Here is a 50190-nt window from a genome sequence, read left to right as displayed (position 1 = left end):
CTGGTTCAACGGGGATAGCCTGAAAAAATACTTAAATTAACCATTATTAAGTGAAAAAAATTCAGGAATCCCCATCCTCTATAGGATGGGGTGGTTCAATAGTTTATGTGTTTTTCAATTTTTTCATTGCCGTTTATTGTGGGGGTGTCTTTGCTATTTAAAGTTTTTCAGAGAGAATTTGGGTTATCCCCCTACTTTTTTTCTCAATTTGAGCCGAACTTATAGAATTCTTGCATTTTGATATAATTTATCCCTTTTTGAGTTTATTTTATTAACAATAAGCAATAAATATTATTATTGGGGGAGATAATTATTAAAAAATTGTTTATTTTAATATGTTTAATCTTTATTTCTATCGGCTGTGTATCTGCAAATGATAATAATACTGAAATAGGAAATTTTACAGAATTAACCACTCAATTAAATGATTCTAATGAATCATTAACTCTTGATAAAGATTATTCAGATTATAATAATACATTTAATATCTCTAAATCATTTACTATTGATGGTAATAACCATTCTATTAGTTTAAATAATAATTCGTTTTTTAAAATCAATGAAAATAATTTATCAATTACTTTTAAAAATATCATTTTTAAAGATAATTTTTTTATAACTTGTGATAATGAATCAAACATTACTTCTTTTAATTTAACGTTAATTAACTGTTATTTACAATCTGAGTGTACTAATGCTATTGAAGTTCACAGTTATGGTCATGATTGGGGTTATGGTTATAGTTGTCATGTAACTGGGAAAATCAAAAAATTGGCTTTTAAAATTATTGGCAAATCTAAAGGTTTGGCAGCTGCTAAAAAATTAACGTTATGGGTTCGTAAAAATATTAAAAAGGAAAGAAATGCAGGTTTTTATCAAAAGCCATCTGTAACTCTTAAACGTAAAGCAGGTAATTGTTGTTGTAAGGCGGAATTGTTATTGCAGATGATGGATGCTATTGGTCTTAGAAAAAATCATAAACTCTATTTTATTCATGTCGGAAATAAAATGTATCGTCATAGGCATTTCTTTGCCAAAATTGATAATATATGTGTTGATCCTAATTTAAAAAGGCCATGGGGACATGGTCATTTTTATAGTACTCATGCGGATATTATTCCCTATCCGATTTTACCCCTTCCGTATGGAGATTATCGTTAAAACTTGCAGGATATACTTATTTCAATTCTGATTATATTTTAAAACTGAATATTTTCAGAGGAATATACAAAAATAGTTAAAAATAAAAAATAGCTAATTAATCTTAAAAAATAAAAAAATTTGCAAGAAAAACTTGCAAATTACAATATCTTAACGTGTTCATTCTCATTTTTTTTCCATTTTCTTAAATGATTTAATGATGTCTTCAATGCCTTTTCCTTCAGATGCAGCATCAAATACGTCTTTGATTACGTCTAAAATATTGTGTTTTTCTTCAGGAGATTCAGCTTTTGGACTGTCAATAGCTAAAGCAATATCTTCTGCTTTTACTGTTTTTCTTTTTGCATATTTTGCATAGGTTACTGCTTTTTTAGAGACATCTTCTGCGTAATCTTCTAAGTATTCAGCTAATGCATCAACAGCATCAGCACTTACTCTTTCCGCGCCAGCTTCTTGAATAATCCTTTTTACAGGAGCTTTAGGGATTGCCATGTTTTTCACCTCCATTATAAGTGTATATATTATTATATCATTAATGCAATATTAAAACTTTGCCTTTTTATGTGTAAATTTACTTAATTTTGATACAATAAAAAAAGAATAGCTTAAAAGATATTTAAAAAAATTAGGCCATTTCAATATTTTTGTTTATTATCAAATTCCAATATAACAATCATAAGTAGTGAATATTTTCAGTTGAAATATTTAAAAAAAGTAAAAGTTTAAAGAAAGGGAGTTTAATTACCTCTAATTTAATTATATATTAGGAAAATTAGTATTTAATTAAGAATTAACTTAAAATATATTTATTTGAATATTGAATAATTAGTTATAAGATAATATATAATTACATTGATTATCTTCCAGATGCATGTCGGTTATGCAAGGTTCAAAAGGTAAGATTTGGATGGTAAAAAAATACTGTCCATAAACGAAAATATTACTGGAAGGTAAGAATATGCTTGATTTCTTATTGGGTGATGAAATTTAAGGAAAAATAATCACTGGGGGAAATATCATGAAAAAATACTCCTGCACCAGTTGCAGAATTATAAACTGCAAACACCAGGACGGACAATATCCTAAATTCTGTCCAACAAGAGAATTAACAAATGATGAGATAATTGAAATCGAAAAACTGTACAATGAAGACAACAACAAAGAGATATCACGGATATCTGCAGAGATAGAAGAAGAGTTCTACTGCAAATACACAAGAGTGGAAGAAATCATAGAGTTTGCAAAAAGACTAAAAATGAATAAAATAGGAATAGCCGCATGCGTGGGACTGATGGAGGAAAGCAGTACATTTGCAAAAATCCTTGAAAAACACAACTTTGAAGTATATTCCGTCGCATGCAAAGTTGGATCAATGAAAAAAACAGAAATAACTGGGTTGGATGAAGAAAAAACAACCATAACCGGGAATGTAATGTGCAACCCGATTCTTCAGGCAGAAATACTCAACAATGAAAAAACAGAGCTTAATGTAGTAATGGGATTATGTGTCGGTCATGACAGCCTGTTTTATAAGTATTCTGAAGCTCTGTGTACAACACTTGTTACAAAAGATAAGGTACTCGCACACAATCCGGTAGGTGCATTATATCAGACAAACACATATTACAAGAAGTTAATGAATGATTAATGTGTTAATAAGTCAGTTAAAATAGATAAAAAAGGAATGATTTGAAGTTTCATTCGATTGTGATGCACTCGTTGGGACATATGTCTACACAGGTTTCGCAGTAACTGCATTCATCTGGTTCATTGATGGTTAATTTGCCGTCTTTAAGAATCAGGACTTCCATGGGGCAGACGTCTGTGCAGTCTCCGCAATCATCACATTTGTTGGTGTCTATTGTAATTTCAGCCATTATAATCATCTCTTATTTTTAAATATTGCATAATCCTCTTCCCTGTAGTGGTGAACCGCATTCAGGGCAGGTTTTTGTTCTGCATGGAATGCCTCTAATCTTTGGCTCTGTGTAACCGCAATTAGGGCAACTGCATGTGTCATTTGACATTTGATTTCTTCTATTGTTTGTGTTTAATTTGCGAATGTTTGTTGATTTGCAATCAGGACACTCTTCGTATTCTTTTTCTGGATTTGACCATTGAAAACCACAGTCTTCGCATAAGTATTTGTTCGGATCAATCATTGTATCACCTTTTACAACAACTATTGGTCGACCTTCAATTAAAGAGGTAGCCAGTTTATGTCTTGCAGAATTCAGTATTCTGTGAAAAGTTGACTGTGAAATTCCCATGAATTCAGCGGCCTCAGTTTGCTTTATATCATGATAGTCTTTAAATCGGATAGCTTCAAACTCGTCTACTGATATTTCAATCGGTTTTCGATTCCTGTTCAACTCATGTTTGTGACATGTAACTACTCTTCTTCTTCTTTTAGGCCTTACCATAATATTCTCCCCAAATGTATCTTCAGGTATTATGAATATATATTCATAACTACTATATAAATGTTGTTGCCATAGGATTGCAGAATCAGAAGGTATGGTGATGCATCTATCTTTGATATAATTATTAGCTGTTGCTGTGATTTAAATCAAAAGTAAGTTCAAAGCTATGGCTTTAATGAAACATTCTAACATTAACGGCACTGATATTATAGAATGTTAGTCCAACAAAAAACTATATAAATTCACTAATTTAATATATATTTGGAGATTAAGTATTTAATTAAGAATTTACTTAAAATATATTTATTCAAATGTTTTATTATTCTCATAGTCCCGTAGGGTAGCGGCAATCCTTCTGGGCCCTGGACCCAGAGACAGCGGTTCGACTCCGCTCGGGACTACTTAATTATCCAGTTATTTTTATTTTTCATTTTGTTTTTCTACATGCACTAACTTTTTTTAGCACATGTTATATATGTTATATCTTAATAATACGTGCTACAATTAATATTATAATTTGAGACAGACAATAATCCTAATTCAGCTTGAAAAACCACTAATTGAAATTTAAAGTATTAATTAAATATTATAGGAGAAGAGCTGTATGAAAACTCATGTGATAGTTGTATAATTTTGTTCTTGCTATACTGCTTTTTTTTAGAACTCTGATAATTAAATATTTATATTTAATTTAAAAAAGTAAAATAATATATTGTTGTTGCTTTCCAATAGGAGTTAATCCTTTGATGAATTGATTTACTTTATATATAATTTCTTTCATAATAATTCATTAAGAGTTTAAAGTCAATTTTCAGGTACTTAAATTCTAAATTTTGAATAATTGGATTAATTCAATGTCTACCTACTCAAGCATGTTTCATGTTGTGGGCATTGTTTTTTTCTTTTACTAATTTTAAATTATTTAAATCTCTTTTAAAAATTTTTTTATAATTTATTGTTAATTAATTTGTATTCGAAGTGTGGATTTTTCCTGAGATAGTTGGGCCACATCCCCACTTGATATTTGTTAATTAAAAAGTAGCTATTAATTATATATAACTTAAAAATTAAATCATTAATTAATTAAAATTATTTTGAGGAGAGTTGTATGAAAGGCGATGTATATTATGGTAAAGGTATAAGAGAGTTAAAAGATAGTCATCAGGACTTATTTGAATTAGTATCTAACATTAACGACACAGTATGGGATGGTAAAGTCTTAGATTATAAAACTCAAAAATTAATTGCTATTGGTATCACCGCTTCCCGTGCAGATCCAAGGGCTACCAAAAAACAGATGAGAAGTGCTATTGAAGTGTTGGGCATTACTAAAGAAGAGATTGTTGATGTTTTGAGGGTTGTATTGTTAACCTCAGGTATGCCTGCATTTTCCAAATCACTTCAAATATTAAACAGTGTCACTGAAGCTATTGAAGAGGAAAGGGAAGATAAGGCTTAAGGTCTTCTGCTGTTTGCGGAAAGGTTTGAAAAACAATTGTTTTTCATCTTTTTTTTATTATTTTTTTAAGTTTTCACCATCAATTTTAACCATTTCAATAGGACTTTACTTTTCTATTTTTTTTACCGCAATAATGAATATAGAATTATTAAAACATAAAACAGAATAAATAGAATCATTCCAGGATTTAATAGGCTGGTTTTCAATGGATGTTTTATGACAATCTGTTTTTTGCTTCCGTTGAATTTGCCTTTTTTATAGCTTAGCAGTCCAAGCAGTCCAACAAATAATGCTGCAAGCATCATCAGGACATAAATGACTATAATCGCCAGATCCATTGTTGCGTAAGTATTTGAAGTAAATGCCTGAACGCTTTGAACCACAAACAGGCTGACTACTGATCCCATCAGATTTACAATGATGTGCAGTATTATTGTATAAATTATTTTTCCGGTTCTTATATAAACATATGCAAAAAATCCTCCGAGCAGGAATGCATAAAAGAATTGGCTGAGGTTTCCGTGGAAAAATCCGAAAATAACTGCGGAGAGAATGATTGAAACTCTGGCGCCATATTTTATTGTTCTGTCTATTAGGAATTTTCTGAAAAATATTTCCTCAAATATCGGTCCGAGTACGCTGATTAGTATCATGTTTAGCCAGATGTCTGTTGAGCCAATCAGAGTCTGAACTGGATTTGTGATTTCCGTGTGGAACAGGCTGCCGATTGCTGATGTTATTGCAAGTCCAACCATGTTTCCAATCCACATTAACGTAAATGTAATTGATAAATAAAGCAGGAATTTTTTCAGGCTTAAACTTTCCTTTTCCATTTCCTGTTTTTCAATTTTTCTCATTAGGTAGAATAATACAGGAAACGGTAGAATATAATTGCATATAGCTGAAACAATTGTTATAGCATTGAAATTGTTTAATATATTGTGATTTGTAAAGCCGAGGATATTTATCACTATTATCTGTATTATTAATGATGCAACTCCAAACATCAGATAGTTAAATCCTATTTTTGAGAAAAATTTTTTATGGATATTCAATGTTTCACCTTGTAATCAGTATTTCATTTTTCTTACTATTTATTTATATCCTTTAAAGTTTAGGTTATCCTAAAATTTAAATATTAGGTAAACCTAAATATTAATTGCTGAGCTATTTATTTTAATAACTATGGGAGAGTAGAAAAATGGGATATGAAGATTTTTTAGATAAATGTGCTGAGCACAAACATGCACTGATTTTTGCAGCAGGAATTGCAACTGCTATCGTTGGTAAAAAAGTACTGGAATCCAAAACAGTAAAAGATGCCGCTACTCAGGGAGTGGCAGGTGTAATGTCTGTCAGAAGAGACGCTGAAGAAACATTTCAGGACATAAGGGAAAATGCTGAAGAAATAGTTATTGATGCTCACGAAGAAGATAAAAAAGAAATCTACGTAGAAGCCAAAGATTAATTTTTATTTTAGGTTCAAAAAAATGAAATATCAAGTAATGTATGATAACGGAACTCGTTTGAGAGTACGTTCAGGCCAATGGGCTTTTACAAAAGAGGAAGGCTATGGTCTAGCTTCATTACTTTTAAATCAAAGTTTCATCCACGAGGTATATACTTCCCACAGAAACGGAAGTATAACAGTTTACTATGATGGGGATATTGAAAGCAAGCAAAAGATTTTTGATATCCTGAAAAGCATCACAATTGATGATTTGTTTGAAGCTGAAGCAACACAAATTCAAGTTTCAAAAGAAATAACAAATGATTTCTATTTGAAATTATCTAAAATGATTTTCAATAGAATCAGTTACAGACTATTTTTACCGATGCCACTTAGAAATGCACTGACAATTTATCATGCTGCAAAATATATTTGGCAGGGTCTGGATAGCTTAACTGCCTTCAGATGTGATGTTGCACTCCTTGATGGAGCGGCAGTTGCCGGTGCATTGCTGCATAAGCAATACAAACCGGCAAGTTCCATGATGTTCTTATTGTCAATCTCCGATGCATTGGAAGACTACACAATACAAAAGGCCAAAAGTACTCTAAAAGACAGTCTGGCTTTAAATATTGATACTGTATGGGTAGTAGGAGAGAACGGTGAGGAAAAACAGTGTCCTGCTGTCGATATCAATAAGGGAGACAAAATCAAAATCCATATGGGTGACGTGATACCTGTTGATGGAAAAGTAATTGAAGGAGATGGAATGGTTAATGAAGCTTCAATGACTGGAGAACCATTGGCCGTTCACAAGAAGCCTGGTAAAACAGTGCATGCCGGCACTGTTGTTGAAGAAGGAAACATTATCGTTGAAGTTTATTCAATGAATAAAGAGACAAGACTAAACAAGATCATTGATTTGATTGAAAATTCAGAAGAGCTGAAGGCAGATACTCAAAGTAAGGCTGAAAAGCTCGCAGATTCAATTGTTCCATACAGTTTTCTTGCAACTGCGCTGACATATCTGATTACAAGAAACCCTACAAAGGCATTGTCTGTTCTGATGGTTGATTTTTCATGTGCAATCAAACTGACAACCCCATTGTCGATTATTTCTGCAATGCGCGAAGCATCAGACAACAGAATGATGGTTAAGGGTGGAAAATTCCTTGAAAACTATGCAAATGCAGACACTATCGTATTTGATAAGACCGGAACTCTGACAAATGCTGCTCCAAAGGTTGTTGATGTCATTCCAATGTCCAGAAGATACAAACGTAACGACATTTTGAGAATGGCTGCCTGCATTGAAGAGCATTTTGCACACAGTATTGCAACGGCTATTGTAAAGCAGGCTAAAGAAGAAGGTCTCAAACATGAAGAGGACCACAGTGAAGTCAAATATATTGTGGCTCATGGAATTGTAACCGAATATGAAGGAAAACGTGCAGTGATAGGTTCCAAACACTTTTTATTCGATGATGAGAAGGTTAAAGTAACCAAAACTCAGGAGAAAAAAATAGAAAAGAATGCCAAAGAGCACTCTGTAGTTTACCTTGCAATTGATGGAAAGCTTGAAGGAATAATCTGCATCGATGATCCTGTACGTGAGGAAGCGAAATACGTTATCGAAGAGCTTAAGCAGTTGGGCATTGAAAATGTCATTATGCTTACTGGAGACAGTGAAAGCGGTGCTAAAGCAGGTGCTAAAGCTCTTGGAATTACCGAATACAGATCTCAAGTGCTTCCTGAAGACAAGTCAAGAATTGTTGAGGAACTTCAAGCGGAAGGAAAAACCGTAATAATGGTTGGTGATGGAATAAACGATTCACCTGCACTGGCCGCCGCAGACGTAGCCGTATCCATGAAAAACTCATCTGATATCGCACGTGAAGTGGCTGATATATCACTACTGTCTGATGATTTGCATGACCTTGTAACACTTAGAAAGCTAAGTGTTGGAATGTTGGACAAAATCAACAGTAACTACCGTAATATTGTAGCGGTCAATGGTTCACTTCTTGTTTTGGGTGTATTGGGCGTTATTCCACCATCAACTTCCTCAATGATACACAATTTCTCCACAATGCTGTTTGGAGTAATGAGTACCAAGTCTGTTTTAAAAGATGGGGAATATAACAGCACTATTGAAGTTGAAGCTAGTGAAGTAGCTTAAACTTCACTTTATTTTTTTTCAATTTATTTTTTAAAGTTTTTATACTAGTTTAACCTAACTATTAATGTATAAAATTTTTAGTTAAGTGATGAAATGTTTGATAATTACAAGAACAAATTTGTTCCATTAATCGTACCAATAATTTTAATATTTTTTTGGTATCTGATAACTAATGGTTTAGGATTATTTTCTTCATATATCCTGCCGGGACCGCTTGATGTGATAAATTCTGCTTGGGTGGTTATTGAAAACGGAAAACTTTTAACAAACACTATTGATACCTTATTTAAAGTGTTTGCGGGTTTAATCTGTGCATCTGTTGTAGCAATTCCATGTGGAATTTTGCTCGGATGGTATAAGACCCTTGAAGATTTGTGTACTTTTGTAATCAGTGTCTTAAGGCCGATTCCTCCTGTCGCATGGATTCCATTTTCAATTTTATGGTTTGGTATCGGTACTTTTCCTGCTGTGTTCATTATATTCATGGGATGTGTATTTCCTATTTTGGTTTATACCATCGATGGTGTTAAAAGAACCGATAAGGTTTTGGTCGAATCCGCTCAAACCTTGGGAGCAAACGACTGGAACGTATTGAAACGTGTTGTTGTTCCGTCTGCCGTCCCGTATATTGTTTCAGGTTTAAAAGTCGGTATCGGTATTGCTTTAATGTGTACAATTTCAGCGGAAATGATTGGTTCAAGCAGTGGTTTAGGTTATATGATTTTGACTGCAACAAACTTGTTCGATACAGGTACTACAGTTGTAGGTATGCTGGTAATCGGTTTGATTGGACTTGCTTTTGACTTTGTATTTACAAAAGCTCAAGATAGGATTTTCTGGTAGGTGTTAATGTGTCAATTGAAGTTAAAAATATTAATAAATCCTTTGAAGGAAAAAAATCAGATAAATTATCTGTATTGGAGAACATTAATGTCCATATTGATGATGGGGAGTTGGTGTGTCTTTTAGGACCTTCAGGATGTGGAAAAACTACACTTTTGAGATTAATAGCCGGTCTCGATAACCCTACTTCAGGCGAGATAGTTGCAAATGGTGAAGTCGTTAAAAACCCATCCGGTGACCGTGCGGTTATTTTCCAGCAGTACTCATTATTCCCTTGGCTGACTGTATTGCAGAATGTTACTTTCGGTTTGGAGATGACCAATAAGGGAAACAAGGCGGAAAATATTGCGGCCGCAGAAAGATACTTGACAAGTGTTGGATTAATTGACTTTAAGGATAGCTATCCTCATGAACTTTCAGGTGGTATGAAGCAAAGGGTTGCAATTATCAGATCTTTGCTTAATCATTCACCAATCTTGTTGATGGATGAACCGTTTTCTGCATTGGATATGCAAAATAGGCACAAGCTTCAGGAGCAGCTCATAGGGGTTTGGAAAAGATTTGAAAACACAATCGTTTTTGTAACCCACGATGTTGATGAAGCCGTATTTCTGGCCGATAAGATTGTAATCATGGATAGGAATCCCGGAAGAATTGCAGAAATCATTGAAGTTGATATTGAAAGGCCAAGAAAAAGAGAATCAAAGGAATTCATAAAACTTCAGGAATCCATCGTTGACAAATTGGATATGGAAGAATAATAGTTTTCGCTATTATCATCCTTTACTTTTTTTAAAATTAGATTTTAGAGCATTATAGTTAAATTTTAGCTATCAATGTTCCATAATTTCCATTTTTTATTCCCTCATAAACATAATCAAGGGATTTTACAATGCTTGTTTTTAAGTCGTTGCCTTTAGCCAAATGAGCAACAATCGCTGATGATAGGTTACAGCCAGTACCGTGCAGATTTTCAGTTTCAATCAGCTCCTGCTTTATTGTTGTAACATTGCCGTTAATGTTGATGGTGTTGATGCCGTCCAGATGGCCGCCGGTAATTATGCTGTTGCATCTGATTTTTTCACAGGCTTTGATTGCATCTTCTTTTGTGTTGATACTAATGCCTGATAGTTTTTCAGCTTCACTGACATTTGGTGTTGTCAGAATGGAATGTGGAAGCAAATATTTGTTGAATGCATCCGCTATGTCTTCTTTAGTCAAATTGCCGCCGGAAGTTGCAACCATTACGGGATCAACCACAGCTTTTAGGCGGTACTCCTTAACCTTTTTGGAAACAAGTTCTATAATTTCCGGTGAGTACAGCATTCCGGTTTTAATAAATTCAACTTCATATGAATCCATGACTGAATCAATCTGCTCTTCAATATATTCAGGCGAAACAGGCATTGTTGAAAAGAATTTATATGGGTTTTGAGCGGTAAGTGCAGTAACAATGCCGCATCCGTAAACGCCGATGGCCTGAAATGTCTTCAAATCAGCGAAAACTCCTGCACCTCCTGAAGGGTCAACGCCTGCTATGCTCATTACAATCATCTAATCAGCTCTGGTAACTTTAAGTCTTTCAGATCCACGGTATGACTCGACACTGACTTTAAGCTCTTTTAAGTATTGTTTTGTATGTGTATTATCACCATGAAGCAGGATTTCACCCAAATCTTCAGTTGTATTGACGTCCAATGCCATGAAAAATGAATCGTGAACTTGAGGATTTAGCTTTTTCTTTTCGGCAACCTGAACATGCTTTTTGTAGCTGAATCCTTCAAATTGGGTGCGGATTGCCATAGGTTTCATTATAATCATATTTGTTCCGCCTCCTTTTGATGGAACGATGATGAAATCCAGGTTTTTCCCTGCATCAATTAGCATCTTGATGTTTGTTTTTCCAATAAGGGGGATGTCTGAGGGAACGATAAGGATTTTCCTTGTCTTTCCCTTGCATAATTTCATTGCCTGTGTCAGGGCCTTGTTCAGATTGGAATTTTCGTTTTCCAGAATGGTGTTAACATTTAAGCTTTCAGCATAGTTTAATATGTCTTCATCACGGCTTATGATAAAGATTTTGTCCACATATTTCTTTAGAGTGTCGGTTACATCATGAAGCATTGCCTTTAAGAGTTTTTCCCTTTCTTCTTCTGATAAAAATGGAGAAAGTCTGGTTTTTGCATTTTTGAATGTGGTAACTGGAATTATCGCGTATATGTTATCCATTTTAATCACTAGTATGTTTTAGCTATCAAAGCAACGTATTTTGCATCTTCGCCACTTGCTATGCATTTGCCTTCGGATACCTCTTCCTGAATTCCTAAAATGTCATAGCCGGTTTTTTCTTCAATTTCTTTTCCTACTGCTTCATCTCCACCCCAGTAGAATTTAACAACATTTCCGGCTTCAACAAGTTCTGAAATTTCATTGATATCTTCTGTGAATTTGACATGTTCGCCCTGGAAATCCCATGCTATTTTAGAGAGGTTTTCATTAGATTTCTCTAATAAATCCATGACGTTGTCAGCCAATGAGTCATCCAAAGTGAGTTCTATTTTTTCTCCTTCATCCCTTCTCATTGCAACAGTAATGTTGTTTTCCAAATCTCTAGGTCCGAGTTCAAGCTTAAGAGGGGTTCCTTTGAGTTCCCAGTCATTGAATTTTTTACCAGGTCTGATGTCCCTGTCATCGATATTTACTCTAATGCCAGCTTCTTCCAGCTGTTCTTTGATTTCTGAGCATTTTGCCAAAACTTCCTCTTTTCCTTTCTTGAATAAAATCGGAATTATGGTTACCTGATTCGGTGATACTTTAGGTGGTAGTCTGAGCCCTTTTTCGTCTCCATGAACTCCAATGACGGAAGCTATTACCCTATCGGATACGCCTGCACAGGTTTGGTAAACCAGTTTGTGCTCTCCGTCCTTATCTTCAAAGGTAATGTCAAAGGTTTTTGCGAAAGTCTGGCCTAAATTGTGGATTGTACCAATCTGCAGGGTTTTACCGTTAGGCATAATCACATCAAATGCCATAGTATAGTCAGAACCTGGGAATTTGTCCCATTCTGGTCTTTTAGAAATTAAGTATGGAATTCCTAAATCATCAAAAAACTCTTTATACATTTCAATAAAGTCTTGAATCTGTTCATCAGATTCTTCTTTGGTTGCATGTGCAGTATGAGCCTCTTTAAATGTGGTAATTTCACGAACACGTATTAACGGTCTGGTATGTTTTGTTTCATATCTGAATGTATTGACGATTTGATACATTTTAATTGGAAGATCAATATGTGTTCTAATCCATAATGAATACATTGGATAAATTGCAGTTTCACTGGTTGGCCTTAATGCCAATTTTTCGTTCAATGGGGTTTGACCCCCTTGAGTTACCCAATATACTTCGTCTTCAAATCCTTTAACGTGTATGCCTTCTTTTGCTAGTTCTGTTTCAGGAACAAGCATTGGGAATAGAACTTCATCATGGTCTTTATCCAATAGCTTTTTGATAATGTTCATTGAGTGCTTTCTTATTTGAAAACCATATGGTCTCCAAACTGCCATCCCTTTAATAGGATATCTTGAATCGGTTATATCTGCATTTTCTAAAATATCATGAAACCATTCGTCAAAATTTTCCACCATATCACCTAAATAATTTTTTATAGTATTAAATATTCTGTTTTTAATAACTATTAAATATATTCAAAGAAAGTTATTTATAATTATTTTATACATATATATTAATGAATAATTCAATTTAGGAGATATTATGAGTAATAGGAAAATACAAATGCCTCGTGAAGTTTACATTGATCCGGGTATTATAAAGAATACCGGTGAGATATGTAAATCTCTGCATTTAGATAAAAAGATTTTGATTGTTACAGGTTCCCACACCTATGATGTGGGTGCGTTTCCGGTAATTGAAAGTCTTGAAAATGATGATATTGAGTATGATGTTATTAAGGTCAATGGAGCATCTGCCGATTCAATATCTGAAGTCGAAGAATTGATTACACCTGATACCACAGTTTTAGGTATTGGCGGTGGAAAAGTCATTGATGTTGCCAAACTGTCTTCATTCAATCAGGGCGTATACTTTGTATCCATGCCGACAACAGCTTCACACGACGGTATTGTATCTCCTATGGCATCAATCAAAAATCCTGATACTTCAATATCTGTTGCCGCTCACTCTCCAATAGCTGTTATTGCCGATTCTGAAGTTCTAGCACAGTCCCCATTCAGACTGTTGGCTGCAGGATGTGCTGATTTGATGGCAAATTTTACTGCAATCAAAGATTGGGAGTTGGCACACAGACTTAAAAATGAACCATTCTCCGAATCTGCAGCGGCATTGTCCATAATGTCTGCAAATTTAATCACTGACAATATAGCCAATATCAAGCCTAATCTTGAGCCTAGCGCAAGAATAGTTATGAAATCATTGTTCAGTGGAGGAATGGCAATCAGCATTGCAGGTTCATCAAGGCCTGCCAGCGGATCCGAGCATTTGTTCTCACATGCCCTGGATAAGATATTGGACAAGCCTGCGCTGCATGGTGAGCAGTGCGGTATAGGTACAATAATGATGATGTATCTCCATGGAGGAGACTGGAAATATATTAGGGATGCTTTAAAGGCTGTTCAAGCCCCGACCACTGCTGCTGAAATTGGCGTATGTGAAGATGACATTATCGAAGCATTGATGATGGCTAATGAAATCAGGCCTGAAAGATATACTATTTTAGGAGATAATGGAATTTGTCGGGATGCGGCTTATGAATTGGCCTACAAAACAGAGGTGATTTAAATGATTACATTGATTGGTAAAGAATTAGCAAAAAAAGGTCAAGAATTTGTTTTTTTAGGTCCTGCTGAAGATTGCAAGGATTGTAGATTTAAATCATCTTGCATAGGAAGCCTGGAAGAAAACAGAAAATATGTCATTGTTGATGTAAAGGACAATGAACAGAAATGTCCTGTGCATGCTGAAGGTGCAGTTGTGCCTGTGGAAGTTGACAGGGCTCAAATAGATTTGCTGACCACTTCCAAGAACATTTTTGAAGGTTCAACATTTACATTTAATGCTCCTGATTGTGATGAGGAAACCTGTCAGTTCCATGACTTGTGTTTCCCTGAAGGTTTAATGGAAAATGACAAATGCATTGTGTTAAATCATGAGGGAAAACATAAGGAGGAATGCAAAAAAGGTTATAATCTTAATAAACTTACTTTAGGGTTTGTGATATAATGAAAGATGCTAGCAGTAATAATTCCGGTAAAAAGAATGCAGGTTACAAGGCTGCCGAATATGTAAAGGATGGAATGGTTTTAGGACTTGGTACAGGTTCAACAACACATTTCTTCATAGAAAAAGTGGGTATGAGAATTCGCGATGAAGGAATTAGAGTAATGGGAATTCCAACTTCATTTCAATCATTATTAATTGCAAAACAGTGGAATATTCCGATAACTACCTTGGAAGAGCATGACATTGACCTGTCAGTTGACGGTGCCGATGAAGTGGACTCTGACTTCAATCTTATTAAGGGAGGCGGAGCAGCCCACACCAAGGAGAAAATAGTTGACTATGCTGCTGATGAGTTCATTGTCATTGTTGATGAATCAAAATGTGTTGAAAAGTTAGGAAATTTCCCGGTACCTGTGGAAGTTTTGCCTGATGCATCCAGAATGGTCATAAAAGCTCTGGAGGATATGGGAGCTAGCTGTCAAATCAGAATGGCTCAAAGGAAAGACGGCCCGGTAATTACCGATAACGGCAATTTTGTCATCGATGCCAAGTTTGACGAGATTGAATCCCCTGCCCATCTGGAAATTGATTTGAATGCGATTCCGGGCGTTGTGGAAAATGGAATATTTTCACAAATGGTGGATAAGGTCATTGTCGGAACCGATGACGGAACCAAAGAACTGTAAGGTGGTTTGATGCCAATTCCATACGGAGGAGTTCCTGATTTAAGGGATATAGGCTATAAAGTAGCTATTTTATTCGGAGCTTTAATTGTAATATATGGTGTGTTATGGCTGTTGGCGGAATTAAAGGTCATTCCGGCAATATTTTTTGCAATATTCTCACAGATAGTTTTAATTCTAGTTGGAATATTTATTATCTATTATGCATATTCTAAAAGGAATATGTATTAATCTTATTTTTTTAAAAAAAGAAAAATTAAAAGAGATTAGTTGAAATCTCTTTATTTTATTGTTATTTTTGGTTTAACTGTTTTTGCGTAGTAGTAGCTGTTACCTGAATATTTAACTATTGAGGTGTATTTGCCTTTTTTAGTTAATTTGGTAATCTTAAATGTAGCTTTACCGCTAGATTTTGTAGTTGCTTTGTAAGTTTTACCTTTAATTTTAATAGTAACTTTTGCTTTTGCAATAGCTTTTCCGGATTTGGTTTTTAAGGTAACAGTATATTTCTTGGTTTTGGCACTGGCCTTAAAGGTCTTTTTGGAAGCTGTTAATTTGGAAGCCTCTTTTTTAACTTTAATTGTTGCGGTTTTGTTTGCTGCTTTGGATTCATCATCACCAGCAAAGTTTACAGTTACTTTTTTGGATCCGATTTTTGTTGCTTTTAGTGTTACGCTAGCTACTCCCTTATCGTTTGTAGTTGAATTGTATGTTTTACCGTTAAATGTGATTGTAACATTTTTGTTAGCTAAAACATTTCCATTACTGTCTTTTAGGGTAACTGAATATTTATACCCTGATTTGATTGTTTTTAAGTATGCTGTTTTACTTGAGGCAGCTATTACGCAATCTGCCCTATCATCACTGACAGTTATTGATGCAACTGCATTTCCTGCTTTATTGTAATAATCGCTTGAAGTATGGATAGCAGCAGTGTAATTGCCTTCCGGCAAGTCCACATTAACTGGGGCAATACCGTTGGCATCTGTCATGCCTGTGAAAGTTTCATCTCCAGCGGTGACTGTGACTGTTTTATTTACAATCGCTTTGCCTTTATTGTCTTTTAAAGTCACATCCATTGAACCTTTGTATCCGACAGTAGCGTCTGATGCAGTTAAGTTTACAGCCTGTGAATCTTTGTATGTGCCCTGTACATTTTCAGAACTTTGGTATCTGTTTTCACCTTGAACCACATAGAATTCGAAAGTAGGTGGGAACGGTAATTTGTCCGGTTTGTATGCGTTTTTGCCGATGGTTACATCATAGTATCCTCCACCGAGTAAAATTGCAATTCTGCTTCCGCTTAATGTATTGTTGAATATGGTTTCATTGTATGATCCGTAACAGGTAATTGAACTTATTTTTGAGTTTAAAATTGTATTTTCATATACTTTGTGTCCGTAGGAGTGTAAAAGATAAATTCCTTCTTTAGCACCTGATACTGTATTGTTGAATACAGTAACGCCAAATCCAGCAGGGAATCTTACATCAATTCCATGGTTTTTAGCATTAGCCACTGTATTGTTAACAATAATGGATTGTTTGGATCCAAAACAGATTATACCTGTAGTGTATTGGTCTTTAACAATATTGTTGGTAATAATTGAATTAGGACATCCTCTCTGTTGATATCCTACAAAAATACCCCATGATGCACCGTTAATTTTACAGCCTGTGACTGTAAGGTTTTTGCTGTTTTCAGCATAGATACATGCAGTAGTATATGCAGGTCCATTAGGTTTGTTTAAATCATATGCCGGATAGTTTCCGATTATGTTTAAATCGCTGATAACTGCACCGGTGTTATTCACTGAATATAATACTGAGCGGTAGGTAATTGCATATCCTGATTCATTGGTCTGTTTGGTGATTTTTTCAGGAATCTTATTGATGTCAATAGTATTTAATCCTTTTAATGTTGCATTATTTCCCAGTATCTTAATGTTTTTGTCAATGTAAATGCAGATGTCTTCAAATACTGCATTTTTCTCAAAACTTAATGTGTCGCCGTTTTTCATTTCATTGATTTTTTCTTGGATTTGTGCATTGGTCATTCCTGAAGAAATTTTAACGATAGTGCCTGTTTCTTTAAGAATTGTATTATAATCTACATTAATGTCTTTTGGAGTTTCAATTCCACTATATTCAACATAGGTGATATTGGTTAGGCTGCTGTCTGAGTAAGTGCCCATCATTGCATCAATGCCAGCGTAATCTCCTTTTGCTTCGCCAACATAAAATACGAATGAAGGAGGCATTGGTAAGGTATCTAATTTCCATTCATTTGCACCGATAGTGATATTGTTATATCCGGTATAAGCTCCACCTACAGGTTGTCCTCCACCTAAAAGAACACCGATTCTGGAGTTGTATAATTTGTTGTCTTTTATGGTAATGTGGCTAGCGCCGCAACAGGTGATTGAACTTAAGGTACAATTGACAATTGTGTTTCCGGTTACAACATGTTTTGCAGAGTGCAATAAATAGATTCCTTCTTTAGAACCGATTACTGTGTTGTTTAAAACTTTCACATTTGGTCCAACACCATGCCTTACATCGATACCATGGTTTTTGGCATTGGTTACTGTGTTGTTCCTTATTATTGTTCTAGGTGACTGGAAGTTGAAAATTCCTGTGATTCCCTGATTTTTAACATCATTGTTTTCGATTATTCCATCAGCGCAGTTTTGGAACCAAATTCCCCAGGAACAACCTTCAATTTCGGTGTTTGTTATGGTTGTTTTGTTTGAGAAATAATTGTAGATTACACAGTTGCTGTATCTTGTATCAGCTCCTTTGTCTGTCCCACTGTTTGCACCTGCAACAATATTTATGTCTTTTAAAACGAGACCATTTGTTTTAAGGATATATAATGTAGCAAGATTTGTAATGGCATATCCTCCTTCGGAGGTCTTGTTCATGATAATGTCGGGGGTGGTATTTGCGGAAGGCCTATCATAACCGTATAATGTAGAGCCGTTTCCGTTAATTGTAATACTTTTGTTTACGTATAGACAGATGTCTTTATATTCTCCAGTCTGGAAATTTAAAGTGTCTCCATCATTCAAACTGTTAATCTTTGTTTGAATTTGATCATTGGTGTCTGTTGTTTCAATTGTTATTTGTGAAGCGGACAATACATCATCTACACTTCCACTATCTGTAGTGTTTTCTGCAGATACTGCTGTTGCACTTAAAAAAACAATTAATACTAACAGAACTGATAATATTAAACTCTTTTTATTCATGATTTTTCCTCATAACTAATTATAATCAATTACTTAATCTAATTTATATAATGAAATTTAATCGATAAGCAATTATTTTTATATTGATTTTCATATTATTTAAATTAAAATGTCTTTAATTTGTTATATAACACTGTTAATCTAATCTTTTTGATGTAATTAGATTTATATCGCCTACATTTTCTAATATAACGGTGTTATTATACTTATATTTAAATATATTTAAATTCAAAGAGTATATCGTTAATCAATATTATGTATATGGATAATTTCTTTCATTTTAAGAATTATTTTTATATTTTATTCATTGATTATAAAAATAAGGTTTAGGAAGTTTTTAATATGGGTAAAAAAGTATTTAAGATTTTTATCACATTATTATTGTTCTTATTCTTAGTTTCTTCAGTTAGTGCAGCTAATATTCAAGAAAACAATATGACTGTACTTGCAGATGGAGGAAGCAATTATCACTCAATCACTTCTGACTTATCAAATGAAGACATTCAATCAAAATTTGATAGTGCAAATGATGGGGATACATTTGAATTTACAGATGGTGAGTACAGGAATATTTCTTTAATCGTAAATAAGAAGTTAAACATAATTTCTAAAAATGACAGTATTGTTTACACATCAGGCAAATTAAATGATAATGCTAAGAGATTAGGAATAGACAAAACTTTCGGATTTTACTTTACATCAAAATCAGCCGGCAGCATATTGTCCGGAATAACTATCATTGCTGGGGGCAGTGACTGTGGTGTCATTGTTGATGGCGTAAAAAACGTCACTGTTGGGGATAATAATGTAATTGGTGGAAAAAATGGAATATTGATTAAAGATTGCGATAGAATCATCATATCCAATAATGAGATTTCAAAAGCCACCAACAATGGTTTGCAGCTTAAGGATGTGAAAAACAGTCTTGTTGAAAATAACAGTATTGCCTATAACAAATGGTCCGGAATTGAAACATCAAATATTGAATTTTGCAATATAACTAACAACACAATCCACCATAATGACTTAAATGGTATTTCAACGTTCAACAGGTCTTCAAATACTTTAATCACTCGAAACAATGTATATGATAATACCAATGGTGTTTATATCAATTCAACATCAGCCAATGACGTTGTCAAATCAAATTCATTAACCCATAGCCGAAAAGATCCTCGTTCATCTATGGGCGGATTTGAAACGGGAAACGGTTTTTTGTTGGGTTCTGCATTCAGAAGTTCAGGTAACTCGAAACTTGTGGTTGAATATAACTATATGGCGCATAATGAATTTTACCAGGCTAAAAATTACTGGGAAAATGAGAATTTTGAATTGGGTCAGAACTGGTATGATTCTAACGACCCTTCAAATACTTTTGTATGTCCAAGGCTTTTAGCATCATTAATGAAGTTGGATACATTATCAATTAGTAATACGTTATCCCTTCAGCTGAAGGACTCATCCGGAAAAGCAGTCAATGAATTTGCAACATTTCAAACAAATGTTGAAGTTGATGGAAATAAATATACAGTTGATGTTAAAAACGGACAGGCTACTGTTGTTAAAGGTTTAGATTATACTGTTGACCATGATGTTCAAGTTGAAATTGGTGGTCAGTATTATAAATATGATTATAAGGCTTCAGGAGAAAAGGGAGTAGAACAGGATTCAAAATCAACCTCATCTGATGGTGAAACAGGTTCTCAGGGAAATTCTGATGATGGGGGAACTTCTGATGTTAGTGGAGGTTCCAATTACCAAGGAAATTCTCAAGGAGGAAACTCTTCAGGTTCACATGTAACCAATTCACAAAAATCTGGCAATTATGGAACAAACAGTTCAAGCATTCCGTCACAGGATACCTCAGACAATAGTAATGATGCCTTGTCAAATGGTGATTTGGATGCTGGAGACACTGGAAGTGGTGATGCTTCCAGCGAAGGAAAAGCATATGAAATTATTCCTCCTGTTACAACATCAAAAGAGCTTACAAACACTTCCGGGCTGATAGTATTGTGCATTCTCTCAATTATGGGATGTCTTATTTATGGATACAGACGTAAAAGTGAATTCGAATAATTTTTCCTTTCTTTTTTTTCTTTTGTTTATTAACAACTTTAGACAAATAGTTATTCAATGACAGTTAAAACAGATTCTATAAAAATCAACACTTCAAAAAACTTTGAAATTATTGACATAACTTCCAGAATTAATGAGTTAATTGAGATTAACGAGGGGATTGTCTCCATTTTCTCAAGGCATTCAACATCCGCCATTGTCGTTAATGAAAATGAGGCGGGTTTATTAAAGGATGTCCAGTTCACGTTGGATAATTTAATCACTGACAAATATTCCTACTCTCATGATCGAATTGACAATAATGCACGCTCACACCTGAAGTCATTTTTACTCTCTTCAAGTGAATGTTTGCCTATAAAAAATGGAAAACTTGACTTGGGCACCTGGCAATCAGTATTTTTTGTTGAATTAGATGGACCAAGACACAACAGAACAGTAACTTTGACAATGGTTGGTGAATAATTGAAGAAATGGACAATAATTTTAATAGCTATTATAATAATCCTATTAATATTCATACTTGTTTTCTATAATTATGATGGCACTCATGTGGTTAACAATTACTCCCAAATGGAAACTGACATGAGAAAACTGTGGTATTAAAAAAAGAGTGAAAGAATTCATTTGTTAATGAATTCAATTTCAAATCCGATTACAGGATATTCCAGGGTAAAATTGGTAATCACTTCAGGTGAAACCTCTCCAAAGAATCCTTTAATTGTTCCTTTTTGCGCTTCACCGGTAACGTCCGCTGCCCTGCCTTTAATGAATGTTTCATTTTCACTGTCGGTTATTTCCATTGAATATCCCAGGTTAGCTAAGACGCTTGTAACAATGGATTTGATTTCAGTAAAGTTTGCAGTTGAGTGACAAACGAGTGCTGCCAATTTCTTGGATGATGCGGTTTTATTTTCTTTGGTTTCATCAAGATACAATACATCACCGATTTCAAAGATTTTCTGAGGCAGGTCTTCGTGGGTGTTGTCCTCTAAAAATTCCATCAGGCTATTCATTAAACTTGTTCTAATCATTGTCCTGTCGATTGTAATAGGTCTTGCAACTTGAACATGAGGTTTTTCTTCCTGATTCATTTTTTCGTAATGTGCTTCCTCATTTGTAAGCATTAAACTCATTATTTCCTGGAAACCTAATGTGACCATCACTTCACGAATGGTGCTTTCAGCTTTAAACCAGTCATTCTCATAAGCTACTGTATTCATGTCCGGAAGCTCTGCAACCACGTCGTTAATGTGATATTGCACAGCAATATTTTCTACGACATCAACTTCGTGAAGGATATCCACCCTGTATGCAGGTATGATTGCTTTGATTTCATTTTCATCGATTATTTCGGCATCAAAACGTGCTTTCAAGAGCAACTCTTTAATTTCTTCTGCATTGAGATTGGTTCCTCCAATCAATTCATTTGCAGTATCAACATGAACGCTCATTTCTTGAGGAGTTAAATCAGGAGTTTTAATAGTTTTATCTTCATATTTAACTTCCATGGATTTGATTTGACCTCCAACTTCAGCAAATGAGGAGCAAATGATGTTTAAAGCCTGATTGACGGCTCTCTCATCGGTACCAGTTACATCAACAATGATGTTTTTAGTGTCTTCTTTAAGTTTGGTTAACTCTCCGTTAATGATTGGAGGCATGGATAAGACATTGTCGTCTTTATCTAAAATTAATGGATATTTATCAAAATCTTCGATTAAATGAGCATAGGCTTTACCTTTGTCATGATCTGTTAGGATTTCGTCAGGAGTCATTTCGGTGTCTTTTTCCAAAGGTACGAATGCATTTGCATCTTTCGGTGTTGCAATGTATTTGAATGGACCTTCAACAACATCTGCATTGTGGATACCGATAGCAACTTTTTTTCTGTCTCTTCCAATAACCCAGTGGAGGTTTTCCTGGAAATCCATTACATATTTGAGCTTATCGCCAGTGAAATCAACATTATCGATTTTTGCAAATCCGATGTATGGTCTGATGGAGGCAACATCACTGTCTACAGTAACATATTCGCCTGATTCTTCCACTTTATAATCAGGAAAACCAATTTCCTGACCAATGAATCCTTTAAAAGATCTAGCTACTCCTTCGACGGACAAGTTGTCAGGTCTGTTTGGGAAGAATTCTACCTTGATTTCCTCATCATCAAAGTCCTCAATATCACTTGACATCATTGGTAAGGTGTCTATTAGTTCATCTTTTTCCATATCGATTCCTAAATCTTTTAAATCTTGATATTTGAATGTAATAACTGGCATTTAATAACTCCATTAATTATTTTCATAATCCATATAGTACCATGAAAAATAAAGATTCTATTGTAAAGTGTAGCGCTCTATGTTCCAATTCGCCCAAATCTCTTATGAATACTGTATGGGTTACATCTATAACAAAATGAATAAGGGCTGCTTCAATTCCTATAGTTGGGTTCAGGAAAACTATTGACAGCACAATGAAATGAAATCCCGCTTCCATTATTTCGTGAACTAACCATGTTTGCCATGTAGAATGTGTGGATTGCTGGATTAGACCTCCTAACACTATGTAGAAATTATTTAAAACTTTCCACATTAATGTAGTGTGCAATACATCGCTTACAGCTAATACAAGGGCAACATAAAACCATAACAATTCCATTTTTTCACAGTCCTTTATTAATTTATAATAATATTATTTTGATTTTATTATATAATATAGTTAACTATTATAAATGTTTTTAAATAATAAACTACATAATTAATAATATTATTTTTACTTACATTATTAGGAGAAAATATATGTCAAAAGAAGAAATTCCTAAAGACTATGATTTTAAAAAAGAAAAAGAATGGGGGAAGAAATGGGAAGATGAAAACATCTACAAATACATTGGAGATGGATCTCGTCCTAGATATGTTATTGATACTCCTCCACCATACCCAACAGGCGCAATTCACTTAGGGCACGTCCTGAATTGGGTTTATATTGATATGAATGCAAGATACAGAAGACAAAAAGGATTTGACGTCTTGTTCCCACAGGGATGGGACTGTCATGGTCTTCCGACTGAAGTTAAAGTTGAAGAAACTCATGGAATCAAGAAAAATGATGTTTCAAGAGCTCAATTCAGACAATATTGTATTGACTTGACCACCAAAAACATTGCAAGTATGAAAGCGGACATGAAGGCAATGGGTTATTCACAAGATTGGTCTCGTGAGTTCGTTACAATGAATCCTGAGTACATGAAAAGGACTCAATATTCATTTTTAAAAATGTATGAGGATGGATTAATCTATCAGGGCAAACACCCTGTAAACTGGTGTCCTCGCTGTCAGACAGCTATTGCATTTGCGGAAGTCGAATACTCAGACAATACAACCTTTTTAAACTATGTAAACTTCCCTCCTGCAGTTGAAGATTCATATGAGGATATTGCATCTTCACAGGAGTCAGGAAAACAGGCCGACCCTAAAGAGGAAGGTATTTTAATTGCAACAACCCGTCCTGAACTGATGTCTGCATGTGTGGCTGTTGTAATTCATCCTGAAGATGAAAGATACACTCACCTTTTAGGCAAATATGTTGAAGTTCCTTTATCTCACCAAAAAGTAAAAATCATTGCAGATGAAGAGGTAGATCCTGAATTCGGTACAGGTGCAGTAATGATTTGTACATTCGGGGATAAAACTGACGTAAGCTGGGTTCAAAAATATGACCTTGAAGTCATTGACGTCATGGACGATGCGGGCATATTGACAGCTGCCGCAGGAAGATATGAAGGAATGGACTTGCAAAGTTGTAAAAAACAGACTATTGAAGATTTGGATGCAGAAGGATACCTGTTGAAGAAAGAACAGGTTGACCAAAACGTAGGTCAATGCTGGAGATGTAAGACTCCTGTTGAAATTCTTCTTAAGGAACAGTGGTTTGTGGCAGTAAGGGATTTGATTGAAAAGACCAAAGTTGCAGCCGATGAGATGAAATGGGTGCCTGAGCACATGAAATCCCGTATGGTCAACTGGGCAGATTCCATGGAATGGGACTGGTGTATCTCAAGACAAAGAATATTTGCAACCCCAATTCCTGTATGGTACTGTAAAGACTGTGGAAAAGTTATTTTGCCTGATGTGGAAGACTTGCCAATCGATCCGACTGTAGATAAACCAAAACATGCATGTGAATGCGGATGTGAAGAGTTCGTACCTGAAGTGGATGTATTGGACACCTGGATGGATTCATCAATTTCACCGCTGTCCATTGCAGGATGGCCTGATGAAGATTATGTAAATCATTTCCCATCAAATATCCGTCCGCAAGGACACGATATTATCCGTACATGGGCATTCTACACCACTTTACGTTGTATTGCCTTAACCGGACAAAAGCCGTTTGATGATATTGTAATCAACGGTATGGTATTCGGTGAAGATGGAAACAAAATGAGTAAGTCAAGGCCTGAATTTGTGGTTGGACCTGAAGAGGTCATTGAACAATACGGTGCAGACCCTCTAAGAACATGGGCTGCCAACAGTGTTCCTGGATCTGATGTAATATTTGACTGGAAGGACATCAAGCACGGATACAGATTCCTTAGAAAATTCTGGAATGCATTCAGATTCATCAGCATGCAGATATTTGATGAAGAAGTTGCATATGAAGATGTTAAGGATAATTTAGGACCGCTAGATTTATGGATTTTGTCAAAACTCAACAACCTCAATAAAAAAGTGGATGCCGCATTTGCCGATTATAACTTTGCAGATACAATAACCTCAATCGAAAGGTTCTTCTGGCATGATTTCTGTGACGAATACATTGAAGCCGTAAAATACAGATTGTACACAGATGTTTCAGATGAATCAAGAAAAGCTGCAAAATACACATTAAAAACAGTTGTTGAAACTTCACTTAAATTGATGGCTCCGATTGCACCGTTCTTTACCGAGGAAGTTTACCAATACTTCTCAGACGAGTCAATACATACAACATTATGGCCTGAAGTATATGAGGAACTCATCAGCGATGAAATGGAGACAAAAGGTGAAACTACTGTTGAGCTAATTGATGAAGTAAGAAGATTCAAATCAGCATCCAAAATACCGTTGAATGCGGAACTTGCTGAAGTGAATGTCTACACTTCCGATGACGCACTGGTTGAAATTTTCAATCAATTCGATGATGACATAAAAGGAACTTTAAAAATTAAGGATTTGGCTATCAGTCAGGGAAAACCTGAAGTTCATGAAAAAATCATTGAAGTTGAGCCTGACATGTCTCAAATCGGACCGACATTCAAGGGAGATGCCGGTAAAATCATAGGATATTTAAAATCTACTGACATTGATGAAATCGGTGCTGCTTTGGAGAAAAACAATGAGCTGACTGTCGGCGAGATTGTAGTTCCTGAAGGCATGTTAAATGTCAAAAAGGAGATTGTAGGTGCATCCGGTAAGAAGGTTGACATCTTGCAATCCGAAAACTTGGATATGATTGTGGAAGTAATTAGATAATTACTTTCCCATTAACTTTTTTTAATATTAATGCTATTGCATAGGTTATAGCAAAAATAACCACTGTCCACAATATTGAATGCAATATTGGCTGCTTATTTACCAGCAAAAATGGATACGGTCCTTCAACTATTTTTAAGATATTCAAAACAATCATTATTGCCCCATATACTATTGTAAAATACAAGCCCCTAACCGCATTTAGGCCATCATATTTTTCAACAAAGGCAAATGATAAAATTGCCAGCAGCGGGCATAATGTGTGGTGGTACAGCATGGATCCGCCGAATAACAAGTGATAGAGTCCTAAATCGGTTGTCCAGGACAGTACTGTTACAACAATAATCAGTGTTAATGTTGTGGAAACTATTGAAACATATCGAAAGGACTTGAACCATGCAGGCAGTTCCCTGTTTTTTGAGATATAGATTAAAAAGATCACTGATGATATTAATAGCAATAGATTACTGTCTTCCGTATAGTATTCTAATGACTTAATTCCCAATTCATTAAAAACCAATACAAATCCGATAATTTCTAAAATTATCAGCAATAAATTAATTATTAAGTTAATATTTTTTGAATTCATTTTAATAGTCCAAATCATGTAAATTTAATCTATATCATTTTCTATTTCTTTAATGACGCGAGCCGGAACGCCTACTGCAAGAGAATTGTCGGGAATATCCTTTGTTACAACAGCACCTGCACCAACAACGACATTATTTCCAATTGTAACTCCCGGAAGTACGGTAACATTGGCACCTAACCAAACATCATTTCCAATTCTGATTTCACTGGCCTGACCTAAATGCTGTCTTCTTTTTTTAGGGGATAATGGATGGCCTACAGTCGTTATTGTTGTATTTGGGCCAATCATTACGTTATCTCCAATATGCACTTCGTTAATGTCCAATATTGTCAGATTGAAGTTTGCAGTAAAATTATTTCCAATGAATATGTTTTTGCCATAATCAAAGCAGAATCTTTTGGCTATCCATACTTTTTCACCAACTGAACCTAAAATTTCACTTAAAACCTCGTGCTGCTTTTCCAAATCATCTTCAGCAAGTGAATTGAATATATTTGCATTTTCAATGGCATATAATTTCATTAATGAAATTTCTTCATCATCATAACAGTATTCAAGGCCGGCTAGCATTTTTTCGAATTCTTTCATAGAAGTATATTTGATTAATTTAGATTAAAAACATGTTGATGTGGTGTTAATAATAAAAAGATATTCTAATCCTGATTGAAATTTGACTATTTATAATTTGTTATTTTCACATGAAAAAATAGAAATTCAAAAAGAGGCATGCTTTTCACATTTCAATTTAAAAAAAGGTTAATGAGAGATAAACTCTCATTGTTTAATTTTTATATCTTCTAGCCGCAACGTTAGAACAAGAACAACAGCCATAAGAATGGCAGTTACCATCATTACGAATGCCATGGTTTCTTGAATAATGATGTTTACAACATCTACGAGAAGACTGTCCTGTGTAATATTGTCTAGATTACCAACTTTTTGGAAGTAATTATTGACGTCTTGATGGAATTGTTCGTCTCCTGAATGATCAGGTGCATATGTATCGACAGCAGTACTGATACCGCCCATTACTCCAAGAATTAGAATTATTCCGATAATTGCTGTACCCATTGATTCACCTAATGAGGTACCTGTTGAATTAATACCTGATGCGTTATTTTGACTTTCAGCAGGGATGTTGGATAATGAAATGTCTGTACATAATGCCATGATGAAACCAAGTCCTGCGCCTAATACAAACAGGCCTGGCATTAAAGTCCATATTGTTGTATCGAGTCTAAATTGATAACTTAACAGTAAACATCCAATGATTGCCATTACACATCCTATTGCCATGGTTTTCTTGTGACTTAATTTTCCGGTTAAACTTGGTGCCAATATTGCAAAAATAAGCAAACCTATAGTCAACGGAAGTGTAGTCACACCAGTATCGAATGCATTTAACTGCAATACGCTTTGCAAGAACAGGGAAACTGCAAACAATGCCCCACCCATTGCAAGATAAGCTATTAATAAAATTAAAGTTCCCACACGTAAGTTTCTGTCTTTAAATAAGTCCATATCAAGTAATGGTACTTTGCCGTTTCTTTTTCTTCTGATTTCAAACAATGCAAAGACTGCTAATGCAGCTAATCCGACAATAATCACGATTATGCTGGTGTTAAAGTCTTTAGATAATGACAATATGCCTAAAACTAACAGAACAAGACCTATAATTGAAATTATGGAACCAGTAATGTCCAAATCACTTCTAGATTCAGTAGGTTCGAAAACAGGAATTTTGTTTCTCATTATTAAAATGATGAAAACGATTATTAATTCACATGCAAATCCGTATCTCCAACTTAAGAATGTTGTCATGATTCCACCGAAAAGCGGACCGATAGCGGCTGCAATTGAACCCATTACACCTACAATTGCCAATGCAACTGTACGTTTTTCACCGGAATATGTTCCACTAATTATAGAAACTGTAGCAGGCATCATTAATGCCCCAGCAATTCCTTCAATTACTGCCCATCCGATAAATAATATTGTAGCACTTGGACTTACCGCTGCTGTGAATGTACCAAGACCATAAAGCGCAGTACCAATTAAAAACAGTTTCTTTTTACCAACTATGTCCTGAAGCTTGGCACTGAGCAGCATGAATGCGGCGGTGATGAGAGTATAAAAAGACATGGTCGATTGAATAGTACTCACATCAGTATTCAAGTCTACAACGACCTGTGAAATACTAACATTCATGAATGTAGCATCCAAAGCTATGATAAAGGAAGCAAGAGCCACTACTATTAGCGGAATCCAAGAGTGTTCCTTAATTGTTTCATTCATTTTTATTTAATCCTCCAATTTTTTCAATTTTTAGTAACTTTTGTCATCTTTCGGATATATTATTAAATAATTCAATCCTATTATTCCTTTTTCTTTTTGTTGTGTTATATATTTTTGGAATTTCCTAAACAGAGATTGTAAATGTTTATATATGGGGTGTTAAGTTATTTTTTCTTTAAAATAAAAGATTAAAATACATGTTTTGATAAATTATAATTATGGAGATTTTTAATGTTATTTGTGAAGTACTTATTCCAATTCTAATATTTGGCATACTATTCGTAATTGGAAAATTTATTTATAAAAAAGTAGATAATAGTGATAGTAAATTTTTAAATCCTGGTGAATATTTTCCCGAACAAGAACTTGAAACATTAAAACAAGTTTATTACTTAATAATGATGTTCATTTTCTTTATTTTCATAATATATATCACTGCTATTAATAAAATGGATGTAATTCCTATTGCGATTTTACAAATTGTTGTATCGGTGTATATTGCTTTAACTTTAGATTATAGCTCTTGGAATAATAGAATATTATTTTTCCTATTGGTGCCTTATGAATCAATAATATTATTTGTCTTCAATCAATATCTTTTAACATGGCCAATTTATCTAATTCATGTCTTCGTTTACGCATATTTCATTAAAGTATATTTTGACAAATTCAGGAAATATACAGAGACAAATGGCCTTGGAATTGCAATTATATTATTATTTTCTTTGATATTTGTTAGTTTTATTGTCACAACAATTGCAGAAAGTGTTGCTCCTTTAGATGCATTGGTTATGGTTTCAAATGCATTTACAAGTAACGGTTATGCTATACTTGGTAATACGGGTATCGGTAAATTGAATGCTTTGGCTTTGGTTTGGGGAGGATACATCCTATCAGGTGTAGGTACTGCAACATTAACTGCTGCAATTTTATTAAAACATAATCAAAAACGTAACGAGGAATTAAACAAACGTCTGGATGAATTGGAATCATTAATTAAAAATAATCAACAATAAGATATGGGTCATGTCAAATTTCTTATCTTATTGTATTCTTTTAATTTTTTTTTGAATTAAGTTACTTAACAGAAACGCATATATGCTTTTGGCACTGTTCCAAAAAATTAATTAAGTATCCGAAATAAATTTTAGTACAGAAAAAATTGAGGGTAAATCGATAAGCATATTCTCTTTTCGGTATGATAAAATGATTCTTAAGATTAAAAATATTTCAGAAATTGGGGGTGTTGTAAAAGCGCCGCCTTCAAAAAGCTATTCTCATAGGGCAGTAATTCTGGCGTCACTTGCTAAAGGTACTTCTAAATTATATGATATGCTGTATTCGGAAGATACATTGGCTTCAATTCGAGTTTGTGAGGCTTTAGGTGCTAAAATTAAAAGAAACGATGATTATTTGGAAGTTGTCGGAACAGGTGGTAAGTTACACAATTCTTGTGAAGATCCGATAGATTTGGCTAATTCCGGAACTACTTTAAGGTTAATGACTTCCGTAGCTGCTTTAAGTGATAATGAAGTTATTTTAACAGGAGATGAGTCCCTTCAGACTCGTCCGATGGGATTGTTGATGAATGCATTATGGCCGTTAGGAATCGAAACTGAATCATTAAAAGACAACGAAAAGGCACCAATTTTAATCAAACCGGGATATGTTGGTGGTGAAACCAATATTTATGGAAATGTCAGCTCTCAATTTATTTCATCAATTTTAATTTCATCTCCTTTATCTCAGGAGGGCGTTACTCTATATGTTTTACCTGAATTCAAATCAAAGCCATATGTTAATATGACTTTGGATATTATGAGAAAATTCGGCGTTAAAACATTAAGCGGATATTTTTTAAAGCATGAAAGCTGTGATAAGGAACATCAAAGCTGCAGAATCGATGAGTTTAAAGTTCGAAAACAGGATTATGTTGCCTGTGATTATACTGTTGAGGGGGATTATTCATCCGCTTCCTATCTTTTGGCATTGATAGCTATCAATGGAGGAAAAGCAATAATCCGAAACTTATTTAGAAATTCCAAACAGGGTGATAAGGTAATCCTGGATATTCTGCAAAAGATGGGTGCAACTGTTGTCCGTGGTGAAGATTATGTTGAAATCGCATCTACAGGCAGTCTGAAAGCTATTGATGTTGATTTGTCAAATGCTCCTGACCTTTTGATAACAGTTGCTGTGCTGGCTGCAATGGCTGAAGGTACAACCAACATTACAGGTGTTGCTCATGCAAGAGTAAAGGAAACGGACAGGATTGATACGACTTGCCGTGAGCTTGAAAAGTTAGGCTGTAACTTGACTGAACATGAAGATGGAATGAGCATAACTGGGGGTGTATCTTCTGGTGTGGTGGATTCACATGGAGACCACAGGCTGGCCATGGCCTTTTCATTGATTGGCTTAAAACATGATGTTGAAATTACTAATGGTGAAGTGTTTGATGTTTCATTCCCTAATTTTATAGAATCAATGGCAGAGCTAGGATTTGAATTGGAGTTGGTAGAGTGAATAAAGAGGAACGTGTAATTCAATTAATTGAAGATTTAGAGAGTACTTTTGAGATAAGGACATTTTTGGACCATGATCCTTACAAGGTACTGGTCAGAACTATTTTATCTCAAAGAACCCGTGATGAAAACACAGACCAGGCTACTGAAAACTTATTCAACAAATATAAGGACATGTATGAAATTGTTGAAGCTCCAATTGATGATATTAAAGAGCTAATCCGACCTGCCGGTTTTTACAACGTTAAGGCAGGCAGAATAGTTGAAGTTTCCCAAATCCTGATTGATCAGTATGGTGGAGAGGTTCCTGATACTGTAGAAGAGCTTGTAAAGCTTCCTGGTGTTGGCCGTAAGACTGCAAATTGTGTTATGGTATTTGCTTTTGAGCTTCCTGCGATTCCTGTCGACACTCACGTTCACAGAATATCAAACCGTATGGGTTTGGTGGATACAAAAGACCCTGAAGATACTGAAGTTGAATTGTGTAAAATCGCTCCTAAGGATTTGTGGATTAAACTGAATGATTTGATGGTTCAGTTTGGTCAGAATATCTGCAAACCAATGTCTCCTCAGTGTGAGATTTGTCCCTGTACTGAGATTTGTGATTATTACGCAGAAAATATCTAATTTATTTCTTTTTTTAACTTTTATTTTTAGTTATACCAAAACATTTATAAAGTAAAACATTGTTATATAACAATAGTTATAATTTTTTTATAACTTTCAGAATAACCCTTTTAATATACCATTAAAAACAAATTAATTATTGTAGGAGAAAAAAATATGGCAAATATACCAGAATTAAAAAGAGGAGTACTTGATAGCATTACCGATGCTATTGGAAACACTCCAATCGTAAGATTAAATAATTTAACTGATGTTTTAGAAGCGGAAGTTGATGTAAAAATCGAATCATTCAACCCAACTGGTAGTGTAAAAGACCGTGTTGCTGTTGCAATGATTGAAGATGCGGAAGAAAAAGGTTTGCTCAAGCCTGGTGCAACAATCATTGAGCCAACCAGCGGTAACACAGGTATTGGACTTGCGTTTGCTGCAGCTGCCAAAGGTTACAAATTAATTTTAACCATGCCTGAAACAATGTCTGTTGAAAGAAGAAAATTCCTAAGTGTTTTAGGAGCAGAACTTGTTTTAACTCCTGGTGCTGATGGAATGGGTGGAGCAATTGCAAAAGCAAAAGAACTCAATGAGGAAACTGAAGGATCCATTATTTTGGGTCAGTTTGACAACCCTGCAAATGTAAAAATCCACTATGAAACTACTGCTCAGGAAATCTTAAGGGACACTGATGGCAATGTTGACTTTGTCGTATCCGCAGCAGGAACAGGTGGAACAGCTACAGGAATTGCTAAAGGTCTAAAAGAAGTACTTCCTGATGTTAAAGTAGTTGTTGTCGAACCGGAAGAATCCCAAACACTTGGAAAAGGGGAAAAAGGACCTCATAAAATCCAAGGTATCGGTGCAGGATTTGTTCCTTCAATCTATGAAGCTGACGTTATTGATGAGATCTTCCCGGTCGCAAGCGAAGATGCCGGAAAAACCTTATTGGCCCTTGCTAAAAATGAAGGTATATTTACCGGAATATCTTCCGGAGCTGCAACTTTTGCTGCTTTGGAATTAGCTAAAAGAGAAGAAAATAAGGGCAAAAGGATAATTGCAATATTACCGGACAATGGTGAAAGATATCTCTCCGTAGACTGGTTATTTGAATAAGAATAACTATTTATACTATATGTTATATTATATTACAATATAGTAACTTTGGAGATTTTAAATGTTTGATAGTTTGAAAAGTGAGATTAACACTTTTAAAGAAAAAGACCCAGCGATGAGATCATCAATAGAAATATTTCTATGTTATCCTGGGTTTTATGCATTGGTATTTCATAGAATCAGCCATTGGTTCTGGAATCACTCTTTAAAATTGTTAGCTCGTATACTATCAACTATCTCTCGTTTTCTCACAGGAATTGAAATACATCCAGGTGCACAATTTGGTAAAAGAGTTTTTATAGATCATGGCATGGGCATTGTTGTTGGTGAAACAACTATTGTCGGTGATGATGTATTAATTTATCAAGGTGTTGTGCTTGGTGGAACTACAACTAGTAAGGGCAAAAGACACCCAACCATTGAAAATGGAGTGATTATTGGTGCTGGAGCTAAAGTAATGGGTAACATTACCATTGGCGAATATGCCAAAATAGGTACTGGTGCAGTTGTATTGAAGGATGTTCCGCCGGAATCAACCTGTGTTGGTGTTCCGGGCAGAATCGTCAAATGTAAAAATCAAAGTCATGTTGTTGATTTGGAACACAATAAGCTGCCGGACCCTGTTGCAGCGGCAATAAGATCTTTGGAAAAACAGATAGATGAAAATGAGAAACTTATTCAAATTTTGCTTGATAAAAATGGAATATGTTTGACTGAAGAGAAAGTCGATGATAAGGTTCAATTTGGTGATTTATTTAAGGAAGATGGTGATTAATTATGAAGCCGCCTTGTGAAATTGTAGTATGGTATGTAATCCCTGCAATTAGATCTGAACTAGCTAAAGAACTTTTAAATTTAGGGATGAAACAAAAAGATGTTTCAGAACTTATGGACATAACTCAGCCTGCTGTATCTCAGTACATTACTGATAAAAGAGGCAGTGGAATAAAACTGGATGACAATGTTAGGGGTATGGTTCAGGAATTTGCACGTGAGTTGTCTGAAGGAGAAGCTACAAAAGCAGATTTAATTCCAAGAACTTGTAAAATTTGTAAAAATGTAAAAACAGCTGATGTTTTAGTGCAATTGGGTATTGATAAATCAGAACTAGGTGATGATTGTCAAACTTGTATTGGGTCTGAATCTGAGTAAATTTGGTAAAATATTGGAAAAAATAGTAAACTATTTAAACTATCAATAACCAATATTTTATTATACTTTAATATTAAGTGGCAAGTTTACCGAGTGGCTTAGGTGTGTGGCTGCAGACCATAATACGGGGGTTCAAATCCCTCACTTGCCTTTTATAATTACTATTTTTTGAGGTTATTTTTTATGGACGTCTATTCAACTTTAACTCGCAGTAAAGAGGATTTTGTAACTATTAATAAAAACAGAGTTAACTTATTTGTTTGCGGTCCAACTGTTTATGATGATGCTCACATTGGACATGGAAGAACCTACATTTCTTTTGATACAATAAAAAGATATCTGGAGTTCAAAGGGTATGCAGTATTTTATATCCAGAATATTACCGATATTGATGATAAGATTATCAACAGATCAAAAGAAAGTGGAATTCCTGCACAGGAGTTGGCTCGCAAATTCGAAAAAAGATACATTGAAGATATGAACAAGTTAAATGTCAATGGCGTTAACTTATTTGCAAGAGCAACCGATCATGTTGATGAAATATTGGATCAGATTCAAAGATTAATTGATAAGGGATTCGCTTATGAAACCGAAGATGGGGTTTACTTTGAAATAGACAAATTCCCCGAATTCGGAAAATTATCCAACAGAAATGTTGAAGAGCTTGAATCTCACAGAGACATTGCGGAAACCACCAAGAAAAATCCGCAGGACTTTGCGCTTTGGAAAAAACGTGTTGGAGTGGATGAGCCTACCTGGCCTTCTCCATGGGGAGACGGAAGACCTGGATGGCACATTGAAGACACTGCAATAACTGAATACTACTTCGGACCGCAATATGATGCCCACGGTGGAGGTCTTGACTTGATTTTCCCTCACCACGAAGCGGAAATAACACAAATGGAAGCGGTTTCAGGCAAAGCTCCGATGGTAAAGTTCTGGTTGCATACAGGATTCTTAAATGTTAATGGAGAAAAAATGTCAAAATCTTTAAACAATTTCATTACCATTCGTGATTTGCTTAAGGATTATGCAGCAGAAACATTCAGATTCTTTGTTCTTTCAACACATTACAGAAGTCCGATTGACTTTTCCAAGGATTCACTTCACCAATCTGAAAAAAGTTTGGACAGAATCAGAAAATACTATGAACTTTTGGATGTTTCAGTTGGAGAAGACAGTTTCGAATGTGAAGCGTTAGCTCCTCATAAGAAGGAATTCTTTGACAGTATGGATGATGACTTCAACACTCCAAAAGCTATTGCTGCAATCTTCGGTTTGATTAATGATACCAAAAATGATTTGGATTCATTTTCTGATGAGGATAAAATAGCTATTAAAGCATTCCTTGATGATGTGGCTCATATTTTAGGAGTTAGCTTTGAGACTGAAGAAGTCAGTGCAGGCTCTGATGACTTGCTTGATTTAATTTCTGAAGTGAGATCTGAACTTAGAGCTAACAAGCAATATGATTTATCCGATAAAATCAGAAGTGACCTACAATCCTTAGGTTATGAAATTAATGATTAGGAGATTTTTCTCCTATTTTTTAAATATTAATATAACTTTTTTTCAGTTTTTTTCCATATTCCATGACAATGTTTATATAGTAAAAATAACATATGTTATCTTGGTATAACATAAGTTATAATTAATTTTCTTACTTTTTTTTAGGCATACCAAAATATTTATATACTAATAATAACTATTGTTATATAGTGAATATAACACGTGATATATTTTACTCAAATTATTTTATAAAGGTGATTATTAATGTCAAATAAAGATTACGGATTAGCAACATTAGGTGTACGTGCAGGACAAACTCCAGACCCCGCAACAGGGGCACAGGCGGTTCCAATTTATCAAACTACTTCATATGTATTTAAAGATTCAGATGAAGCTGCAAGAAGATTCGCCCTTCAAGAATTTGGACAAATTTATTCCAGATTAACTAACCCTACCAGTGATGTATTTGAAGCAAGAATTGCTGCTATCGAAGGAGGTAATTCAGGTCTTTCAACATCAAGTGGTCTTGCAGCAATATCATATGCGATTTTAAATGTAACCGAACCTGGAGACAACATTGTATCTGCAGATAACCTTTATGGTGGAACTTACCAATTATTTAACTACACTTTCAAAGATTTAGCAAGAGAAGTTAAGTTTGTAGACTCACAGGACTTAAAAGCCTTTGAAGATGCAATAGATGAAAAGACCAAAGCAATTTATGTTGAATCAATCGGAAATCCTAAATTGGATGTTCCTGATTTTGAAGCATTGGCTGAAATTGCACATTCACATGATATTCCATTGATTGTAGACAATACAGTTGGTGTCGGACTTGTAAGGCCTTTGGAACATGGTGCTGATGTTATTGCAGCATCCGCTACAAAATATGTCGGCGGTCACGGTACTGCAGTTGGAGGATATATCGTAGATTCCGGTAAATTCAACTGGGGAAACGGCAAGTTTGCAAACTTCACAGAACCTGATCCAAGTTATCACGGACTGGTGTTCTGGGATGCATTCGGAGACGTGCCTGAACTTGGAAACCTTGCATTTACTGTAAGGGCAAGAGCAAGACTTTTAAGAGATCTTGGTGCAACCCAAGCTCCTGTACACAGTTTCATATTCCTGCAAGGACTTGAAAGTCTTGATGTACGTGTAAAAAGACATTCTGAAAATGCTCTTAAAGTAGCTAAATTTTTAGAATCACATCCTAAGGTTAAATGGGTAAACTACCCTGGACTTGAATCACATCCAACCTATGAAATTAACAAAAAATACCTGAAAGACAATTTCGCAGGTATTTTAGGTTTCGGTGTTGAAGGCGGCGAAGAAGCAGGAAGAAAAGTTATTGAAAAATTGGAATTATTCTCAATTCTTGCAAACATCGGTGATGCAAAAAGCCTTGCAATACACCCTGCAAGTACAACACATCAACAGTTAACCCCTGAAGAACAGGAAGCTACCGGTGTAACTCCAGACTTCATCAGACTTTCAATTGGTTTGGAAGATGTTAATGATTTAATTGATGATTTAAGCCAAGCTTTAGACAGTATCTGAGTAAAGTAACCCTTTACTCACTTAAAATATTTATATTATTAAATTTAATTTTTTAAAAAACGACAATTGGGAGATAGAGAATGTATTTAGATAACTCAGCAACTACACAAGTAAGTGAGGAAGTATTCGAAGAAATGAAACCATATTTCACAGAAGAGTTCGGAAACCCTTCAACTCTTTACAAATATGGTCGTGAATCTAAAAAAGCATTAGATCAGGCCCGTCAAAGAGTGGCTGATGCAATTAATGCAAAACCTGAAGAAATTATTTTCACAAGTGGTGGATCAGAATCAGATAACCTGGCTATCAAAGGCATTGCTTTAAAATTGGCCAAAAAAGGTAAGCATATTATCACTACTGAAATTGAACACCCTGCTGTAACTGAAACTCTTCATTTTTTAGAATCCCTTGACTTTAAAGTAACTTATTTGCCGGTTTATGAAAACGGTATTATTAAAATTGAAGATTTAAAAGAAGCAATCACTGATGAAACAATTTTAATCACTGTTATGCATGCCAACAATGAAATAGGTACAGTTCAACCTATTGAGGAAATTGGTAAAATCGCAAAGGAACATGGAATCAAATTCCATACCGATGCCGTTCAGAGTTTCGGTAAAATCGAAGTGGATGTTGAGAAACTGAATGTCGATTTGCTGTCTTTATCATCCCATAAGCTTAACGGACCTAAAGGTGTTGGAGCAATATATATCAGGAAAGGAACTCGTCTCGTACCTTTGATTCATGGTGGAGGCCAGGAAAGAGGAATCAGGGCAGGAACTGAAAATGTTCCGGGAATTGTTGGATTTGGAAAAGCCTGCGAGCTTGCAAGTCAGCAATTGGAAGAACACTATGAGAAATTATCTTCAATTAGAGATGAACTCATTGAAAAAGTTTTATCCACTGTTCCTGAATCTTATGTTAATGGAGACAAAGAACATAGACTTCCAAATCTTGTCAACTTCAGATTCAAGGCAATTGAAGGTGAATCCTTAATTCTGTTATTGGATGCTAAAGGATATCAGGCTTCAACCGGTTCAGCATGTTCATCCAATAAGTTGGAGGCATCTCCGGTTCTGACTGCACTGGGTTTAGACCCTGTTGATGTTCACGGTTCTTTAAGAATTTCACTTGCCCCTGAAAGTGATACCTTTGACATCGATGAATTTGTAGGTATTATTGCGGAATCTGTTGCAAGACTTCGTGAAATGTCTCCTTTATGGAATCAGGAAATTGATTATGATGGAGTAATGTGTTCAAAACACGGTGATGATTGTAGGATGTGTTAAATATGGATTATTCAGAAAAAGTAATGGATCATTTTGCAAACCCTAGAAACTGCAGAAAAATGGAAGATGCAAACGGTGTTGGAACTGTTGGAAACCCAACATGCGGAGATTTAATGACAATTTACATAAAGGTTAATGATGATGAAGTAATTGAAGATATTTCATTTCAAACATTTGGTTGCGGAGCAGCTATTGCAACCAGCAGCATGATTACTGAAATAGCTGTTGGTAAAACTGTGGATGAAGCATTAAAAATCTCTAGAAATGATGTTGCAGATGAATTGGATGGTTTACCACCAGTAAAAATGCACTGTTCAAACCTTGCGGCTGACGGACTTCAGGCAGCAATTGAAAACTATAAGGAAAACAATCAATAATAATATATACTTTGATGGATAAAATATCTTTAACCTATTTAAGGAGATGTTTTATTATGGCAAAAATATTAAAATGTGACGACTGTGGAAGCATTATCCAAGTTTTAGTTGAAGACGATGGAGACGCATGTGACGCACACATGCTCAAAATTCCAGTACAAACCGAAGGAGAAAAAGCTCCTAAACACAAACCTGTTGTTGAAATCGATGGTGACAAAGTAACCGTTAAAGTCGGTGAAGCTGCTCACCCAATGGATGATGACCACTACATTCAATTTTTAGTTGTTGAAGCTGGTGCTGAACAATATGCTAAATCATTCAAACCTGGAGATGTTGCAGAAGCTACATTCACTGTAAATGATGCTTCTGATGTAAAAGCATTAGCATTCTGTAACTTACACGGACTCTGGTCCAGTGAATAAGTTTAAAATTTAATTTTAAACTTCTCTTTTTTTATTTAATTTTTTTCATGAAAAATTTTAATTACTTGTTTTAATATACAATATATCGTGTCTAGTTATAGCAAATTAATAATTTTTATTGTTGTTTTACTAGCTATTTCGGCAGCGGTTCTTTTTATCGACAGTTCAACCGATAATATGAATGTTGCAATGCCTGACATAAGTGAAAGCATTGTTGATGGTGATAATGAATATAATGAAGCTGTTGATTTAGTAAACAATAAGAATTTTCATAAATCTAAAGAAAAAGCAGAATCTGCTGGAGATAATTATAATAAAAGCTTGGCTAAATTGCATGAAGTTCAAAGCAATTTCTCTTCGGATATACACGGAGTACATAAGGATTACATTAACACTGTCATAGATGAAGTTGAATTAAAACTTAAAGCCGTTGACTTATTGAAAGAGGCGATTGATTGTTTTGAAGTAAATTCAAATTATACAGGTAGTAATTATGGTTTTGAAGCTAACGATGCAATGGACCAGGCTGTAGAATATCAAAATCAAAGAAATTCAATAGTTGAAGATAATCCTAAGTTATTCAAATGAATGTGAGGTTTTATTTTGAAATCTAAATGTCCAAAATGTAAAGGTATAGGCTCTGTTGTTGTGGACTACAAGGAATGTGATGCCTGTGGCGGAACAGGTTATGAAGATGATTTATTTGATGTAGGCAGTCATTTTAAAGGAGTCAACAGTAAAGCAAAAGCTAAATTTGATTTGGGTTCTGATCAAGATGTTCCATGTGAGATATGCAATGGAAAAGGACAGGTTGAAGTGTTTGAGGAATGTCCTAACTGTAATGGAACCGGTGAAATAAATGTATGCAGGGATTGTGGTAAAGTACTTCCCGGTGAACTTGATTTATGTGATGAATGTAAAGATAAAAGAAAGGTTGAAAAAATGAAACATGATGAATTTGAAGCTCGCCAAAGAGCTGCTCGTGTTGTATATGTTTTAGATTCTTTATGTCAAATGAGAGATATTGACAAAGATAAATTGTATAGAGGTAAAATTACAAGAATTGAAAGATATGGTGCTTTTGTTTCCTTAAATAACAATGTTTGGGGACTTATGAGAGGAGATGTCTCCAACTACAAAGTTGGTGATGACATTGTCGTATTCATCACTGCCATTAAGTCCAGAGAAGGAAAAATTGATTTTGCACCTGCTTTTGTAGATGAATACAAACTCAAGAGATTGACCAAATCCATTTCAAGAACATTAATAAGCAAACTTGAAGAGAAAAAGGGCAAGATTGTTAGAATTGCCGGTGAAGTCCAGCAAATCCAGCAAACTTCAGGTCCGACAATTTTCATCATCACCGATGAAAGCGGAACAACTGAAATAGCCGCATTTGATAAGGCTGGAGAGAGGTCATATCCTGAAATTGAACTTGGCGATGCAGTTCAGGTCATTGGTGAGGTAAACGAACATGGTGGAAAAACTCAAATCGAGTCATCTTCCATGACAAAACTTGGTGAAGAAAACACTCGCAAGCTACATAAATTAATTGATGATGCATTAAACAAGAGAGCTGAACCACAACATGTCGATTTCTTAGTCAAAAGTGATGTTTTAAACAGACTTAAACCAAAGATGAGAGAAGCCGCCCAAAGAATTAGAAGGGCAATCCTTGATGGAAGAACAATCCTGCTTAGACACCACAATGATGCCGATGGTATTTGTTCAGGTGTGGCAATGGAAAAAGCTATTGTTCCTTTAATTGAAAAGGAAAATCCAAGCAATGATGCTCAATATTATTATTTCAAACGTTCTCCAAGTAAGGCTCCATTTTATGAACTTGAAGATGTCGTTAAGGATTTATCATTCGCATTGGAAGACCAGGAAAGGCACGGTCAAAAATTGCCGTTGATAGTTCTTTTGGATAACGGTTCCACTGAAGAGGATATTGTGGCGCTGATGCAGGCAAAGATTTATGATATCGAAGTTGTAGTAATAGACCATCACTCCCCTGGGGACCTTTTAACAAAAGATGAAAGGGACGGCGAAATTTATGGCGCAACAGTTGCAGTGGATGAATATGTCGACTGTCATGTAAATCCATACCTTGTTGGCGGAGATTCCCAATTGACTGCAGGGGCTCTGGCAACTGAAGTGGCGCACCTCATAAATCCGAATGTAAAAGAATTAATTAAACATTTGCCGGCGGTTGCAGCATTAGGCGACCGTGCGGAAAATGGTGAAGTTTATCAATACCTGGAATTGGCCGGTCAAAAAGGTTTTACAAAAGAGCATCTTGCAAAAATTGCTGAATGCGTTGACTTTGAGGCATATTTCCTGAGATTTATGAATGGTAGAGGAATCATGGATACAATCTTGGCTGTGGATAATATTGATAAGCATGAAAAAATGATTGATGCATTATATAAGGAATATCAAAAGAGAATTGATACTCAGCTTAAAGCAGCTCTTCCAAATATCAAAAGAACACAGCTTTCAAACGGCATTTACTTAAATCTCATTGATGTTGAAAAATATGCACATAAATTTACATTCCCTGCTCCCGGAAAAACATGCGGTTTTGTCCATGATCATGTTATAAAAGAATTGGGAGAGGATAAGCCTATTGTGACTTTAGGACACGGTCCTGATTTCGGAGTATTTAGGGCAACTGATGCCGTCAATGAAGAGTATGGTTTTAATGTAAATGATATCGTAGCTACAATGATAAACAGAGTTCCATCAGCAGGTATTGACGGTGGAGGTCATGAATGCGCAGGTTCCATTAAATATATCGAAGGGCTTGGCGAAGAAGTGTTATATAAAGTAGTTGAAGAAATCCAATCATTGTCAAAAAAATAGCTCACGGTAAAAATGATTGTAGGGAATTATTGTAGAAATTGCGGCCATAGGCTTCTTCCGAATGAATCCGAATGTAAGGTCTGCGGATATAAGACAGGCTATAGTCCGTCTTCTCAAAATTATATTTTTGAAGTTCCTATTCATAATATAGGCTTTTTTGACTTCCCTATTGATTTTTCTCCGTATATAGAAAGCAATCGTGACGATCTTGAATTTGAAATCTGCTCATGCGGTTATGTGAATCGTATAGATAATGAATATTGTTATATGTGTGGGAAAAAGAGATCCGTCACCAAATTTGAAAGAATTTTTAAAAAGAATTCCAAACCTGTTTTTTCCATTGATAATGTGCAGTGCGAGTGCGGCGCCATGAATTCCAGAGAAAACGTATTCTGTGAAATGTGTGGAAAACAATTAAAAGAGGATACCCATTATATTAATGAAAATTACAGCAATTTCAATCTTGAGTTTAAAGATTCAATTTTTTGCTTTTGTGGTGAAGAAAACGATAAATTTTCTCTATTTTGCAGAAATTGCGGTCTTCCATTGGTTAATTATGGAAAAACTAATGATATTTTTATTTTATGTACCTGCTCTACAATTAATGAAAGCACTTCCGATTTTTGCATTGAATGCGGAGCAAATCTTAATTATGAAAATTCGGTTGTTCTTTGTGTCTGCGGTGAGAAAAATCCGAAAGGCACCAAATTTTGCAGAAATTGCGAAAGACCTTTAAATCCTCAAAAAACTTTAAAAACTAGGATAATTTGTTCCTGTGGGGAAATTTTAGATTGGGACAGTGATTATTGTCATAATTGCGGTAAAAATATAAAATCGGCTTTTATTCGTAAAAATTCCATTAAGTCTACAGTGAAATCTATTAAAGGCATGTTCAGGTAAGTGATATTTTGATAAATTGTGATGTTTGCGGAACACTAAACTTCAAGGAAAATAATTATTGCACTCATTGTGGCAATAGGTTAATAACTGAGCATTTCTGTCCTTACTGTGGAGAAGTGAACCTGGATTATGATACACACTGTGCAAAATGCGGAAAGCAAATCAATCCCATTACTATTGATGATTTTGATACATTATTCAGCGAGTTCAATGATGATTTATTGGCAAATGCAAAAATAAGTGACGAAAAATATAACCGGATGCTATCAAACATATTTGCACGGGCCGATTTTTATGAAATTTACGGAGATACAATTAAAAATAAAATTTTGAATTTCGCATCAATATTTACTGAATGCAAAACTAAATCACGGGGTTATGAGCGAGGGTTCATATTTTTTGGAAATGCTATTCATTATGATGACCGTTTAAGCGATTCTCTTCAGATTTCCACAATAATTCACGAATTAGGTCATTATTTTTTGTTTGAGATTATTGAAAATGTATTGTGTGACATATTTAAGGTAAAAACATCCACTACACTGCAAAGTTTTGTCTGGTATTTTTTAACTCTTCCCGAATTCAGAATCATGAATGAATACTGCGCCCATACGGTTGAAGGAAGATTTATTCCATACGGCTATCAGAATTACGGTTCATTCAATCTGTTGGTTGAACAGTTGGAAATCAGCAAGGAAGCGTTGGATGGCATGGTCGTTTTTGGAAATACATTTGCAAATGAAATAATTGTTTATCTTGAAAAATATATTGATGAAGGATTGAGAGAAGAGATAAAAATACAGTATATGAAGGATGCCATTGAACCAACATATAAATCAATACTGACTGAAACAGAAGACTGCTTGCCGGAAACTTTGAAAAATATGACTTTAATAAAAATTTTACATGATATTTTTAGAGAAGCATCGGAAAAGAATATAATAAAAGAATTAGAAGAGATAAAAAAAGGAATAGAATCAAATTAATCTTTTTTCTGTTTCTTTTCTTTGGATTCTATAGTTTCTAAAACACCTTTTCCAGTGTCGGTTAACCTATATAATCTTCCTTTACGAGCTTCCTCATTAATACATTCAACAATATCTTTGCTTTTTAATTCACTTAGAACTTTTGAAATATGATTAGTTCTAATTCCACTGTCTTTTGCAATATGAGTTGGTATCTTAACTTCATTTCCAATTGATTTTAAAGTTTTTTCTCTGTATTTGGAAATTTGAACATATGAAGTTAATTTCAAAAGCTCATCATTTTCTTTGGACATAATCATTTATTTATTGTTTATACTATAAAATATTTTATACCATCTTATAATATTAATGTAATTACTTTAATCACTGCTTTAATGTTGTTTTACTTATTTAATGGAACTTGTGAATCTTTAAATAATTTGTGGTAAAATATATTATATAACTAATATGTGGTTTAAATGAAATGTGAAAATTGTGGTTTTGAAAATAAGGATACAGCAAAATTCTGCACAAAGTGTGGAGCTGTTTTAAATACTCCTGAAATACCCGGTAATGATACAAAAAGTAATGATAATACCAAATATATTATTATTGCATTAGCTATTGTTATTGTGGTTCTTGTTGGTTGTGTAGGGTATTTTGCAGGTACCATGAATACTGATAGTGGTTCTGCACAGGATACTTCCGCCCAGTCAACTTCATCTTCTCAAGGGTCTTCAGATAGCGCTTCCGACTCTCAATCCACTACTACGGAGTCTCAATCAGAGTCAACATCAAGCAGTGAATCCAAATCCTGGGAGTCTATAGGCAGTTACTCAGGTTCGGGTTCAGGTTCACAGACAGTTAAGGTTCCTGCAGGTCAGATAATGGTAAAACTTTCAGCATATCCTATAAAGAATTATGCTACTAACCATTTATATGTTTCAGGTCCTGGAGGATCTGGAGGTGTAGATTGGGGTTCATACAGTGATGTAGAAACAAGATCTGACTCATTCTCATTTACTTCATCATCATCTGGAACCTATACAATTGATTATTATGAAACCGTAAGTTGGGAAGTTGAATTCTATCGTTATCAATAAGTGATTTTTTCAAATCACTTTTTTTTTAATTTTTAATAAATTATTAATATAAATAAACAATAAATTTACAACTATGTTTTTTGATTTGAATATTAAGGGAAGTAGCCTGGAAAATAATTTAAATTTGGCTATGGAAGCTTCCAAATATGGGTGGGACCACATTAATTTTTCATATAATCAAAATGATTTTAAAGATGCTTTAGATATTAAAAATGAGTTGTCTGATAAGTTGGAAGGCATTATTAATTTTGATTATACATTAGAGATTTACTCAAATAATGTTAATGAAGTAAAAAAGACCGCTCGTAAGTTCAGAAATAAATCTTCATGCATTTCAGTTATTGGAGGAAATTTGAAAATCAACAGGGCTACCGTCGAAACTATTCAAATCGATGTTTTATCAAGGCCTTATCTGAGAAGATACGACGGCGGAATCAATCATGTTTTAGCTAAAGAAGCTGTTAAAAACAATGTTGCTATTGAGCTGTGTTTTAAAGATGTTTTAAGAAGTTATCTGTCCCACAGGTCAAAGGTTATCTCTAATTTTAAGGATATCTATACCTTATATAGGAAATATGATTTTCCGTTAATTTTATCCAGTCGTGCAGAGTCTGTTTTTGACATCAGAACAACCCATGACTTTATGGCGTTTTTCAAACAGACAGGTCTGAATGATTCTGAAATTGACAAATCATTTTTAACCGCTCAAAATATTCTGGAATTTAATGAGGATAGGGACAAAATGATTTTCCATGGTGTTAGGAGGGTTGATGATGAAGCTTAAGGTTTTGCCGCCAACTTTAAGAAAAAACAATAGGTATTTAACCATTGAAATCAAATCTGAATCTCCAATCGTTAAGGATGATCTGGTTACAATCGTATGGGATGCATGTGTTCGTTTCCAGGGAGAATGCAATACCTCTAATTTTAACTTATGGGTCATGAAATTTTATGAAATGGAAAAATCAGAGGATTATTATTCATATAAGTCAATTGTTCGATGTCAGAGAGGGTATGTGGATGACGTCAGATCTGCGCTGGCACTGGCCAACAAATATAATAACTGCAGGATTGCAATCACAACAATCGGTTTGTCAGGCACTATCAAGGCATCACAAAAATATATTTAATTACTTTTTGTAACTTTAAAATAGAAACATTTATAAATAATTTATATTATAAATAACAATTGGATTTATGGAAAAAAGAATAATAAAATATTTTAATAGACTACAATGTAGTGATTAAAATTAAAATTTACCTTTTCATGGAAGATTTGGTTTTGATTTTGAATATATTTTTTTACGTAGTTGAATTAAAATTTTTAATATTTATAAAAATATTGTATATGTGAGGTATTTATTATGCAACCTTTACAAAATGCTGGATATGATAGAGCTATTACTGTATTTAGCCCAGATGGAAGACTTTTTCAAGTAGAATATGCAAGAGAAGCTGTTAAAAGAGGAACTACCTCTATAGGTATTAAAAGTTCTGAAGGAATTATTTTGGCTGTCGATAAAAGAACTACTTCAAGTTTAGTGGAAGCATCATCTATCGAAAAAATATTCAAGATTGATGAACACATTGGAGCAGCTACTTCAGGTCTTGTAGCAGATGCAAGAGCTTTAGTTGAAAGAGCTAGAGTCGAAGCGCAAATAAACAAAATTACCTATAGCGAACCTATTCGCGTAACTAGCTTATCTAAAAAGTTATGCGACATGTTACAGTTATACACTCAAAATGGTGGAGTAAGGCCATTCGGTTCCGCTTTAATCATCGGTGGTGTATACGACGGCAAATGTAAACTTTTCGAAACTGACCCAAGTGGTGCATTGATTGAATATAAGGCAACCGCTATCGGTTCAGGAAGGGCTACTGCCATGGAAATATTTGAAGAACAATATTGTGATGATTTGACTTTGGAAGAAGCTATTACCTTAGCTTTAACTGCCATTAATGAAGCCACTGATCATGATACCACTTCAAAAAATGTTGAAATTGCAGTTATCAAAACCGAAGATGAAAAATATGTAAAACTCTCTCCAGATGAAGTACAAGAATACATTGATGAGATACTCGTCGAAGAGGAAGAGGAAGAAGAAGAGTCTGAAGAAGAGTCTGAAGAAGATTCACAAGAAGATGAAGAATAATTTTTAATATTGTTAGGGGATGTTTCAATGGTCAATGTTGATGAAGCTATTATTGCTAAATATGAATACTGCGGTGAACATTTTGAAATATTGGTTGACCCTGATTTGGCAGCTGATTTTAGAAATCCGGATGGCCCAGATGTTGCCATTGAAGATCTTTTAGCTGTTGAAGAAATTTTCAAAGATTCCAAAAAAGGAGATAAGGCTTCTGATGAAGCCATGAATAAAATTTTTGAAACTACCGATCCTATTGAAGTTTCAAGAATCATACTTGAGAAGGGGACTGTTCAGTTAACTGCCGATCAAAAAAGAAAAATGCAAGATGATAAAAGAAAACTGGTCATCAATAAAATTGCAAAAGAGGCGGTAAATCCTCAAAACGGACTTCCCCACCCTGTTCAAAGAATTGAAAATGCATGTGATGAGGCAAAGGTTAGATTTGATCCGTTCATATCTGTTGACCAACAAGTTCAAACAGCCTTAAAAGCCATTAAACCGCTTATTCCTATTAAAATTGAAAAGGCAAAAGTCGCTGTCAGACTTCCCGGTGCTGCAGCAGGTAGAGCTTACACTACCATTCATGGCTTTGGCGAGATTGTTAATGAAGAATGGCAACAAGATGGTTCCTGGATCGGCATTATTGAAATGCCTGGAGGTCTTCAAAATTCTTTCGCAGCAAAAATGGCTGAAATTTCAGGTGGAGAAGCGGAAACTAAAGTTATTAAATAATAATTAATTATGCTTATGGGATTATTATGATATACGTGGAAAATAAAGATTTAGTTATTCCTGGTCAGATTTTGTCTGACGATGAATACTATTCAGGAAGAGGTACCTTTAAAGAAAATGGTAAAGTCTGCTCTTCTTTAATAGGACTTGTTTCTTTAAGGAATAAAAAAATAAGGGTTATTCCTCTTAAAAGTAAATATGTTCCTAAAAAAGGAGATGTTGTAATAGGTAAGATTAATGATGTCAGATTCTCAATGTGGGATGTTGATATTAATTCACCTTATTCTGGAATTTTACCTGCTTTTGAAGTGTTTGGTCGTGAGAAAAAAGAGCTCAACAAGGTTTATGATGTTGGGGATGTTCTATTTTTAAGAGTTGTCGATGTTGATGAAATCAAAAAGGCAAAACTCGGTTTAAAAGGAAGAGGAATGGGCAAATTTAAAGGAGGAATCATTGTAGATATCGCTCCAACCAAAGTTCCTAGGTTAATCGGTAAAAAAGGTTCCATGATTAACATGATTAAAGATAAAACTAACTGTAAAATCGTTGTTGGTCAAAATGGTCTTGTCTGGGTAAAAGGAGACGAAGACATGGAACAGCTTACCAAAAACATTATTCATTTAATTGAGGCTGAAGCTCATACTTCTGGTTTAACAAATAAAATCAAAAACAAATTATACCTTGCTATTGATGGTGAATTACCACCTGAGGAAACTCCTAGTGAAGAGGAAGAATTTGTTTTAGAAAAACCTAAGCTTCAAAATTTTAAAGAAGAATTAGAACAAGAAGAAAGAGAAGCTGAAGAAAAAGAGGAAAAAGAAAAAGAAGATAAGCCTAATATTGCTGAGGTCATTGAAGAATTAAGGAAAAAAACCAAAAACAAAGATAATTCTTTATCTTTAGGCGGTAACTCAAATAATTCTTTTATTTTGAATAATAAATAATGATTATTAATTCTTCGTATTAAAATGAGGTAGATATAATGTCTGAAATGATAAGAGAAGATGGTAGGAAATTTAATGAATTGCGCCCTATCAAAATTGAAGCAGGAGTTCTTGAACGTGCAGATGGTTCTGCTTATTTAGAAGTTGGAGGAAATAAAATTTTAGTAGCCGTATATGGTCCTAGGGAATCATATATAAGAAGGTTGCTCGAACCTAATTCTGGTGTTATTAGATGCAGATACAACATGGCACCATTTTCAGTAGATGACAGAAAAAGACCAGGACCAGACAGAAGGTCATCCGAAATTTCTAAAATTACAGCTGATGCATTAAGACCAGCTTTAATGTTGGAAAATTATCCTCGTTCAATGATTGATATTTATATAGAAGTAATTGAAGCTGAAGGAGGAACCCGTTGTGCAGGTATCACAGCAGCAGCAGTTGCATTAGTTGATGCCGGTGTGCCTATGAAGGATATTGTTGTAGGCTGTGCAGCAGGTAAAGTAAATGATGAAATTGTACTTGACTTATCTGAAGTTGAAGATAAAGAAGGTCAAGCTGATGTTCCTATAGCTATGATGCCAAGAACCGGTGAAATCACATTATTACAAAGTGATGGTAATTTAACTGAAGAAGAATTTGCAAAAGCAATTGATTTAGCTATGGAAGGATGTCGTCAAGTAAGCGAACTTCAAAAAGAAGCTTTAATGAAAAAATATTCTACAGAATAGTGGGTGGATAATATGGATATAGTACCAGAAATTACAAGACAAAGTATTACTAACCTT

At 34.7% G+C, this 50190-nt stretch carries 50 protein-coding genes and 2 tRNA genes; 38 read left to right on the top strand and 14 right to left on the bottom strand.

Features of this window, described 5'->3' with window-relative positions:
• Positions 1-297: 297 nt before the first annotated feature.
• On the top strand, positions 298-1161 hold the full coding sequence (locus tag QZU83_RS05750) for a transglutaminase domain-containing protein (protein WP_295610392.1): 864 nt from the start codon (positions 298-300) through the stop codon (positions 1159-1161).
• 165 nt (positions 1162-1326) lie between these two features.
• Here QZU83_RS05750 and QZU83_RS10790 read toward each other — a convergent pair whose 3' ends face one another.
• Positions 1327-1653 carry a histone family protein gene (locus tag QZU83_RS10790; RefSeq protein ID WP_394347112.1) on the bottom strand — a complete coding sequence of 109 codons (327 nt, stop codon included), beginning with the start codon at positions 1651-1653 and terminating at the stop codon, positions 1327-1329.
• 526 nt (positions 1654-2179) lie between these two features.
• Here QZU83_RS10790 and QZU83_RS05740 point away from each other — a divergent pair.
• Positions 2180-2809, top strand: a complete 630-nt coding sequence (locus tag QZU83_RS05740) for a DUF1847 domain-containing protein (RefSeq protein ID WP_295610391.1) — start codon at positions 2180-2182, stop codon at positions 2807-2809.
• A 49-nt stretch (positions 2810-2858) separates the two neighbouring features.
• Here QZU83_RS05740 and QZU83_RS05735 read toward each other — a convergent pair whose 3' ends face one another.
• Both QZU83_RS05735 and QZU83_RS05730 read right to left on the bottom strand, forming a co-directional pair.
• Positions 2859-3038, bottom strand: a complete 180-nt coding sequence (locus QZU83_RS05735; protein WP_295610390.1) for a 4Fe-4S binding protein — start codon at positions 3036-3038, stop codon at positions 2859-2861.
• An 18-nt stretch (positions 3039-3056) separates the two neighbouring features.
• Positions 3057-3584, bottom strand: coding sequence for a DUF134 domain-containing protein (locus tag QZU83_RS05730; protein WP_295610388.1), 528 nt, complete (start codon positions 3582-3584; stop codon positions 3057-3059).
• Between the two features lie 329 nt (positions 3585-3913).
• Between QZU83_RS05730 and QZU83_RS05725 the strand changes: the two genes are divergently transcribed.
• Together QZU83_RS05725 and QZU83_RS05720 are read left to right on the top strand one after the other, a co-directional pair.
• A tRNA-Gln gene (locus QZU83_RS05725) sits at positions 3914-3985 on the top strand.
• A 707-nt stretch (positions 3986-4692) separates the two neighbouring features.
• Positions 4693-5043 (top strand): carboxymuconolactone decarboxylase family protein, encoded by a 351-nt coding sequence (locus QZU83_RS05720; RefSeq protein ID WP_295610387.1) that lies wholly within the window; start codon positions 4693-4695, stop codon positions 5041-5043.
• A 122-nt stretch (positions 5044-5165) separates the two neighbouring features.
• Here the strand turns inward: QZU83_RS05720 and QZU83_RS05715 are convergent, their stop codons facing one another.
• The gene (locus tag QZU83_RS05715) at positions 5166-5900 is read right to left on the bottom strand and encodes a CPBP family intramembrane glutamic endopeptidase (RefSeq protein WP_295610385.1); all 735 of its coding nucleotides are present in this window, start codon (positions 5898-5900) and stop codon (positions 5166-5168) included.
• A gap of 344 nt (positions 5901-6244) precedes the next feature.
• Between QZU83_RS05715 and QZU83_RS05710 the strand changes: the two genes are divergently transcribed.
• From QZU83_RS05710 to QZU83_RS05695, 4 genes are all read left to right on the top strand, one after another.
• Entirely contained in the window at positions 6245-6511 is a 267-nt protein-coding gene (locus tag QZU83_RS05710; protein ID WP_295610384.1) for a DUF6110 family protein, read from the top strand.
• 22 nt (positions 6512-6533) lie between these two features.
• The gene (locus tag QZU83_RS05705) at positions 6534-8672 is read left to right on the top strand and encodes a heavy metal translocating P-type ATPase (RefSeq protein WP_295610382.1); all 2139 of its coding nucleotides are present in this window, start codon (positions 6534-6536) and stop codon (positions 8670-8672) included.
• A gap of 93 nt (positions 8673-8765) precedes the next feature.
• Positions 8766-9515, top strand: a complete 750-nt coding sequence (locus QZU83_RS05700) for an ABC transporter permease (protein WP_295610381.1) — start codon at positions 8766-8768, stop codon at positions 9513-9515.
• Positions 9516-9523: 8 nt separating this feature from the next.
• Complete coding sequence (locus tag QZU83_RS05695; RefSeq protein WP_295610379.1) at positions 9524-10276, top strand: ABC transporter ATP-binding protein; 753 nt, start codon at positions 9524-9526, stop codon at positions 10274-10276.
• Positions 10277-10334: 58 nt separating this feature from the next.
• On the opposite strand, the gene thiD is transcribed toward QZU83_RS05695, so the two are convergent.
• From thiD to proS, 3 genes are read right to left on the bottom strand one after another with little or no spacing between them, the layout of a single operon-like run.
• Complete coding sequence (gene thiD, locus QZU83_RS05690) at positions 10335-11069, bottom strand: bifunctional hydroxymethylpyrimidine kinase/phosphomethylpyrimidine kinase (protein WP_295610378.1); 735 nt, start codon at positions 11067-11069, stop codon at positions 10335-10337.
• Entirely contained in the window at positions 11070-11744 is a 675-nt protein-coding gene (cofC, locus tag QZU83_RS05685; protein WP_295610377.1) for a 2-phospho-L-lactate guanylyltransferase, read from the bottom strand.
• Positions 11745-11752: 8 nt separating this feature from the next.
• On the bottom strand, positions 11753-13156 hold the full coding sequence (proS, locus tag QZU83_RS05680) for a proline--tRNA ligase (protein ID WP_295610376.1): 1404 nt from the start codon (positions 13154-13156) through the stop codon (positions 11753-11755).
• A gap of 127 nt (positions 13157-13283) precedes the next feature.
• On the opposite strand from proS, the gene QZU83_RS05675 reads away from it, so the two are divergent.
• From QZU83_RS05675 to QZU83_RS05660, 4 genes are read left to right on the top strand one after another with little or no spacing between them, the layout of a single operon-like run.
• Positions 13284-14327: an NAD(P)-dependent glycerol-1-phosphate dehydrogenase gene (locus QZU83_RS05675; protein ID WP_295610375.1), complete on the top strand. Its 1044-nt coding sequence runs from the start codon at positions 13284-13286 to the stop codon at positions 14325-14327.
• Complete coding sequence (locus tag QZU83_RS05670) at positions 14328-14768, top strand: UPF0179 family protein (RefSeq protein ID WP_295610373.1); 441 nt, start codon at positions 14328-14330, stop codon at positions 14766-14768.
• On the top strand, positions 14768-15454 hold the full coding sequence (gene rpiA / locus QZU83_RS05665) for a ribose-5-phosphate isomerase RpiA (protein ID WP_295610372.1): 687 nt from the start codon (positions 14768-14770) through the stop codon (positions 15452-15454). Before QZU83_RS05670 ends, rpiA begins: the two co-directional genes overlap by 1 nt.
• Before the next feature lie 9 nt (positions 15455-15463).
• The gene (locus QZU83_RS05660; RefSeq protein WP_295610370.1) at positions 15464-15682 is read left to right on the top strand and encodes a hypothetical protein; all 219 of its coding nucleotides are present in this window, start codon (positions 15464-15466) and stop codon (positions 15680-15682) included.
• Positions 15683-15732: 50 nt separating this feature from the next.
• Here the strand turns inward: QZU83_RS05660 and QZU83_RS05655 are convergent, their stop codons facing one another.
• Entirely contained in the window at positions 15733-18699 is a 2967-nt protein-coding gene (locus QZU83_RS05655; protein ID WP_295610368.1) for a NosD domain-containing protein, read from the bottom strand.
• 342 nt (positions 18700-19041) lie between these two features.
• Between QZU83_RS05655 and QZU83_RS05650 the strand changes: the two genes are divergently transcribed.
• Positions 19042-20778, top strand: a complete 1737-nt coding sequence (locus QZU83_RS05650) for a nitrous oxide reductase family maturation protein NosD (protein WP_295610367.1) — start codon at positions 19042-19044, stop codon at positions 20776-20778.
• A 57-nt stretch (positions 20779-20835) separates the two neighbouring features.
• Complete coding sequence (locus QZU83_RS05645; RefSeq protein WP_295610366.1) at positions 20836-21240, top strand: secondary thiamine-phosphate synthase enzyme YjbQ; 405 nt, start codon at positions 20836-20838, stop codon at positions 21238-21240.
• 158 nt (positions 21241-21398) lie between these two features.
• Here QZU83_RS05645 and pheT read toward each other — a convergent pair whose 3' ends face one another.
• A complete protein-coding gene (pheT, locus tag QZU83_RS05640; protein WP_295610364.1) occupies positions 21399-23057 on the bottom strand; it encodes a phenylalanine--tRNA ligase subunit beta in 1659 nt (552 codons plus the stop codon).
• 22 nt (positions 23058-23079) lie between these two features.
• Positions 23080-23436, bottom strand: coding sequence for a hypothetical protein (locus tag QZU83_RS05635; protein WP_295610362.1), 357 nt, complete (start codon positions 23434-23436; stop codon positions 23080-23082).
• Between the two features lie 140 nt (positions 23437-23576).
• Here QZU83_RS05635 and QZU83_RS05630 point away from each other — a divergent pair, with 140 nt between their 5' ends.
• Positions 23577-26291, top strand: a complete 2715-nt coding sequence (locus tag QZU83_RS05630; protein ID WP_295610361.1) for a valine--tRNA ligase — start codon at positions 23577-23579, stop codon at positions 26289-26291.
• Here the strand turns inward: QZU83_RS05630 and QZU83_RS05625 are convergent.
• From QZU83_RS05625 to QZU83_RS05615, 3 genes are all read right to left on the bottom strand, one after another.
• Entirely contained in the window at positions 26284-26880 is a 597-nt protein-coding gene (locus tag QZU83_RS05625) for a hypothetical protein (protein WP_295610359.1), read from the bottom strand. The two genes, QZU83_RS05630 and QZU83_RS05625, sit on opposite strands and share 8 nt — an antisense overlap.
• 24 nt (positions 26881-26904) lie before the next feature.
• Positions 26905-27471, bottom strand: coding sequence for a sugar O-acetyltransferase (locus QZU83_RS05620; RefSeq protein ID WP_295610357.1), 567 nt, complete (start codon positions 27469-27471; stop codon positions 26905-26907).
• Between the two features lie 186 nt (positions 27472-27657).
• Positions 27658-29178 (bottom strand): MFS transporter, encoded by a 1521-nt coding sequence (locus QZU83_RS05615; RefSeq protein ID WP_295610356.1) that lies wholly within the window; start codon positions 29176-29178, stop codon positions 27658-27660.
• A 449-nt stretch (positions 29179-29627) separates the two neighbouring features.
• Between QZU83_RS05615 and QZU83_RS05610 the strand changes: the two genes are divergently transcribed.
• The 16 genes from QZU83_RS05610 (at position 29628) to QZU83_RS05535 (ending at position 44494) form a co-directional block, all read left to right on the top strand.
• A complete protein-coding gene (locus QZU83_RS05610) occupies positions 29628-30194 on the top strand; it encodes a hypothetical protein (protein ID WP_295610354.1) in 567 nt (188 codons plus the stop codon).
• A 190-nt stretch (positions 30195-30384) separates the two neighbouring features.
• The gene (gene aroA / locus QZU83_RS05605; protein WP_295610352.1) at positions 30385-31704 is read left to right on the top strand and encodes a 3-phosphoshikimate 1-carboxyvinyltransferase; all 1320 of its coding nucleotides are present in this window, start codon (positions 30385-30387) and stop codon (positions 31702-31704) included.
• On the top strand, positions 31701-32330 hold the full coding sequence (nth, locus tag QZU83_RS05600) for an endonuclease III (RefSeq protein WP_295610350.1): 630 nt from the start codon (positions 31701-31703) through the stop codon (positions 32328-32330). The genes aroA and nth overlap by 4 nt, the downstream gene beginning before the upstream one ends.
• Positions 32331-32486: 156 nt before the next feature.
• Positions 32487-33434, top strand: a complete 948-nt coding sequence (gene cysK / locus QZU83_RS05595; protein ID WP_295610348.1) for a cysteine synthase A — start codon at positions 32487-32489, stop codon at positions 33432-33434.
• Positions 33435-33495: 61 nt separating this feature from the next.
• A complete protein-coding gene (cysE, locus tag QZU83_RS05590; RefSeq protein ID WP_295610347.1) occupies positions 33496-34209 on the top strand; it encodes a serine O-acetyltransferase in 714 nt (237 codons plus the stop codon).
• Between the two features lie 2 nt (positions 34210-34211).
• Positions 34212-34586, top strand: a complete 375-nt coding sequence (locus QZU83_RS05585; RefSeq protein ID WP_295610346.1) for a transcriptional regulator — start codon at positions 34212-34214, stop codon at positions 34584-34586.
• Positions 34587-34665: 79 nt separating this feature from the next.
• Positions 34666-34737: transfer RNA gene (locus QZU83_RS05580), tRNA-Cys, on the top strand.
• A gap of 32 nt (positions 34738-34769) precedes the next feature.
• The gene (gene cysS, locus QZU83_RS05575; RefSeq protein ID WP_295610345.1) at positions 34770-36116 is read left to right on the top strand and encodes a cysteine--tRNA ligase; all 1347 of its coding nucleotides are present in this window, start codon (positions 34770-34772) and stop codon (positions 36114-36116) included.
• Positions 36117-36359: 243 nt separating this feature from the next.
• Positions 36360-37655, top strand: a complete 1296-nt coding sequence (locus QZU83_RS05570) for an O-acetylhomoserine aminocarboxypropyltransferase/cysteine synthase family protein (protein WP_295610343.1) — start codon at positions 36360-36362, stop codon at positions 37653-37655.
• An 80-nt stretch (positions 37656-37735) separates the two neighbouring features.
• A complete protein-coding gene (gene nifS, locus QZU83_RS05565) occupies positions 37736-38944 on the top strand; it encodes a cysteine desulfurase NifS (RefSeq protein WP_295610341.1) in 1209 nt (402 codons plus the stop codon).
• 2 nt (positions 38945-38946) lie between these two features.
• A complete protein-coding gene (nifU, locus tag QZU83_RS05560) occupies positions 38947-39321 on the top strand; it encodes a Fe-S cluster assembly scaffold protein NifU (RefSeq protein ID WP_295610340.1) in 375 nt (124 codons plus the stop codon).
• A gap of 56 nt (positions 39322-39377) precedes the next feature.
• On the top strand, positions 39378-39743 hold the full coding sequence (locus tag QZU83_RS05555) for a desulfoferrodoxin family protein (RefSeq protein ID WP_295610338.1): 366 nt from the start codon (positions 39378-39380) through the stop codon (positions 39741-39743).
• Positions 39744-39830: 87 nt separating this feature from the next.
• Positions 39831-40331 carry a hypothetical protein gene (locus QZU83_RS05550; protein WP_295610336.1) on the top strand — a complete coding sequence of 167 codons (501 nt, stop codon included), beginning with the start codon at positions 39831-39833 and terminating at the stop codon, positions 40329-40331.
• Positions 40332-40346: 15 nt separating this feature from the next.
• The gene (locus QZU83_RS05545) at positions 40347-42608 is read left to right on the top strand and encodes a DHH family phosphoesterase (RefSeq protein ID WP_295610335.1); all 2262 of its coding nucleotides are present in this window, start codon (positions 40347-40349) and stop codon (positions 42606-42608) included.
• Between the two features lie 12 nt (positions 42609-42620).
• The gene (locus tag QZU83_RS05540) at positions 42621-43508 is read left to right on the top strand and encodes a hypothetical protein (RefSeq protein WP_295610333.1); all 888 of its coding nucleotides are present in this window, start codon (positions 42621-42623) and stop codon (positions 43506-43508) included.
• A gap of 8 nt (positions 43509-43516) precedes the next feature.
• Positions 43517-44494 carry a zinc ribbon domain-containing protein gene (locus QZU83_RS05535; protein ID WP_295610332.1) on the top strand — a complete coding sequence of 326 codons (978 nt, stop codon included), beginning with the start codon at positions 43517-43519 and terminating at the stop codon, positions 44492-44494.
• On the opposite strand, the gene QZU83_RS05530 is transcribed toward QZU83_RS05535, so the two are convergent.
• A complete protein-coding gene (locus QZU83_RS05530; RefSeq protein WP_295610330.1) occupies positions 44491-44787 on the bottom strand; it encodes a transcriptional regulator in 297 nt (98 codons plus the stop codon). The genes QZU83_RS05535 and QZU83_RS05530 overlap by 4 nt on opposite strands.
• A gap of 165 nt (positions 44788-44952) precedes the next feature.
• On the opposite strand from QZU83_RS05530, the gene QZU83_RS05525 reads away from it, so the two are divergent.
• The 7 genes from QZU83_RS05525 to rrp41 all read left to right on the top strand — a co-directional run bounded on the left by QZU83_RS05525 (position 44953) and on the right by rrp41 (position 50133).
• Positions 44953-45576, top strand: a complete 624-nt coding sequence (locus QZU83_RS05525; RefSeq protein WP_295610329.1) for a zinc ribbon domain-containing protein — start codon at positions 44953-44955, stop codon at positions 45574-45576.
• Positions 45577-45649: 73 nt separating this feature from the next.
• The gene (gene rnp3, locus QZU83_RS05520; RefSeq protein ID WP_295610327.1) at positions 45650-46360 is read left to right on the top strand and encodes a ribonuclease P protein component 3; all 711 of its coding nucleotides are present in this window, start codon (positions 45650-45652) and stop codon (positions 46358-46360) included.
• Positions 46350-46706, top strand: coding sequence for an Rpp14/Pop5 family protein (locus QZU83_RS05515; protein ID WP_295610395.1), 357 nt, complete (start codon positions 46350-46352; stop codon positions 46704-46706). The genes rnp3 and QZU83_RS05515 overlap by 11 nt, the downstream gene beginning before the upstream one ends.
• 234 nt (positions 46707-46940) lie before the next feature.
• A complete protein-coding gene (gene psmA / locus QZU83_RS05510; RefSeq protein WP_295610325.1) occupies positions 46941-47729 on the top strand; it encodes an archaeal proteasome endopeptidase complex subunit alpha in 789 nt (262 codons plus the stop codon).
• A 27-nt stretch (positions 47730-47756) separates the two neighbouring features.
• Entirely contained in the window at positions 47757-48458 is a 702-nt protein-coding gene (locus QZU83_RS05505) for a ribosome assembly factor SBDS (RefSeq protein WP_295610324.1), read from the top strand.
• Between the two features lie 26 nt (positions 48459-48484).
• Positions 48485-49402, top strand: coding sequence for an exosome complex RNA-binding protein Rrp4 (gene rrp4, locus QZU83_RS05500; protein WP_295610322.1), 918 nt, complete (start codon positions 48485-48487; stop codon positions 49400-49402).
• Positions 49403-49437: 35 nt separating this feature from the next.
• On the top strand, positions 49438-50133 hold the full coding sequence (gene rrp41, locus QZU83_RS05495; protein ID WP_295610394.1) for an exosome complex exonuclease Rrp41: 696 nt from the start codon (positions 49438-49440) through the stop codon (positions 50131-50133).
• Positions 50134-50190: the final 57 nt, after the last annotated feature.

Origin of the sequence: uncultured Methanobrevibacter sp. (assembly GCF_902771435.1) — an archaeon.
In the GTDB taxonomy this organism is placed as follows: Archaea; Methanobacteriota; Methanobacteria; order Methanobacteriales; family Methanobacteriaceae; genus Methanocatella.
This window is presented reverse-complemented; position numbering and strand designations above follow the sequence as displayed.

Excerpts from the sequence above, each read along its gene's own strand:
- nifS (WP_295610341.1), top strand. The coding sequence starts at position 37,736 with ATGTATTTAGATAACTCAGCAACTACACAAGTAAGTGAGGAAGTATTC.
- QZU83_RS05700 (WP_295610381.1), top strand. The coding sequence starts at position 8,766 with ATGTTTGATAATTACAAGAACAAATTTGTTCCATTAATCGTACCAATA.
- QZU83_RS05650 (WP_295610367.1), top strand. The coding sequence starts at position 19,042 with ATGGGTAAAAAAGTATTTAAGATTTTTATCACATTATTATTGTTCTTA.
- QZU83_RS05670 (WP_295610373.1), top strand. The coding sequence starts at position 14,328 with ATGATTACATTGATTGGTAAAGAATTAGCAAAAAAAGGTCAAGAATTT.
- proS (WP_295610376.1), bottom strand. The coding sequence starts at position 13,156 with ATGGTGGAAAATTTTGACGAATGGTTTCATGATATTTTAGAAAATGCA.
- nifU (WP_295610340.1), top strand. The coding sequence starts at position 38,947 with ATGGATTATTCAGAAAAAGTAATGGATCATTTTGCAAACCCTAGAAAC.
- QZU83_RS05655 (WP_295610368.1), bottom strand. The coding sequence starts at position 18,699 with ATGAATAAAAAGAGTTTAATATTATCAGTTCTGTTAGTATTAATTGTT.
- QZU83_RS05740 (WP_295610391.1), top strand. The coding sequence starts at position 2,180 with ATGAAAAAATACTCCTGCACCAGTTGCAGAATTATAAACTGCAAACAC.
- QZU83_RS05505 (WP_295610324.1), top strand. The coding sequence starts at position 47,757 with ATGGTCAATGTTGATGAAGCTATTATTGCTAAATATGAATACTGCGGT.
- QZU83_RS05735 (WP_295610390.1), bottom strand. The coding sequence starts at position 3,038 with ATGGCTGAAATTACAATAGACACCAACAAATGTGATGATTGCGGAGAC.
- QZU83_RS05625 (WP_295610359.1), bottom strand. The coding sequence starts at position 26,880 with ATGAATTCAAAAAATATTAACTTAATAATTAATTTATTGCTGATAATT.
- QZU83_RS05645 (WP_295610366.1), top strand. The coding sequence starts at position 20,836 with ATGACAGTTAAAACAGATTCTATAAAAATCAACACTTCAAAAAACTTT.
- QZU83_RS10790 (WP_394347112.1), bottom strand. The coding sequence starts at position 1,653 with ATGGCAATCCCTAAAGCTCCTGTAAAAAGGATTATTCAAGAAGCTGGC.
- aroA (WP_295610352.1), top strand. The coding sequence starts at position 30,385 with ATGATTCTTAAGATTAAAAATATTTCAGAAATTGGGGGTGTTGTAAAA.
- QZU83_RS05540 (WP_295610333.1), top strand. The coding sequence starts at position 42,621 with ATGATTGTAGGGAATTATTGTAGAAATTGCGGCCATAGGCTTCTTCCG.
- thiD (WP_295610378.1), bottom strand. The coding sequence starts at position 11,069 with ATGATTGTAATGAGCATAGCAGGCGTTGACCCTTCAGGAGGTGCAGGA.
- cysK (WP_295610348.1), top strand. The coding sequence starts at position 32,487 with ATGGCAAATATACCAGAATTAAAAAGAGGAGTACTTGATAGCATTACC.
- QZU83_RS05630 (WP_295610361.1), top strand. The coding sequence starts at position 23,577 with ATGTCAAAAGAAGAAATTCCTAAAGACTATGATTTTAAAAAAGAAAAA.
- QZU83_RS05635 (WP_295610362.1), bottom strand. The coding sequence starts at position 23,436 with ATGGAATTGTTATGGTTTTATGTTGCCCTTGTATTAGCTGTAAGCGAT.
- QZU83_RS05515 (WP_295610395.1), top strand. The coding sequence starts at position 46,350 with ATGAAGCTTAAGGTTTTGCCGCCAACTTTAAGAAAAAACAATAGGTAT.
- QZU83_RS05620 (WP_295610357.1), bottom strand. The coding sequence starts at position 27,471 with ATGAAAGAATTCGAAAAAATGCTAGCCGGCCTTGAATACTGTTATGAT.
- QZU83_RS05710 (WP_295610384.1), top strand. The coding sequence starts at position 6,245 with ATGGGATATGAAGATTTTTTAGATAAATGTGCTGAGCACAAACATGCA.
- QZU83_RS05610 (WP_295610354.1), top strand. The coding sequence starts at position 29,628 with ATGGATGTAATTCCTATTGCGATTTTACAAATTGTTGTATCGGTGTAT.
- QZU83_RS05570 (WP_295610343.1), top strand. The coding sequence starts at position 36,360 with ATGTCAAATAAAGATTACGGATTAGCAACATTAGGTGTACGTGCAGGA.
- QZU83_RS05715 (WP_295610385.1), bottom strand. The coding sequence starts at position 5,900 with ATGAGAAAAATTGAAAAACAGGAAATGGAAAAGGAAAGTTTAAGCCTG.
- psmA (WP_295610325.1), top strand. The coding sequence starts at position 46,941 with ATGCAACCTTTACAAAATGCTGGATATGATAGAGCTATTACTGTATTT.
- QZU83_RS05615 (WP_295610356.1), bottom strand. The coding sequence starts at position 29,178 with ATGAATGAAACAATTAAGGAACACTCTTGGATTCCGCTAATAGTAGTG.
- cysS (WP_295610345.1), top strand. The coding sequence starts at position 34,770 with ATGGACGTCTATTCAACTTTAACTCGCAGTAAAGAGGATTTTGTAACT.
- cysE (WP_295610347.1), top strand. The coding sequence starts at position 33,496 with ATGTTTGATAGTTTGAAAAGTGAGATTAACACTTTTAAAGAAAAAGAC.
- QZU83_RS05585 (WP_295610346.1), top strand. The coding sequence starts at position 34,212 with ATGAAGCCGCCTTGTGAAATTGTAGTATGGTATGTAATCCCTGCAATT.
- QZU83_RS05730 (WP_295610388.1), bottom strand. The coding sequence starts at position 3,584 with ATGGTAAGGCCTAAAAGAAGAAGAAGAGTAGTTACATGTCACAAACAT.
- QZU83_RS05705 (WP_295610382.1), top strand. The coding sequence starts at position 6,534 with ATGAAATATCAAGTAATGTATGATAACGGAACTCGTTTGAGAGTACGT.
- QZU83_RS05675 (WP_295610375.1), top strand. The coding sequence starts at position 13,284 with ATGAGTAATAGGAAAATACAAATGCCTCGTGAAGTTTACATTGATCCG.
- QZU83_RS05555 (WP_295610338.1), top strand. The coding sequence starts at position 39,378 with ATGGCAAAAATATTAAAATGTGACGACTGTGGAAGCATTATCCAAGTT.
- rrp4 (WP_295610322.1), top strand. The coding sequence starts at position 48,485 with ATGATATACGTGGAAAATAAAGATTTAGTTATTCCTGGTCAGATTTTG.
- QZU83_RS05530 (WP_295610330.1), bottom strand. The coding sequence starts at position 44,787 with ATGTCCAAAGAAAATGATGAGCTTTTGAAATTAACTTCATATGTTCAA.
- cofC (WP_295610377.1), bottom strand. The coding sequence starts at position 11,744 with ATGGATAACATATACGCGATAATTCCAGTTACCACATTCAAAAATGCA.
- QZU83_RS05660 (WP_295610370.1), top strand. The coding sequence starts at position 15,464 with ATGCCAATTCCATACGGAGGAGTTCCTGATTTAAGGGATATAGGCTAT.
- pheT (WP_295610364.1), bottom strand. The coding sequence starts at position 23,057 with ATGCCAGTTATTACATTCAAATATCAAGATTTAAAAGATTTAGGAATC.
- rpiA (WP_295610372.1), top strand. The coding sequence starts at position 14,768 with ATGAAAGATGCTAGCAGTAATAATTCCGGTAAAAAGAATGCAGGTTAC.
- QZU83_RS05525 (WP_295610329.1), top strand. The coding sequence starts at position 44,953 with ATGAAATGTGAAAATTGTGGTTTTGAAAATAAGGATACAGCAAAATTC.
- QZU83_RS05720 (WP_295610387.1), top strand. The coding sequence starts at position 4,693 with ATGAAAGGCGATGTATATTATGGTAAAGGTATAAGAGAGTTAAAAGAT.
- rnp3 (WP_295610327.1), top strand. The coding sequence starts at position 45,650 with ATGTTTTTTGATTTGAATATTAAGGGAAGTAGCCTGGAAAATAATTTA.